The 57163-nt window shown below is 71.5% G+C and carries 48 protein-coding genes and 1 pseudogene; 22 read left to right on the top strand and 27 right to left on the bottom strand.

Features of this window, described 5'->3' with window-relative positions; genetic code table 11:
* Positions 1-61: 61 nt before the first annotated feature.
* Complete coding sequence (locus QT196_RS37995; RefSeq protein ID WP_290356567.1) at positions 62-976, bottom strand: alpha/beta fold hydrolase; 915 nt, start codon at positions 974-976, stop codon at positions 62-64.
* A 119-nt stretch (positions 977-1095) separates the two neighbouring features.
* Here QT196_RS37995 and QT196_RS37990 point away from each other — a divergent pair, with 119 nt between their 5' ends.
* The 3 genes from QT196_RS37990 to QT196_RS37980 all read left to right on the top strand — a co-directional run bounded on the left by QT196_RS37990 (position 1096) and on the right by QT196_RS37980 (position 3116).
* On the top strand, positions 1096-1704 hold the full coding sequence (locus QT196_RS37990) for a TetR/AcrR family transcriptional regulator (protein ID WP_168483233.1): 609 nt from the start codon (positions 1096-1098) through the stop codon (positions 1702-1704).
* 115 nt (positions 1705-1819) lie between these two features.
* Complete coding sequence (locus QT196_RS37985) at positions 1820-2584, top strand: ankyrin repeat domain-containing protein (protein WP_290356565.1); 765 nt, start codon at positions 1820-1822, stop codon at positions 2582-2584.
* A gap of 253 nt (positions 2585-2837) precedes the next feature.
* On the top strand, positions 2838-3116 hold the full coding sequence (locus QT196_RS37980) for a hypothetical protein (RefSeq protein ID WP_168483229.1): 279 nt from the start codon (positions 2838-2840) through the stop codon (positions 3114-3116).
* Positions 3117-3203: 87 nt separating this feature from the next.
* Here the strand turns inward: QT196_RS37980 and QT196_RS37975 are convergent, their stop codons facing one another.
* On the bottom strand, positions 3204-3830 hold the full coding sequence (locus tag QT196_RS37975; protein ID WP_290356564.1) for an alpha-ketoglutarate-dependent dioxygenase AlkB: 627 nt from the start codon (positions 3828-3830) through the stop codon (positions 3204-3206).
* A 156-nt stretch (positions 3831-3986) separates the two neighbouring features.
* On the opposite strand from QT196_RS37975, the gene QT196_RS37970 reads away from it, so the two are divergent.
* The 4 genes from QT196_RS37970 (at position 3987) to QT196_RS37955 (ending at position 7600) form a co-directional block, all read left to right on the top strand.
* Positions 3987-4775 (top strand): aminotransferase class IV, encoded by a 789-nt coding sequence (locus QT196_RS37970; protein ID WP_168483224.1) that lies wholly within the window; start codon positions 3987-3989, stop codon positions 4773-4775.
* 162 nt (positions 4776-4937) lie between these two features.
* Entirely contained in the window at positions 4938-5696 is a 759-nt protein-coding gene (locus QT196_RS37965; RefSeq protein WP_168483222.1) for an IclR family transcriptional regulator, read from the top strand.
* A gap of 101 nt (positions 5697-5797) precedes the next feature.
* Positions 5798-7045, top strand: a complete 1248-nt coding sequence (locus QT196_RS37960; protein WP_248001532.1) for a PP2C family protein-serine/threonine phosphatase — start codon at positions 5798-5800, stop codon at positions 7043-7045.
* 135 nt (positions 7046-7180) lie between these two features.
* The gene (locus QT196_RS37955) at positions 7181-7600 is read left to right on the top strand and encodes a PPOX class F420-dependent oxidoreductase (RefSeq protein ID WP_266737051.1); all 420 of its coding nucleotides are present in this window, start codon (positions 7181-7183) and stop codon (positions 7598-7600) included.
* 110 nt (positions 7601-7710) lie between these two features.
* Here the strand turns inward: QT196_RS37955 and QT196_RS37950 are convergent, their stop codons facing one another.
* Positions 7711-8568, bottom strand: a complete 858-nt coding sequence (locus QT196_RS37950) for a SigB/SigF/SigG family RNA polymerase sigma factor (protein WP_290356811.1) — start codon at positions 8566-8568, stop codon at positions 7711-7713.
* 512 nt (positions 8569-9080) lie between these two features.
* Here QT196_RS37950 and QT196_RS37945 point away from each other — a divergent pair.
* The 4 genes from QT196_RS37945 to QT196_RS37930 all read left to right on the top strand — a co-directional run bounded on the left by QT196_RS37945 (position 9081) and on the right by QT196_RS37930 (position 13098).
* Complete coding sequence (locus QT196_RS37945; protein WP_290356562.1) at positions 9081-9974, top strand: virginiamycin B lyase; 894 nt, start codon at positions 9081-9083, stop codon at positions 9972-9974.
* Between the two features lie 378 nt (positions 9975-10352).
* Positions 10353-11642 (top strand): PP2C family protein-serine/threonine phosphatase, encoded by a 1290-nt coding sequence (locus tag QT196_RS37940; RefSeq protein WP_168484279.1) that lies wholly within the window; start codon positions 10353-10355, stop codon positions 11640-11642.
* Between the two features lie 168 nt (positions 11643-11810).
* Positions 11811-12653: a DUF1206 domain-containing protein gene (locus tag QT196_RS37935; RefSeq protein ID WP_290356561.1), complete on the top strand. Its 843-nt coding sequence runs from the start codon at positions 11811-11813 to the stop codon at positions 12651-12653.
* Positions 12654-12771: 118 nt separating this feature from the next.
* Positions 12772-13098, top strand: a complete 327-nt coding sequence (locus QT196_RS37930; protein ID WP_168483215.1) for a hypothetical protein — start codon at positions 12772-12774, stop codon at positions 13096-13098.
* Positions 13099-13196: 98 nt separating this feature from the next.
* Here QT196_RS37930 and QT196_RS37925 read toward each other — a convergent pair whose 3' ends face one another.
* The 4 genes from QT196_RS37925 to QT196_RS37910 form a co-directional block, all read right to left on the bottom strand.
* Positions 13197-15011: a M28 family peptidase gene (locus tag QT196_RS37925; protein WP_290356560.1), complete on the bottom strand. Its 1815-nt coding sequence runs from the start codon at positions 15009-15011 to the stop codon at positions 13197-13199.
* Between the two features lie 374 nt (positions 15012-15385).
* Entirely contained in the window at positions 15386-16915 is a 1530-nt protein-coding gene (locus QT196_RS37920) for an aldehyde dehydrogenase family protein (protein ID WP_266737044.1), read from the bottom strand.
* 42 nt (positions 16916-16957) lie between these two features.
* A complete protein-coding gene (locus QT196_RS37915) occupies positions 16958-18349 on the bottom strand; it encodes a VOC family protein (RefSeq protein ID WP_290356810.1) in 1392 nt (463 codons plus the stop codon).
* A gap of 29 nt (positions 18350-18378) precedes the next feature.
* Positions 18379-19554 carry an FAD-binding oxidoreductase gene (locus QT196_RS37910; protein WP_290356559.1) on the bottom strand — a complete coding sequence of 392 codons (1176 nt, stop codon included), beginning with the start codon at positions 19552-19554 and terminating at the stop codon, positions 18379-18381.
* A 176-nt stretch (positions 19555-19730) separates the two neighbouring features.
* Here QT196_RS37910 and QT196_RS37905 point away from each other — a divergent pair, with 176 nt between their 5' ends.
* Together QT196_RS37905 and QT196_RS37900 are read left to right on the top strand one after the other, a co-directional pair.
* A complete protein-coding gene (locus QT196_RS37905) occupies positions 19731-20645 on the top strand; it encodes a LysR family transcriptional regulator (protein ID WP_290356558.1) in 915 nt (304 codons plus the stop codon).
* Positions 20646-21032: 387 nt separating this feature from the next.
* Positions 21033-22430: an amino acid permease gene (locus tag QT196_RS37900; protein ID WP_266737040.1), complete on the top strand. Its 1398-nt coding sequence runs from the start codon at positions 21033-21035 to the stop codon at positions 22428-22430.
* 79 nt (positions 22431-22509) lie between these two features.
* Here the strand turns inward: QT196_RS37900 and QT196_RS37895 are convergent, their stop codons facing one another.
* Positions 22510-23424 carry a LysR substrate-binding domain-containing protein gene (locus QT196_RS37895; RefSeq protein WP_290356557.1) on the bottom strand — a complete coding sequence of 305 codons (915 nt, stop codon included), beginning with the start codon at positions 23422-23424 and terminating at the stop codon, positions 22510-22512.
* Between the two features lie 155 nt (positions 23425-23579).
* On the opposite strand from QT196_RS37895, the gene QT196_RS37890 reads away from it, so the two are divergent.
* Both QT196_RS37890 and QT196_RS37885 read left to right on the top strand, forming a co-directional pair.
* Positions 23580-26564, top strand: a complete 2985-nt coding sequence (locus tag QT196_RS37890) for an FAD-binding and (Fe-S)-binding domain-containing protein (RefSeq protein ID WP_168483202.1) — start codon at positions 23580-23582, stop codon at positions 26562-26564.
* Positions 26557-27705 (top strand): Glu/Leu/Phe/Val dehydrogenase, encoded by a 1149-nt coding sequence (locus QT196_RS37885; protein WP_168483200.1) that lies wholly within the window; start codon positions 26557-26559, stop codon positions 27703-27705. Before QT196_RS37890 ends, QT196_RS37885 begins: the two co-directional genes overlap by 8 nt.
* Before the next feature lie 27 nt (positions 27706-27732).
* On the opposite strand, the gene QT196_RS37880 is transcribed toward QT196_RS37885, so the two are convergent.
* From QT196_RS37880 to QT196_RS37865, 4 genes and pseudogenes are all read right to left on the bottom strand, one after another.
* A complete protein-coding gene (locus tag QT196_RS37880) occupies positions 27733-28032 on the bottom strand; it encodes a hypothetical protein (RefSeq protein ID WP_248001715.1) in 300 nt (99 codons plus the stop codon).
* Positions 28033-28205: 173 nt separating this feature from the next.
* The gene (locus QT196_RS37875; RefSeq protein ID WP_168483196.1) at positions 28206-29108 is read right to left on the bottom strand and encodes an aminoglycoside phosphotransferase family protein; all 903 of its coding nucleotides are present in this window, start codon (positions 29106-29108) and stop codon (positions 28206-28208) included.
* A gap of 71 nt (positions 29109-29179) precedes the next feature.
* Entirely contained in the window at positions 29180-31096 is a 1917-nt protein-coding gene (locus tag QT196_RS37870; protein ID WP_290356809.1) for a cellulase family glycosylhydrolase, read from the bottom strand.
* Between the two features lie 206 nt (positions 31097-31302).
* Positions 31303-31872, bottom strand: a pseudogene (locus QT196_RS37865) (sugar nucleotide-binding protein); the annotation flags it as partial.
* 316 nt (positions 31873-32188) lie between these two features.
* Between QT196_RS37865 and QT196_RS37860 the strand changes: the two are divergent.
* Positions 32189-32953, top strand: a complete 765-nt coding sequence (locus tag QT196_RS37860) for a hypothetical protein (RefSeq protein ID WP_290356556.1) — start codon at positions 32189-32191, stop codon at positions 32951-32953.
* Between the two features lie 66 nt (positions 32954-33019).
* Here the strand turns inward: QT196_RS37860 and QT196_RS37855 are convergent, their stop codons facing one another.
* Together QT196_RS37855 and QT196_RS37850 are read right to left on the bottom strand one after the other, a co-directional pair.
* The gene (locus QT196_RS37855) at positions 33020-33562 is read right to left on the bottom strand and encodes a DUF1707 domain-containing protein (RefSeq protein ID WP_168483192.1); all 543 of its coding nucleotides are present in this window, start codon (positions 33560-33562) and stop codon (positions 33020-33022) included.
* Positions 33563-33583: 21 nt separating this feature from the next.
* The gene (locus QT196_RS37850; RefSeq protein ID WP_168483190.1) at positions 33584-34351 is read right to left on the bottom strand and encodes an RNase adapter RapZ; all 768 of its coding nucleotides are present in this window, start codon (positions 34349-34351) and stop codon (positions 33584-33586) included.
* 328 nt (positions 34352-34679) lie between these two features.
* On the opposite strand from QT196_RS37850, the gene QT196_RS37845 reads away from it, so the two are divergent.
* On the top strand, positions 34680-36494 hold the full coding sequence (locus tag QT196_RS37845) for a TIGR03767 family metallophosphoesterase (RefSeq protein WP_290356554.1): 1815 nt from the start codon (positions 34680-34682) through the stop codon (positions 36492-36494).
* A 74-nt stretch (positions 36495-36568) separates the two neighbouring features.
* On the opposite strand, the gene QT196_RS37840 is transcribed toward QT196_RS37845, so the two are convergent.
* The 3 genes from QT196_RS37840 to QT196_RS37830 all read right to left on the bottom strand — a co-directional run bounded on the left by QT196_RS37840 (position 36569) and on the right by QT196_RS37830 (position 39435).
* Complete coding sequence (locus QT196_RS37840; protein ID WP_266737028.1) at positions 36569-37525, bottom strand: hypothetical protein; 957 nt, start codon at positions 37523-37525, stop codon at positions 36569-36571.
* Complete coding sequence (locus QT196_RS37835; protein WP_085926008.1) at positions 37510-37767, bottom strand: hypothetical protein; 258 nt, start codon at positions 37765-37767, stop codon at positions 37510-37512. Before QT196_RS37835 ends, QT196_RS37840 begins: the two co-directional genes overlap by 16 nt.
* Positions 37768-37875: 108 nt before the next feature.
* A complete protein-coding gene (locus QT196_RS37830; RefSeq protein WP_290356553.1) occupies positions 37876-39435 on the bottom strand; it encodes an alpha/beta hydrolase in 1560 nt (519 codons plus the stop codon).
* 345 nt (positions 39436-39780) lie between these two features.
* Here QT196_RS37830 and dacB point away from each other — a divergent pair, with 345 nt between their 5' ends.
* The 5 genes from dacB (at position 39781) to QT196_RS37805 (ending at position 45013) form a co-directional block, all read left to right on the top strand.
* Positions 39781-41388, top strand: a complete 1608-nt coding sequence (gene dacB, locus QT196_RS37825) for a D-alanyl-D-alanine carboxypeptidase/D-alanyl-D-alanine-endopeptidase (protein ID WP_290356552.1) — start codon at positions 39781-39783, stop codon at positions 41386-41388.
* Between the two features lie 61 nt (positions 41389-41449).
* Positions 41450-42397: an ADP-ribosylglycohydrolase family protein gene (locus QT196_RS37820; RefSeq protein WP_266737022.1), complete on the top strand. Its 948-nt coding sequence runs from the start codon at positions 41450-41452 to the stop codon at positions 42395-42397.
* Positions 42398-42503: 106 nt separating this feature from the next.
* Positions 42504-42953 carry an Rrf2 family transcriptional regulator gene (locus tag QT196_RS37815; RefSeq protein WP_168483183.1) on the top strand — a complete coding sequence of 150 codons (450 nt, stop codon included), beginning with the start codon at positions 42504-42506 and terminating at the stop codon, positions 42951-42953.
* A 144-nt stretch (positions 42954-43097) separates the two neighbouring features.
* The gene (locus QT196_RS37810; RefSeq protein WP_290356551.1) at positions 43098-44345 is read left to right on the top strand and encodes a globin domain-containing protein; all 1248 of its coding nucleotides are present in this window, start codon (positions 43098-43100) and stop codon (positions 44343-44345) included.
* A gap of 131 nt (positions 44346-44476) precedes the next feature.
* A complete protein-coding gene (locus tag QT196_RS37805; protein ID WP_168483179.1) occupies positions 44477-45013 on the top strand; it encodes a GNAT family N-acetyltransferase in 537 nt (178 codons plus the stop codon).
* 777 nt (positions 45014-45790) lie between these two features.
* Here QT196_RS37805 and QT196_RS37800 read toward each other — a convergent pair.
* From QT196_RS37800 to QT196_RS37755, 10 genes are all read right to left on the bottom strand, one after another.
* The gene (locus QT196_RS37800; RefSeq protein WP_290356550.1) at positions 45791-46456 is read right to left on the bottom strand and encodes an HD domain-containing protein; all 666 of its coding nucleotides are present in this window, start codon (positions 46454-46456) and stop codon (positions 45791-45793) included.
* A gap of 32 nt (positions 46457-46488) precedes the next feature.
* On the bottom strand, positions 46489-47850 hold the full coding sequence (locus tag QT196_RS37795; protein ID WP_290356549.1) for an NCS2 family permease: 1362 nt from the start codon (positions 47848-47850) through the stop codon (positions 46489-46491).
* On the bottom strand, positions 47847-48653 hold the full coding sequence (locus tag QT196_RS37790) for a hypothetical protein (protein ID WP_168483172.1): 807 nt from the start codon (positions 48651-48653) through the stop codon (positions 47847-47849). The genes QT196_RS37795 and QT196_RS37790 overlap by 4 nt, the downstream gene beginning before the upstream one ends.
* A complete protein-coding gene (locus QT196_RS37785) occupies positions 48650-50068 on the bottom strand; it encodes an MFS transporter (RefSeq protein WP_290356548.1) in 1419 nt (472 codons plus the stop codon). The genes QT196_RS37790 and QT196_RS37785 overlap by 4 nt, the downstream gene beginning before the upstream one ends.
* Before the next feature lie 28 nt (positions 50069-50096).
* Positions 50097-51029 carry a nucleoside hydrolase gene (locus QT196_RS37780; RefSeq protein ID WP_085926018.1) on the bottom strand — a complete coding sequence of 311 codons (933 nt, stop codon included), beginning with the start codon at positions 51027-51029 and terminating at the stop codon, positions 50097-50099.
* Positions 51030-51121: 92 nt separating this feature from the next.
* Positions 51122-52210: a glycosyltransferase gene (locus QT196_RS37775; protein WP_290356547.1), complete on the bottom strand. Its 1089-nt coding sequence runs from the start codon at positions 52208-52210 to the stop codon at positions 51122-51124.
* A gap of 6 nt (positions 52211-52216) precedes the next feature.
* Positions 52217-53227 (bottom strand): SUMF1/EgtB/PvdO family nonheme iron enzyme, encoded by a 1011-nt coding sequence (locus QT196_RS37770; protein WP_290356546.1) that lies wholly within the window; start codon positions 53225-53227, stop codon positions 52217-52219.
* A gap of 7 nt (positions 53228-53234) precedes the next feature.
* Positions 53235-54359 carry a bifunctional diaminohydroxyphosphoribosylaminopyrimidine deaminase/5-amino-6-(5-phosphoribosylamino)uracil reductase RibD gene (ribD, locus tag QT196_RS37765; protein WP_290356545.1) on the bottom strand — a complete coding sequence of 375 codons (1125 nt, stop codon included), beginning with the start codon at positions 54357-54359 and terminating at the stop codon, positions 53235-53237.
* Positions 54356-55042 (bottom strand): GTP cyclohydrolase II RibA, encoded by a 687-nt coding sequence (ribA, locus tag QT196_RS37760; protein ID WP_248001527.1) that lies wholly within the window; start codon positions 55040-55042, stop codon positions 54356-54358. Before ribA ends, ribD begins: the two co-directional genes overlap by 4 nt.
* A 10-nt stretch (positions 55043-55052) precedes the next feature.
* Positions 55053-56771: a WD40 repeat domain-containing protein gene (locus QT196_RS37755; protein ID WP_168483168.1), complete on the bottom strand. Its 1719-nt coding sequence runs from the start codon at positions 56769-56771 to the stop codon at positions 55053-55055.
* Positions 56772-57163 lie beyond the last annotated feature (392 nt).

Here is a 57163-nt window from a genome sequence, read left to right as displayed (position 1 = left end):
GGGGCGGACGGCGAGGAGCCCCCGTGCCTTGCGTTCGCCGCCAACCGGCCCAGAGTTCCCCTCAGTTGATGTCGTTCATAAAGCGCAGCATGCGGCTGTTGACCTGGGCGGCGTGGTCGATCTGCGGTCCGTGGCCGGTATCGGCGATGATCTCGACGCGGGCGCCGGGCACCAGACGCGGGACGCGTTCCCGCTGCCGTTCCGGGTGCACCAGCAGGCTTCGCTTTCCCAGCAGCACATACAGCGGGGTGCGGATGCTGCGCAGTTCGGGCTCGGTGAGCGGGAGCGGAGCAGGGCGGCGGATCCGGTAGGCGCGGACGCCCAGCCGCACCATGGTCCGTAGTTCCGGCACCACCAGGACCGGCTGTTCGAGCCAGGCGGCGAGGCGCGGACGAAGCGCCTTCGGCGCGAAGGTGGCCAGCAGGCTGAGGAACACCCAGCTGAAGAACCGGACCCCCACCTTCTCCAGGCCGCCCGGGTCCAGCAGGGTGACCGAGGCCAGTCGGCCGGGGCGGTGCAGCGCCTGGTTCAGTGCGAGCCATCCGCCGTAGGAGGCCCCGACGAGGTGGACCCGGTCGAGCCCGAGGCCGTCGAGCGTCTCGTCCAGCCACTGGGCGGCGCGTACGGGCTGGTGGATGGGTTCGTGCTGCACGCTGCGGCCCGGGTCGCCGATGGTGTCGACCGCGTAGACCGGGCGCTCCGCGCTCAGTGCGGCGACGTTCGGATACCACTGCGACGAGTTGCCCCCGGCGCCGTGCACCAGCACCACGGGGGTCCGGTCGGCGGCATCGGGGCCGACCGGTCCGTATCGGTGGACGTGTGTGGTCCCGAAGCGGGTCGCCACCGCCAACTCCCCTTGCGGGGCCGGTCCCAGCGCATAGACCGCGTCGCATGCGGCGAAGTATCGGTCGCGCAGGGCCTCGTTCACATAGCGGCCGACCGCGGGATCGCGGTCGCGCGTCTTGGTTTCAGGCACGGCAGGCCCCCTCCGGACATCAAGTTTGATGGTACCACCGTACCACCAAAATGATACAGCGGTATCATGAAACGGTCCGACCGGCCGGACGCAACGAACTGAGCGGAGGACAAGGGCTGATGCCGAAGCGGGTGGATCACGAGAAGCGGCGCGCGCAGATCACCGAGGCGCTGATCCGGGTGGCGGCGCGGCAAGGTCTGCACGCCGTCGGGATGCGCGATGTGGCCGCCGAGGCGGGGGTGTCCCTGCGGCTGGTGCAGTACTACTTCGAGACCAAGGAAAAGCTGCTGCTCCATGGCCTCCAGTGGCTGACCACCGGACTCAGCAGCCGTATCGCCGACCGGGTCCGGGCCGCCGGGGAAGCGCCGGGGCCGCGCGCGGTGATCGAGGCCGTGCTCCTCGAATCTCTGCCCACCGACGAGGAGAGCCGGGCCTTTCACCTCGTCCACACCGCCTACGCCGTGCTGGCCGTGACGGACGAGGCACTGGCCGCGCAGCCATTCATCGACGGCCCCAATGCCGCCGAGGACGTGCTGGCCGACCAGCTGGAACGGGCGCGCGAGTCCGGACTCACACCGCCCGGCCTGGACGTCCGCACCGAGGCGATCAGCCTGCTCGCCCTGTCGGCCGGTCTCGGCACCGGCGTCCTGGTCGGCCAGCGGCCCCCGGAAGCCGCCGCGGTGATCCTCCGCCATCACCTGGACCGGCTCTTCCTGAACGGGAGCTGAGCCCAGGGCTTGCCGCGTCCCGCCCCGCCGTCGCCAGGTGCGCCACGGCCGCGGCGGCTTGCGGCGGGACCTCGTACGCTGCGCCGGAGCCGGCTCCCATGAGGAAGGACCCTGTATGTCCGAGGCGTTGACCTCACAACTCATCACCGCCCTCTACGAGGACCAGGCGGGCACGGTGGCGACGCTCCTGCGACAGGGGGCCTCCCCGTCCGCGCCGGACGCCGACGGGGCGACGCCGTTGTACCTGGCTGCCGTCTCGGGGCGGGCGGAACTGGTGCGACTGCTGCTCGAAGCCGGAGCCGTCCCCGATACGGAGAGCAGGGGGGAGCCGGGAAGCGAGGGGCTGCCGCTGTGCGCGGCGGCCTGCTGGGGCCATGAGGAGGTGATGCGCGCCCTGCTCGCCCACGGCGCCGATCCCAACCTCGGGGAGGATGACGGCACTTCCTACACCCCCTTGATGTGGGCGGCCGAGAACGGCCACCACCGGACCGCTCAGCTGCTGCTGGAAGGACAGGCCGATCCGGACGCGGACCACCGCGGCCGGACCCCGTTGATGGCGGCGGCCGAGCGGGGATCGATCGCGGTCGTACGGGCGCTGTTGCGCCACGGCGCCAGCCCGCAGCTCACCGACGCACAGGGCCGAACGGCGTGGCACCTGGCCCGTGAGGAGAGCGGCAAGGACGTCGAAAGCGAGCTGCGCCGGAAGGCGGGCGCGTCCCCGGACAGCCGGTGCGAGGTCCGGCGCAGCCCCCGCCCCGAGGGCACCGCATTGGTCGAGCTCATTGTCCGCGCGCCGGACGGAACGCACGCGGCCGAGTACCACCGGGAGACGGGGCACGCCGCCATTGTGGCGCTGCTGGAGGAGAACGCGCCGGATTGAGGCGGGCCGGCCCGGGGGCGCGCAAAAATCCTGTCACGCCCCGGTCGATGTTTTCGGGACCGTCCACCATCCTGCGATTTCCCGCCCATCGACCACATTTATAGGATTTCTGCTTTTCTCCGGCTTCTGTCTGCATTGTGCAAAACCATGGGCGTTGGCGGGATGGAGTGAGCGCCACGGGTGCATGGTCATTCCTGCCCGGCCAACGGCGGGGCAGCCAACATCACGGCAATGCAGAAAGGCATGATCCACAATGATTGACGGGTTCAAGCGCGCCCTCGCTCTCGGCGCCGCCACCGTGGCCCTCGCCGGAGGCGCGGCCTTCTCCTCGGTGGGGGTGGCCTCGGCCACGCCGTCGCACCACGGCGACCACTCCGCCACGAAGCATGTCGACCGGGACCGGTGTCATATGGTCCGCGGCCACTGGGTCCGGTCCTGGCACCCGGCCTGGCGTGACCGGCACGGCCACCGCCACCCGGGCCACTGGACGCGGACGTGGCACCGCGGCCACCTGGTGTGCCACAGACACTGATCGCGGCGCCCCCAGCAGTTCCCGGGCCCCCGAGCCGATCACCGGCTCGGGGGCCCCCGCCATGTCGCGGGAACGTCGTCCCGGCGTTCAGTGCACGCCGTGCGGCCGGAACTGGATGCTGATCCGCGGCCCGGCGGCTCGGGTGGTCTTGGGGATCGCGTGTTCCCAAGTCCGCTGGCAGGAGCCGCCCATCACGAGCAGATCGCCGTGCCCGAGCGGATGCCGTATCGAGCCACCGCCGCGCCGCGGTCGCAGCAGCAGATCGCGCGGCGCACCTACGGACAGGATCGCGACCATCGTGTCCTCCCGTTTGCCGCGGCCGATCCGGTCGCCGTGCCAGGCCACGCTGTCGTGGCCGTCCCGGTAGTAGCAGAGGCCGGCCGTGGTGAACGGTTCGCCGAGTTCGGTGGCGTAGTGGGCGGAGAGGGCTCCCCTCGCCTCGCCCAGGGCGGGATGCGGCAGGGCGTCGTCGGCCTGGTAGAAGGAGAGCAGTCGCGGTACGTCCACCACCTGCTCATACATCCGCCGGCGCTCGGCCTGCCAGAGCACCTCCGCGGCGAGCTGCTCGAACAGCGCGTCGGCCCCGCTCAGCCACCCGGGCAGGAGATCGATCCAGGCCCCGTCGCCGAGCTCGGACCGGCGTATCCCGCGCAGCGGACCGAGCCGGACCTCGTCGGTCTGGTCGAAGAGCGAGCCCTGAAGATGCCTGGCCATGCCGCAAGGGTACGTCCATAATCGAATACGTGTTCTGGTGTTGTGGATAAGTACTGCCGTCGGGTGCCGCATCAGGACCAGGGCCGGAGCCGCGCACGGCGAGACCGGTGACTGCCCGCCCGACTGCCGACCACCACGCGCCCTAGGATGCTGATCATGAGCGATTCGCCCACGCCCCACATAGAGATCAACGGCCGTGCCACCGAGGCCGATCCCCTGCTGTTCGAGATGCTGAGCGGCCAGGGGCATTTCACGGCCATGCAGGTCAAGGGAGGCCGGGTACGCGGGCTGGAGTTCCATCTGCGGCGGCTGGACGCGGCCACCCGCGAACTCTTCGGTGTGGAGCTGGACGGCGAGCTGGTCCGCGGCAGGATCCGCCATGCCCTGCGGGAACGGAGCCACGACGCAGCCGTCCGCGTCTACGTCTACCGCCCCGAGCCCGGCGACGGACCGGTCACGGTGATCACCGTCCGTCCTCCGGTCCCCGAGCCCGAGACCGCGCAGCGGCTGCGCAGTGTCGCGTACCAGCGGCCCGCGGCCCACCTCAAGCATCTCGGCGGCTTCGGGCAGCGGTACCACCGGGACCGGGTGCAGCAGGAGGGGTACGACGAGGCGCTTCTGGTGGCGCCGGACGGTGCGGTGGCCGAGGGCGCGATCACCAACATCGGCTTCATCGAGGGCGCGACGGTCGTCTGGCCCGACGCGCCCGCCCTCCAGGGCACCACCATGCTGGTGCTCCGGCAGGAACTGGACCGGGCCGGGATCCCCTGGGCACAACGGCCGGTCCACATCGACGACTTGGCCTCCTTCGACGGGGCGTTCGTCTGCAACTCCCAAGGGGTGGCCGCGGTCTCGGCGATCGACGACACCCGTTATCCGGCGGATGCGGAGCTGGTGCGCACGGTGCGGAGCCTGTACGGGGCCGCCCCGTGGGACGAGATCTGATCAGCGCCGCGCAACGTCCCGAAGCGAGGCGGCCGACTCCTCGTCCGCTGTCTCGATCACCTTGCCTGCCGTGCGTGGCCCGGCGCATACCGTCCGCAAGCGACGGCACTCTTCGGCGGGGCGGCCCTTGCCCGGGTGGGGCGCCAGGAGCAGGCTGAACGTATGGGCAACGGAGAGGGCCCCACCCTCATCACCTCCGTCCAGCGAGCCTTCCGGCTGATGGAGGCGATCGGCGCGCACGAGGGCGGTGCGCCGGCGAAGCAGCTGGCACGGGAGACGGGGCTGCCCCTGGCCACCACGTACCACCTGCTGCGCACGCTGGCGCACGACGGATACATCCGGAAGCTGGACGACGGCGGTTTCGTCCTGGGCGAGAAGCTGACCACGCTGCATGCCGGCGGGCGGGGCCAGGCGCTGCTGAGCCGGGTCCGTCCCGCGCTGGCGGCGCTGCGCGACGAGCTCTCGGCCGCCGCCTATCTGACCTTCTACGAGGACGGCGAGATCCGGGTCGCCGAGATCGTCGACGGCCCACGGGCACCGCGGGTGGATCTCTGGGTGGGCTTCGAGGACGCCGGGCATGCCACTGCGCTGGGCAAATGCGTGCTGAGCGAGCTGGACGACGAGGCCCGCGACGACTACCTCGCACGACATCCCCTCGCCGATCTCACCCCGCGCACCATCACCGGCCGCGCCGAACTCCTCCGGCGGCTCGGCACGACGCCCCTGACACCTGCGGTGACGGACATGGAGGAGTACGCCCTGGGGACGTTCTGCGTCGCGGTACCGGTGTACAGCGGCGCAACGCTCGGCTCCCTCGGCGTCTCCCTGCGGGCGGACCGGGTCGCCCGTATCGACGAGATCCGGAACCGGCTGATTCCGACCGCGGGCCGCGTGACCAGGGGACTGTCGCTCACTATCTGAAATCCCGGTCCTTGCGGCCGCCCCTCTGCACCCGTTTCCTAGATGAAACGGACATTTAGGCACGTAGGTGCCACGAGCAGGGAAGCGAGCCGCGGACGAGGATGCGCCCAGCCCGAATCCACCCCCACGACCACCGGCCGCAGTGGCAGCTTGCGCATCCGTTCTCCGCGCTGCGGACGGCTGCCCGGCGCGCTGTCCCGCCGCGGGGCGAGTCCGGCGGCGCGGGTGTCCGTCGGCACTTCGCCTCCGTAGTACCGGTTCTGATCATCGCGGCCGTCGCGCTCCTCGCGGTGACGGGCGGTACCGGGATGAGCTGGCTGCCGCTGCTCGCCGTCGGTCCCGCGCTGGCCGCCGCGACCAGCGGGCCGTGGGGCGTACTCCGGATCGGTGCGCTGGCCGTGGGACTGGGCGCGGCCGTCGGGATCCATGCCGGCACGTCGGACCGTGAGCTGGCGATCGTGCTGTCCGCCCTGTCCGCCGTGACCCTGGCCAGCAGCCTGGCCGCCACCCTGCGCAGGCGTCGTGAACAGGTACTGGCCGCGGTCCGCTCGGTCGCCGAGGCCGCACAGCACGCCTTCCTCAAGCCGGTCCCCGCGACCGTGGGGCCCTTCCAGGCGGCGGTCCGGTACAGCGCCGCGGCGGCCGAGGCGCGGATCGGCGGCGACCTGTACGCACTGGTGCCCACCCCCTACGGCATCCGGCTCATCGTCGGTGACGTACGCGGCAAAGGGCTGCCGGCGGTCGGCGTCGCCGCCCTGGTCCTGGGTGTCTTCCGGGAGGCGGCCTATGACGAGCCGGATCTCCTCGATGTCGTCCACCGCATCGAACGGAGCCTGGCGCGCAACCTCGGCCCGGACGACTTCGTCACCGCGGTGATCGCCGGCTACCCCGACGCCGACCGGATGGAGCTGGTCAACTGCGGGCATGCCGCTCCGCTGCTGGTCCAGGGCTCGGGCGTGCTGCCCGTGGAGCCGGCCCGGCCGACCCCGCCGCTCGGCCTGCGGGCCCTGTCCGACGAGTCCCCGGTCCTCCAGGAAGTGGCGCTGGCCGACGGAAACCAGCTGCTGTTCTACACCGACGGTGTGACCGAGGCCCGCGACCATGAGCGGGAGTTCTACCCGCTCGACGAGCGGCTGGCCGTGCACCTCTCGGAGGAGCCGTCCCGCACGCTCGCCGCGCTCCATGAGGATCTGCTCACGCATGTGGGCGGCGAGCTCCATGACGACGCCGCGATGCTGCTGCTCCGGAAGCCGGCCGTCGCCCCGGTGGGACCGGTGGGGTCGGTGGGATCGAATGCCGTTGATGAGCCGGTCGCCCAGTGCCCTTCCCGGCCGGTGGCCGCCGAATAGGGGCCAGGGGCGCCGGGCGGCGGCCGCCCCCGGTCGCCCGGCCAACAGGAAGGTGAGGGGTGAGCTGAGTAGAGTCGTTGATGTCGATCATGTCGAGCGTCGCGGCCGGCGGCGCCGTAGTGGAGGGCACCTCAGATGTCGAAACCACCGCTTCCCGATGCGGCAGTCACCATGTTGGGGAAGACGAATCCGGCGGTCATCACGACGCTGCGCGCGGACGGGCAGCCGGTCTCGACGGCCACCTGGTACCTCTGGGACAACGGCCGGGTGCTGGTCAACATGGATGAAGGCCGTAAGCGGCTGGCGCACCTCCGCAACGATCCCCGGGTCACGCTCACCGTGCTGGACGAAGGCAACTGGTACACGCACCTCAGCCTCATCGGCCACGTCGCCGAAATCCGCGCCGACGACGCGCTCGCCGATATCGACCGGCTGGCGCAGCGCTACCTCGGCAAGCCGTACCCGCAGCGGGACCACCGTCGGGTCAGCGCCTGGATCGAGATCGACCGCTGGCACGGCTGGGGCAGCTTGAAGGACAGCAGCCAGGCCGGGTGATCACGCGCGGGACCGGCGCGGCGCGGCCTGGACCCGCACCCGGTCGACACCGGCCCTGACCGCCGGATGCTTCCTCATCACGTCTCTGAGCCACCGTCACGACGGGCGCTTCATTCCTCGACGAGCAGTGCCTCGCGCAGGGTCGTGCAGGCGCGGGTCAGCAGGCGTGAGACATGCATCTGCGAGAGGCCCAGCTCCTCGCCGATCTCGGCCTGTGTCATCTCCGCCCCGAAGCGCAGTTGGAGGAGGGTGCGGTCGCGGTCGTTGAGCTTGGCCAGGTGGGGCTTGAGTGCCTGGATGTCCTCAGCGAGGCCGAGGGCGGGGTCCTCGGCGCCGATGAGGTCGGCGACGAGACCGGTCTGCTGCTTGCCGCCACCGCCGGCCTGGATGGGCCGGTCGATGGAGTCGCTGTCGTAGCCGTTGCAGGCCACCAGGCCTTCTTCCACCTCGCTCTCGGGCATGTCGAGGTGGTCGGCGAGCTCCGCGACGGACGGCTCGTGGCTGCCCTCCCCCTCCAGCTGCTCCCGGGCCCGCGCGAGGTCGATCCGGAGCTCCTGGAGGCGCCGCGGCACCCGCACCGACCAGGTGGTGTCGCGGAAGAATCGCTTGATCTCGCCCTGGATGTACGGGACGGCCAGCGTGGTGAACTCCACGTCACGGGAGGGGGCGTAGCGGTCGATCGCCTTGATCAGGCCGATCGTCCCGACCTGGAGGACGTCCTCCATGGATTCCCTGCGGCTGGAGAACCGGCGGGCGACATAGCGCACCAGGGAGAGGTTCATCTCGATGAGGGTGTTCCGCACGTACTGGTACTCGGGGGTGCCCTCCTCCACCGTCTCCAGCCGCGCGAGGAAGACCTTGGACAACTCCCGTGCGTCGGCCGGGGCGACGCGCTGCGGCGCCTCGATGTGCGGCAGCACCGTCGGAGCTGGAACGGCACACACCTTCGACGTGGTCTCCGGCTCCATTCCGGCCGCCATGGTGCTGTTGGTCCTCATGCTCTGGCTCCCGCCTTGTTGCTGAGCCCCCGTCGCACGCACCCCTACCCGACGCTGACACATGCATGTCCACTCATTCCGGTGCGTTGGCCCGGGGCGGGCGGTGGCGACCGGGGTTGCCGGTGAGCGCGGGCGGCGGGCGGCGTTCTCTCGGCGGGGAGTCGTCGCTGGGCAAGCAACTGACGGTGGTGTGCGTGTCGTTGGCGATCCCGGAGTCAGCCCTTCCTTCAACTGCGAGCTGCGGACGCGCTCGACACTCCAGTTGCGCCGCTCGCTGATGCCCTGCGGCGGAGACCTCGCCAAAAATTCTTGTTGCTTCTGCGGCGGCGCCGTGACAGCATTCTTAATGCAACTGATGTAGCGGTAACGGCCCTGGCTCTGGTCGGTCCTGCTCCGGCGCTACCGCTCCCGCACGTGCGCCCGCCCGCTCCCTCACCCCCGACCACGGCCCCGCGCCCCAGCCGAAAGGACCAGCCCCACCAATGACCCGACGTACCGCCTCGTTCCAGCAGATCCCCGTCTCCGACGCGGACGCGGGTCCCTATGCGCTCACCACCGGGCCGGATGGTGCCCTGTGGTGCACCTTGGTCCACGCAGGGGAGATCGCCCGGCTGACCCCGGACGGCCAACTCGACCGCTACGCACTCGACTCCGCGTCCTGCGGACCGTCCGTCATCACCTCAGGCCCCGACGGCGCCTTGTGGTTCACCCGAAGCCGGGACCATCGGATCGGACGGATCACCGTGACCGGCGAGGTGAGCTCGTTCCCCCTCCCCACTCCGGGCGGTGGCCCCTTCGGCTTGGTGTCCGCCCCCGATGGAGCGCTGTGGTTCACCCAGCTGCACGGCGACCGGATCGGCCGGATCACCACGGACGGCCAGGTGACGGAATTTCTGCTGCCGCTCAGCGGCGCATTCCCCTCAGCCCTCACCACCGGGCCCGACGACGCCCTGTGGTTCACCCTCAATCAAGCGCATGCGATCGGTCGTATCGGCTTCGACGGAGACATCACCCTCCACCCCCTCCCCACCGAGAATGCCGCGCCGGTCGGGATCACCTGCGGCGGGGACGGCGCACTCTGGTTCGTGGAGATAGGCGCCGGCCGGATAGGCCGGATCACCACCGACGGCCGGATCGACGAGTTCCCCCTCCCGGACCCCGCGTCCCGGCCCCATGCGATCGTCGCCGGACCGACCGGTGACTGCTGGTTCACCGAATGGGGAGCCAACCGCGTCGGGTCCATCACCGCTGACGGCCACATCGAGGAGTACGACCTGCCGATCGCCTCGTCCGAGCCGCATGGACTGGCCTTCGGGCCGGACGGTGCGCTCTACGTGGCGCTGGAGATCGGAGCGGTTGCCCGGCTGGCGCTCTAGATCGGAGGGAAGGGAACGAGCCGCCCACCTGTGCCTGCGGCCCGCTGCCTGCGGCGGCGTCCGCGGAGCTGTCTGCGGGCGATGGCGTCGCGGAACGGGTGGCCTTGTCACCGCACCCGGTCGCGGCGTGGGCGACGCCTCGCTTCCGGTCACTCAGCGCCCACCGTCCGCAACCCGGAGGGGTCGCTCCGGTGCCGGACCGCGGTGTCGCCGTCGGCGAGCTCCGTCCGGGTGTCACCATCGACAGCACAGGCATCGTCACTGGCCGCAGGGACAGCCGAGGTGCCGCGGAAGGGACAGCCCACGGGCCGGACGGCCCGGCGGGGCCGACGCCCGAGGAAAGGTGCCTCTATGAGCAGTCCTGCCGCCCGGGGGCGGATGCTGGGTGACCTTATTGCCGCGAGCCATGTGGTCACCCTGGAGCAGTTCCCGGACCTGGTCGCCAAGCACGCGGCCAAGGTCGGCTGGCTGGATGTGCAGATCTACCTCGCCGATCTCCAGCAGGTCATTCTGTGCCGGCTCGGCGGGCAGGCGTGCGTTTCCGGAGGGGGGACGGAGTCGGCGGCGGACGTGCTGCGGGTGGAGGGCACGCTCGCCGGCCGGGCGTTCCAGACAGGGAGCATCGTCGCGGGCGGCACCTCCGAGGCGGGCCAGTGGTGGGTGCCGATGCTCGACGGCACCGAACGGCTCGGGGTGCTGCGCGCCACCGCCGCCCCGGACACCGAGATGGACGCCCAAGCGGCCCAGGACCTGCGCAACCTCGGCGGGCTGGTCGCCCTGATGACGGTCAGCAAGCGAGGGGGGAGCGATACCTACGCCCGGCTGGTACGGCGCCGGAGGATGAATGTGGCCGCGGAGATGGAGTGGCGCGTGATGCCGCCCCGGACCTTCGCCACCGACCGGGTGCTGATCAGTGCGGTGATGGAGCCCGCCTATGAGGTCAGCGGCGATGTGTTCGACTACGCCATCGCCGAGGAGACCGTCCACCTGGCCCTCTTCGACGCCATGGGCCACGACACGGCCGCCGGACTGACCGCGAACCTCGCGCTCGCCGCCAGCCGTAACCACCGTCGGCAGGACTGCGGCATCCTGGAGATCGCCGAGGCGGTGGAACAGGCCCTCGTGGCGCAGTTCAGCTCGAACCGCTTCGCCACCGGCATCCTCGCCGAGCTGGACGCCGGCACCGGAGTGCTGACCTGGACCAGCCTCGGGCACCCACCGCCGGTCATCATCCGCAACGGGCGGACGGCCGTGACCCTGTCCTGTTCGCCCGCGCCTCCCATGGGCACCGACCTGGGTGTGCCGCCCACACTCTGCCGGGACCAACTGGAGCCCGGCGACCGGCTGCTGCTCTATACCGACGGCATCACCGAGGCCCGTGATCACAGGGGACATGAATTCGGCCTGGAAAGCTTCACCGACTTCCTCATCCAGCACCATGCCGACGGACTGCCCGTACCGGAGACGCTGCGTCGGCTGATCCGGCGTCATCTCGCCTACCACGACGGGCGGCTCGAGGACGACGCCACCGTGCTGCTGCTGGAGTGGAGCGGCCCCACCCCGTACCGCCCCGCCCGTGTCGAGGCCCTCGCCGGTCTCCCCGAGCACACCACCCCCGCCACCGCCCTGCCCACCCCGTGGACGACGCACGACGCGGACGCCCCGTGACGCGGACGCCCCGTGACGCGGTCCGCGCCGGGGGCGCCGTCGCGGCCTAGCGGGACGACGGCGGCGTACCCGGACCGGCCCCGGCCGACGGGCCCGGTGGTTTCCGTTCTGCGGCCAGGGGCAAACGGAGGTCACCCGACAGCTGGGTCAAGCCCCTGGAGGCCACATATGCACACCACCACCGCGGTACCCCACGTCGGACGAGGCACGGCCCGGCGCGCGGCCCGCAGCTCCGCGGTCCGCGTCGCGGCACGCGGTGGTTTCGTGGCCCGGGGCGTGATCTACCTGCTCGTAGGCGTACTGGCCCTGCGGATCGCGTTCGGTGACTCCGGTGAACAGGCCGACCGGGGCGGGGCGCTGGCAGAGCTGGCCGCCCGGCCGTTCGGCCATGTGCTGATCTGGGCGCTCGGTGTGGGACTGGCAGGGATGGCGCTGTGGCGCCTGTCCGAGGCGGGGTTCGGCGCGGCCGGGCCCGACGGGCACAAGGCCGGTACCCGACTGCTGTCGTGCGCCCGCTTCGTGTTCTACGCCGTGGTGTCGCTCTCCGTCATGTCCTTCGCCGCGGGTGAGAAGGGCAGCGGAAGCGGGTCGAGCGATCAGCAGTCCCGGGATGCCACGGCCCAGGCGCTGGGCCTGCCCGGTGGCCCCTGGCTGGTGGCGGCCGCGGGTGTGGGCATTGCCGTCGCCGGGCTCTGGATCGCGGGGCGCGCCGCCCTCCGCAAGTTCCACAAACATCTCCACCGGAGCGGAATGTCACCACGGATACGGCGCGGCGTCGATGTGCTCGGCATATCCGGCGGTCTCGCCCGTGGTGGGGTGTTCGCGGCCGCCGGGGTGTTCGTCGTCAAGGCCGCGGTGACGTACGACCCCGACCGGGCCAAGGGCATGGACGACACGCTCCGCTCCTTCGCGAACACCTCGGCCGGTCCCTGGCTGCTCGCCGCGATCGCCGCGGGCCTGGCCCTGTGCGGCCTCTTCTCGTTCACCATGGCCCGGTGGCGCAACGTCTGATCACGCCCCGCCACGCCACACCGCGCGGGCGGCGCCTCTCCGGCATCACCGCACGGCCCACTGGTATCCGCACCGCACACCGACCATTCCCCCGCCCCACGACAGGAGTTCCTCTCGTATGACCGAGACCCATGAGAACGCCCGGACGGTACGAGCGGCGTTCCGCGCGGAGGCCTTCGTCCGGAACGGTCGCTGGCACCTCGAAATCGCCAGCCTCGACCGCGAGCCCGAGACCGGCGACACCGAGGCCCTGCTCGTCACCCTGTGGCCCGTCGAGGACACCCCCGACGGCAGCGGCTTCCCGGCCGTCCCGCTCGGCGAGCAACTGCACGAGAACGGCTTCGCCCTTGCCGACCCGGACCACGGCACCGGCGGCTGGACACCCACCGGCGACCGGGGCCACTACAGCGCGGCGTGCTACCCGACGGGCGAAACGAGGGTCTGACGCCGCCGGCACCGGAGGGGCGAGGCACACCGGCCCGCGCCCCTCCGATGCCGTCGGATCAACCGGGATCAGCCGGGGTCAGTCCGCATCGGCCGGGATCAGCCGGTCTGGAGCGTCACGTCGTCGACGACGAAGCTGGTCTGGAGGCTGGTGTCTTCGGTGGCGGTGAAGGTCAGTGTGATGCGTTGTCCGACGTAGCGGCTCAGGTCCAGGGTGCGTTGGGTGTAGCCACTGGCGGCGTCGGTGTTGGAGAGGGTCGTGAGGGTGGTGCTGCCCACCTTGACCTTGAAGGTGTCGTAGGCGACGCGGTCGGACTCATCGGTGTCGATGTGCAGCCAGTAGGTCAAGGTGGCCTTGGCGCATCCGGCGGGCACGGTCACCGACTGGCTGAGGGTGTCGGTGGCGGAGGAGCCGTAGCCGCCGAGCCAGGCAAATCTGCTGCCGCTGTGGGCGGACTGGCCGGCGTGGGCGCCGATCGTTCCGGTGTCACCCGTCCAGGGGGTGGTGCCGCTCTCGAATCCGCCGTTGGTCAGGAGCTGTTGGGCGGTGCAGCCGCCGGTTCCCCGGACGGTCAGGGTGTAGGTCGTGGTGTGGGTGACGGACCCGGTACCGGTGATCGTGAGGGGGTAGGTGCCGGGCGCGGTGGCCGAGGTCGTGGCGACGGTCATGGCCGAGCTGCCGCCGGAGGTCACCGAGGCGGGGTTGAAGGAGACGGTCACCCCGGCCGGTGCGCCGGTGGCCGACAGCTGCACGGTCTGGGCGGATCCGCTGGTGGTGGCCGTGGAAACGGTGCTGGTGGCCGAGGCGCCCGGGTCGACGCTGCCGGTGACCGGGCTGGTGGCCAGGGAGAAGTCGTTCGCCGGGGTGGAGTTGGTGACGGCGAGCTTCCACAGGGTGTAGGCGATCCCGTCGACGCTGCGGTTCAGTCCCGTGGCGTTGATGTTGCCGGTGGTGTCGCAGGACTGGTGGTAGCAGGGGTCGTAGGCACGGCTGGCGGTGCCGCCCCACTTGGCCGCTTGCGCCGAGGTCTTCCTGGCACTGGCCCCCATCGCGTATCCGGAGGTCGGGATGCCGGCCTGCTCGAAGGAGTAGTCGTCGGAGCGGCCGGCGCCCTCGGTGTTCTCCTCGGGCTGGAGGTTGAGGGAGTCCCAGTACGCCTTCATCGGCTGGGCGGCGGTGGAGTTGATGTGGTTGATGAAGTAGCCGCCGTTGGTCGAGGCGATCATGTCGAAGTTGTAGTACGCCTTGATCTTCGACCGCTCGGTGGAGGAGAGCGAACCGACGTAGAAGTCGGAGCCGTTGAGGCCCTGTTCCTCGTCGGTCCACCAGCCGAAGCGGACCCGGGCTGCCATGGCCGGGTGCTGTTCCGCGAGGGTCAGTGCCGTCTCCAGTAGCGCGGCCGAGCCGGATCCGTTGTCGTTGATGCCCGGACCGGCGCCGACGCTGTCGAGGTGGGAGCCGAACATATACACCTTGGTGGCGTCGCCCTGCGGCCATTCGGCGATCAGGTTGGGTCCGGCTCCACTGGCGCAGCCGGAGGTGCAGGGCTGTTCGGTGACGGTGTAGCCGGCCGCCTGGAGTTTGCCCTTGACGTAGGCGACGGAGTCCCGGTAGCCCTGTCCGCTGGACTTGCGGTTGCCGCCGTTGCGGGTGGCGATGGCGTTCAGCTCGGTGAGATGCGCCTGGACCTTGGCCACATCGACGTCCGGGGCATCGGCGACCGAAGTGCCGGGGGCGGAGGGGCCGTTGATCGCCGTTCCGGGAGCGCTGCCTACGGTCTGGCCGGTGGATATCGCGGAGTGGGGCGGGTGGGTCCGGGGGGTCGCCGCGGCCGTGGGGGCCACGGCCAGTGCGGCCGCTCCGATGGTGGCGGCGAGGGATACCCCGGCCACCGCGAATCTTCGAAACACCATGACTCCTTGAGGGGGTAGGGAGTGCTACCGACGGAGGTTCTGGTGGAGCGCCGGGCCGTGGCAGCGCCTTGCCGTCCGGCCGGCTGCGATGAGATGGGGCTCATGCGCGGCAGGAGAAGGCATGTCCATGACCCAAGCCGCCGTACCATCACACCGCGGCACCCACGGCGTCAACGGATGTTCCCGCGTGGAGCGGTGTTTGTCGAAAAACGGCAGGTGGCGCCCGATATCCGGGCACTCATCGGTGCATGTGGCGGCGGCCGGACCCGGCGCCGAGCCCTCCGCGACACGACGAACCCCCGCCTCAGCTGGGAAGCCGGGGCGGGGGCACAGGTTCCGCTCACACGGATGACGGGCCGTCAAGTAGTCATGGCCTAAAGGAAGCTGACGTTCTGGGCGAGGGCGAGCCGGCTGGAGTAGTTGATGGTGTTGGTGGCGGAGCGCATGTAGGCCCGCCAGGCGTCGGAACCGGACTCGCGGCCGCCGCCGGTCTCCTTCTCGCCACCGAAGGCACCGCCGATCTCGGCTCCCGAGGTGCCGATGTTGACGTTGGCGATACCGCAGTCGGAGCCCTCCGCCGACAGGAAGAGCTCGGCCTCCTGCTGGTCACGGGTGAAGATGCTGGACGAGAGGCCCTGCGGAACATCGTTGTGCAGCGCGATGGCTTCCTCCAGGGTCTCGTAGGTCTGTACGTACAGGATGGGGGCGAAGGTCTCCTCGCGGACCACATCGGTCTGTGCGTCGACGCGGACGATGACCGGCTCGACGTAACCGGCCCCGGGCGCGGCGTCGGTGAGACGCCGGTTGCCGCCGGCCAGGATCTTGCCGCCCTCCGCCTGTGCGCGGACGAGGGCCTCCTGCATGGTGTTCAGGGCCTGCGGGGTGATGAGCGGACCGACGAGGGTGGTCTCGTCGAAGGGGTCGCCGATGGGGAGCTTTTGATAGGCGGCGGTCAGCCGGGCGATGAGGGTGTCGGCGATGTCCTGGTGGACGATGAGACGGCGCAGGGTGGTGCAGCGCTGCCCGGCGGTGCCGGCCGCGGCGAAGACGATGCCCTGGACGGCGAGGTCCAGGTCGGCGGAGGGGGCGACGACGGCGGCGTTGTTCCCGCCGAGTTCCAGCAGGCTGCGGCCGAAGCGGGCGGCGACACGGGGGCCGACCTCGCGCCCCATACGGGTCGAACCGGTGGCGCTGACCAGCGCTACCCGGGGATCGTCGACGAGCTTCTCCCCGACGGTGCGGTCACCCAGCAGCAGGCGGTGCACGTCACGCGGCGCACCGACCTCCTCGGCGGCCCGGTCCAGCAGCCGGGTGCAGGCGAGCGAGATCAGCGAGGTGAGCTCGGAGGGCTTCCAGATCACGGTGTCGCCGCAGGCCAGGGCGACGGCGGTGTTCCACGACCAGACGGCGGCGGGGAAGTTGAAGGCCGAGATCACACCGACCACACCGAGCGGGTGCCAGGTTTCGGCGAGCCGGTGGCCGGGGCGCTCGGAGGCGATCGTCCGGCCGTAGAGCTGGCGGGACAGCCCGACGGCGAAGTCACAGATGTCGATCATTTCCTGGACCTCGCCGAGCGCCTCGGAGCGGATCTTGCCCGCTTCGATGGTGATGAGGTCGCCCAGGTCGTTCTTGTGCTCCCGCAGCAACTCCCCCAGGCGGCGGACGAGTTCGCCGCGGCGGGGCGCCGGGGTGGTGCGCCAGGTGAGGAACGCCTCGCGGGAGGCGGCGAGGGCTTCCTCGGTGTCGGCGGCGGTGGCGGCGCGCAGGCCGAAGAGGTCTTCACCGGTGATGGGGCTGCGGGCCTGGAAGTCGCCGCCTTCCTCGACGGTGACGCCGACGCGGGCGAGGGCGGCGCGGGCGCGGGTGCGCAGGTCCTCGGTGGTGGGGAGGGCGGTGGCGGTCATGATGCTCCTTGGGTGGGGAGGGTGGGTGACGGATCGGCCGGGTCAGCCGGGAAGACCGTCCAGGGCGAGTTCTCGGGCGACCTGGGCGAGGGAGCGGTTCTGTTGTTCCTCGTAGAGGTCGAAGGGGTCCAGGACTTCGCGTCCGATGGCGCCGGAGAGCCAGGCGCTGTCGTAGGCGATACCGGTGCGGTCGTTGTTCCTGGCGCCTTCGTCGCTGAGGTTGGACTGGAAGATGCCGGCGGCGGAGCGCGGCAGGAAGTCCTCGTAGACGATCGGTTCGGCCCGGACCCAGCCCTGGTCCAGCAGTGCGTCGAGGCCCGCGGGCGGTCGGCTGCCGTCCGCCGGCCGGCCGGGCACGACGTGATAGGTGAAGTGCGCCAGGCCCTGGGCGGCCAGGCCGTGTTCGCTGTCGGGCAGTTCGGCCGTCCACAGGGCGCGGGCGACATCGGCCCGGTCGGCCTGCGGGTCGCGGGCGGCCAGTTCGTCGACGCGGGCGAGCAGCGCGTCGTAGCGGGCCCGGCCCTGGCGGGTCAGGGCGATCCCACGGGCTTCGACCTCACCGAAGCGCACCCGCAGGGCCCCGCTGATCACCTCACCGTCCGGGGTGCGCATCGCACGCCGCTCGGCCAGGGCACGGAAGGACGTCTGCCGCAGCAGGACATCGGGCCCCTGCCACCGGGGCGGCCCCTGGATGGCGTCGATCATCTCGATACCGCGCTCGGTCATCCGCCGGTAGAGCGCGTCGATGTCGAGGACGCGGGGGGTGAGGTGGTTGATGTGGGTGCTGCGCACGCCGCCGATGTCCGCGGCGACCGCGGAGACCTTCTCCAGGGTTTCGTACCAGGCCTTGTCGACGGGCTCCGGGGACAGTTCGAAGGCCTGGACGGCGAGGTGGAGGAACCGTTCGGCGTCCGTGTCGGACAGCTCTCCGGCGGCCTCCGCGCGGTCGGCCAGCGCCAGCAGCTCCGGAGGGAAAAGCTCGCGGTCGGCGAGGAAGTTCTCCAAGCGGGAGCGCAGTTCGGGGTCGAAGAACCGGGGATCCGCAGGGGTCAGCATGGAGGTGAAAACCCGGAACGGATTCCGGGCCAGTTCCTCACCGTCGACGGGGCGGAAGGCGGTCGAGACGACGGGGATCGCGCTGGCAGCGGCCTCCCGCAGATCGTAGAAGCCGACCGGGTGCATGCCCAGGGCGCCGAAGACCCGGGCAACCTGGGCGAGTTCCTCAGGCGTGCCGACCCGGATGGCGCCATGCCGTTCCGCGGTCACCCGGCCGATCGACCCCAGGCGCTCGGCGTCGGCACCCCGGGCCCGCAGCACCTCCTCATTCACCTCGCGCGAGACATCCACCAGCGTCGTATAGGCGGGCACCTCCCGCCCGTACATGTCGGAGAGCCGCCGGGCGAAGGCGGCGCGCAGTTGCCACTGGCTGAACATCGACAGGTCTGCCTTTCGGTCGGGGGAACTCACACCACGTGTGCTTCGGGGCGGGTTTCGGCACCGGCCGTGAACCGGTCGGCGCTGAGCGGGGTGACGTCCACGAACGGTGTGCGGTCGAGGTGGAGATCGCGCATGATCTCGCCGACCGCGGGGGCCTGGAGGAAGCCATGACCGGAGAACCCGGTGGCGTACAGGAAGTTGGGCAGTGTGCCGGAGCGTCCGATCAGCGCGTTGTGGTCCGGGGTGACCTCGTACAGTCCGGCCCAGCCGTCGTGGGTCTCCATATCCGCGAGGGCGGGGGCCCGGCGCCGTGCGGCGGCGCGGAAGAGCCGGAGCCAGTCCGGTGTCCAGGTGGTGTCGAAGCCGTCGGCCTGGTCGGGGTCGGCGAGGCCGAAGAGCAGTCCGTCGTCGCTGTTGTGGAAGTAGGCCGTGGAGGCGAAGTCGATGGTGAACGGGATGCGCGGGGCGGGCGGTGCGAGCGGCGCCGTGAAGGCGAGCTGGCGGCGCACCGGGCGTACCGGGAGGTGGACGCCCGCCATCGCACCGATCCGGGCGGACCAGGCGCCCGCGGCGCAGATGACCGTGGAGCAGGAGATCCGGCCGTGGTCGGTGTGGACGGCGGTGACCCGGTCGCCGGTGGTGTCGAGGCCGGTGACGGCGGTGTGCGGGGCGAAGACCACCCCCGCCCGCGCGGCGGCACGCGCATAGCCCTGGACCGCCAGTCCGGGCCGGGCATGGCCGTCGGTCGGTGAGTAGGCGGCGGCCACCAGCCCGTCGGTGCTGACGTAGGGACACAGCTGCTGTGCCTCCCGGGGGCCGATCATGCGGCTGGGGACACCGAAGCTGTTCTGGATGTCGACGCCGGTCTCGAAATCCGCGGCCTGCTGCTCGCTGGTGAGCAGGAAGAGGTAGCCGACGCTGTCCAGCCGGATGTCGGCGCCGGGCCGCCGCGGGAAGTCCTGCCAGGCGCGCAGACTCCTGGTGCCCAGGGCGATGTTGAGCGGGTCGGAGAACTGCGCCCGCACACCGCCGATCGGCTTGCCCGAGCTGCCGCTGCCCAGTTCGCCGCGTTCGACGACGACGATGTTGTGGACCCCGGCCTCGGCCAGATGGAAGGCGATGCTGGTGCCGATCACACCGCCGCCGACGATCACCACGTCGGCCGTGGGCGGGACGGTGCGGGAGGTGGATGACTTGGACAAGAGGCCGATCCCTTCCAGAGGCCCGGCCCGGTGCCGGTGGGCGTCCGTCCGGCACGTGGACTGGGCTGTCAATGCATGGCGAGGAGTGCTGATCAGCTAGCTGCCCGTCATCGTGCAGCACCCCAACCGTTGACGTCTACGAACAGTTACTGCGTCTGATCTATTACGATCTCTATATGGACTGGACGAGTGCCCAGCTGCGGTCCCTGGTGGAGTTGACCAGGCGCGGCACGATCACCGCGGCGGCCCAGGCCCTTGGATACACGCCCGGCGGGGTCTCCCAGCAGATCGCCGCGCTGGAGCGGGCCGCGGGCATGGAGCTGCTGCGGCGGGTCGGACGGCGGGTGGAGCTGACCGATGCCGGCCGGACGCTGTCCCGCCACGCGGAACGGATCCTGTCCACGGAGGCGGAAGCCGTCGAGGCCCTGGAGCGCACCCGGCACGAGATCTCCGGCGTCCTCCAGGTGGGGCTGTTCGCCACGGCGGCCGCCGAGCTGCTGCCGCCGGCGCTCCAGGAGGTCCGGCGGGCCCATCCCGCGCTGACGGTGCAGAGCCGCGATATGGATGTGGACGAGGTGTATGACGCCGTGGCGTCCGGCGCGGTGGACCTGGCGCTCGGTCTGGACTACCCGGATGTGCCGATTCCGCGGGAGCCCGCGCTGCGGGTGCGGCGGCTGTACCGCGAGCGGTTCGCGCTGGCGGTACCGGCCGGATCGATGGCGGGCCGCGAGGTGATCGGCCTGGCGGAGACCCAGGAGCTGGGCTGGATCCTGCCGTCGGCGGACAGCTATTACGGGCGTGCGGTGCGCACCGCCTGCCGCCGGGCCGGTGTCGAACCGCGGGTCCTGCACGAGGTGACCGATACCGCGGCCACACTGGCGCTGGTCGAGGCGGGGATCGGGGTGAGCACGGTGACGGATCTGATGCTCGGCCTGCGGGCGTCCCACCTGGACGTGATGCGGCTGCGGGAGCGGATCGAGCGGCACATCGTGGTGCTGTTCCGCTCCTCCGTCGAGCACCGGCCCACGGTGACGGCTCTGGTCGATGTCCTGCGGGCGGTGTCCGGGGAGCGCAGCGAGCCCTCCGGCTAGGCCCGTCCCGCGGATCAGGGCCGGCCCGCACACCCGCACAATGCCCTTGATTCCTGGGCGAGTTGGCATGCCCCGAGGTACAAGGTGCTGCGTACACGAGAGCCCGATGCCCTCACCCTGTGACGCAGCTGCGCCAGTTCTCCTTGCGCTCAGCAACGCAAGTTGTCGCCCTGTGGTCCCTTTCGCCGGGGGACATCGTGAGTGATGGTTTCAGGCCAGTGGTGACCCACGCCACAACGGTGGCCCGTCGTGCTGCCGGTGCCTGACAGGGAGCGATCGATGTCCCCTCATCACACCCCGAAATCCGCACTCCCCCCGTTGCTGGGAAGAGGCCCCAAGGGGGTATTCAGGCGAACCCTCCCCCGTGAACAGCCCACCGGTGCGCGCATGGTGCGCACGCTGGGCCTGACCCAGCTGACGATGATCGGCATCGGCGCCATCATCGGGGCCGGGATCTTCAGTCTGGCCGCGGCCGTCGCCCGGGATGTCGCCGGTCCGGCCGTCCTGATTTCGTTCCTGGTGGCCGGAGCCGCCTCGCTCTGCGCGGCGTTCGCCTACGCCGAGTTCGCCGGCATGGTGCCGAAGGCGGGCTCGTCCTACACCTACTGCGCCGCGGTGCTCGGGGAGATCGTGGGCTGGATCGTCGGCTGGGATCTGCTCCTGGAGTACACCGCGATCGTCGCCGTCGTGGCGATCGGGATGTCGGGCTATCTGGGCTTCCTGCTGGAGGCCGTCGGTATCCATCTGCCGGCCTGGGCCCTGGGGGCTCCCGGCACCGGAGACGGGCACCGGATCGACCTGCTCGCGGTGGCGATCTGCCTCGGTGTGGCCTGGCTGCTGACCCGCGGTACCCGTACCTCGGCCCGGGTGGAGACGGTGCTGACCATCGTCAAGATCGCGATCGTGCTGCTGGTGATCGTGGTGGGCTTCACCAAGGTCGACAGCGGCAATCTCCAGCCGTTCGCACCGTTCGGTCTCGGCGGGGCGTTCACCGGGGCGGCGACGGTCTTCTTCGCGGTCTTCGGTTATGACGCGCTGAGTACGGCCGCGGAGGAGTCGCTGGAGGCCCGGCGCAAGCTGCCGAAGGCGATGATGCTGTCGCTGGCGGTCTCCATGGTGCTGTATGTGCTGGTCTGCGTGGTGCTCACCGGGATGCAGCACTACAGCGAGATCAATCCGAAGAGCGGTATCTCCAGCGCGTTCCAGAGCGTCGGGCTGAACGGACTGGCCAATGTGATCGCCGTCGGCGCGGTCATCGGCATCGTCACCGTGACCTTCTCGTTCATGATGGGCGCCTCCCGGCTGTGGTACGCCCTCAGCCGCGACGGTCTGATGCCCGCCTGGTTCGGCGCCATCCACCCCAAGCGCAAGGTTCCGCACCGCGCCACCTGGCTGATCGGTGGGGTGTCCGCCGTGCTGGCGGGGGTGCTGCCCATCCAGGCCGTCGCCGAACTCACCAATGTCGGTGTGCTGCTGGCGTTCGTGGTGGTGTCCGCCTCCGTGTTGCTGCTGCGCTACAAGAAGCCGCACCTCAAGCGGGGTTTCCGGTGTCCGGGCATGCCGGTGGTGCCCGTCCTCGGCATCATCTCCTCCGTCTGGCTGATGTCGTTCCTCCAGTGGGAGACCTGGGTGCGGCTCGGCTGCTGGCTGGTCGTCGGCCTGGTCATCTACGCCGCGTACGGCTACCGGCACACCCGCCAGGTCATGCCGGGCGGCTCGGTGGATCTCGACACCCTGGACGAGATGTCCGAATCCGACGAGGCCGATCCCACGCCCGTCCCGTGACGGGCGGTCGGCCGCCCCTGCCGGCGCTCCGTCCCTCCCTCCTCCCCGGGAGGGACGGAGCCCGCCTCCGCCGTAACCGTCAGGCGTCCTCCGCGGAATGCAGATACGGCTCACCGGACGGCACCGCGCGGCGCAGACAGCTGAGCACGGCGGGGAGCAGCGGATTGCTGTTCTCGCTGCGGTGCAGCGCCATCACCTGACGGTGCGCGGAGCGCTGGGTGAGCCGGGTGGCTTCGACCTCGTCGCTGGGCAGGTGCCCGAGTGCCGGGACCACCGCCACGCCGAGGCCGGCCGAGACCAGCTCCCGCACCACGGCGTAGTTGTTGCTGCGGAAGGCGACGGCGGCCTCGAAGCCCGCGGCCGCGCACAGCCGGACGAAGGAGCGGGCCCCGGCGGTGTCCTCCCGGCTGGTGATCCAGCGGGCCCGGGACAGCTGGGGCAGCTGTGCGCTCAGGCCGCTGCCGCGGGGCCTGAGCAGGATGAGGTCCTCCCGCAGCAGATGATGGCGGGTCAGGCCGGCGGGCCACTGGCGGGGGCTGAGGCCGTACTCGTAGACCAGCGCGACGTCCAGATCCCCCTGGCTGAGGGCGGTGAGGAGTTCGTCGGGTTCGGCCTCCTCCAGCTGGATTTGGGCGCGCGGATGGGTCTCGACGAGGGCGGACAGCGCCGAGGGCACCAGCCGGACATCGGCCGTGGGAAAGCTGCCCAGCCTCAGTCGACCGGTGGCGCCGGTGGCGAGTTCCTGTACCTGGTGGTCCAGATCGTCCATGGCGGCCAGCACATGGGTACTGAGATCGACCAGCCGGTGGGCGGCGGCGGTGGGGCGGATCCCGTGCGCCTCCCGCTCGAACAGCACCAGCCCGGTCTCCTTCTCCAGGGCGGAGATCTGCTGCGAGATGGCGGACGCGGTGTAGCCGAGGTCGCGGGCCGCGAGTGCGAACGACTCGCTGCGGACGACGGCCTTCAGCGTGAGCAGATGCAGTGGCTTCAGCAAGGCGGGCTCCCGGGGACGCGGTGGCCGAGCATAAGCATTCATTGCCCTCAAGCGTCAAGAGTTTCGTCCTGCTGGGCCTTGTCCCGGCCCTCTCCGGCCCACATCGTGGTCCCACCAGGCCGATCGTGACCGGTGAGCACAAAGGAGCAAGCACGGTGACCACAACAGCGCAGGGCCCCGGCAGCCTCGACGCGGCAGCCGTGGCCGAGGCCCTCGGCGCGGGGGGCTGCGGCGAGGTCGCCGGCGACGCCGGCCGCCGGGCACAGTATGCGTCCGATGCCTCCAACTACCGGCAGATCCCGCTGGCCGTCGTCTTCCCCGGCGAGCGGCGGCACATCCGGAACACGCTCGCCGTCTGCCGACGGCTGGGCGTGCCGGTCACCGCACGCGGAGCGGGCACCAGCACCTCCGGGCAGGCCGTCGGGCCGGGCGTGGTGCTCGACTTCTCCCGGTACTTCCACCGGCTGCTCGCGCTGGACCCGGAGGCCCGGACCGCGACCGTCGAGCCCGGCATCGTGCTGGACGATCTCCAGCGGGCCGCCGCCCCGCACGGCCTGCTGTTCGGCGCCGATCCGTCCACCCACAGCCGCTGCACGCTCGGCGGCATGATCGGCAACAATGCGTGCGGATCGCACTCCCTGGCCTGGGGCCGCACCGCGGACAACATCGTGGAACTCGAAGTGATCACCTACCGCGGTACGGTGGTGCGGCTCGGCGAGATGACCGCGGAGGAGATCGACGAGGCCATCGCCGCGGGCGACGACCGCGGCGAGCTGATCGCGTCCCTGCACCGTCTCGCCCAGCGCAATCTGGCGACGCTGCGCACCGAACTGGGGCGGTTCCCACGGCAGGTGTCGGGCTACGCACTGGAACAGCTGCTGCCCGAGCGGCGCTTCAACCTGGCCCGCGCGCTGGTCGGCAGCGAGGGCACCCTGGCCGTCATCCTCTCGGCGACCGTCCGTCTCCTCTCCCCGCCCCCCGCGCGGGCCCTGGTCGTCCTCGGGTTCTCGGACGCCTGTGCCGCGGCCGACGCGGTTCCCGCACTGCTGGCGCATCAGCCGCTGGCACTGGAAGGGCTCGACCACGCGCTGACCGACATCGTCACCCGGCCCACGACCCGGGCCGCCATCGACACCCTGCCGGCCGCACGGGCCTGGCTGTTCGCCGAACTCGGCGGGACCGCGGACGCGTTGCCCGGGCAGGCCGAGGCGCTGGCCGAGACCGCGCGCCGAGCCGCCGGATCCACCGGCAGCGAGATCATCACCGACCCGGTGCGCGCCCGCACGCTGTGGCGGATCCGGGAGGACGGTGCGGGGCTGGCCACCCGGCTGCCTGGGGGCACCTCCCAGCCCTCCAGGGCTGGGGGAGGGTCCGAAGCCTGGCCCGGTTGGGAGGACGCGGCCGTCCCGCCCGGCCAACTGGGCTCCTATCTCCGCAAGTTCACCGAGCTGCTGGATCACCACGGGCTCCAGGGCGCCGTCTACGGGCACTTCGGCGAAGGCTGTCTGCACGTCCGGATCAACTTCGACTTCGGCACCGAGCAGGGCACCGCCGTCTTCCGCGCCTTCGTCACCGACGCCGCCCGGCTGATCGCCGACCACGGTGGTTCGCTGTCCGGTGAGCACGGCGACGGGCAGGCCCGCTCCGAGCTGCTGCCGCTGATGTACGGCCCCGACGTCATCGCGCTGTTCGAGGAGTTCAAGAGCATCTGGGACCCCGACAACGGCCTCAACCCCGGCATGATCGTCCGGCCGCTGCCGGTCGACGGGAATCTGCGCGTCAGCCCGCACCGCACTCCGCTGCCCCTGGCCACCGTCTTCCCCTTCCACGCCGACGACGGGGACTTCGCCAAGGCCACCCGCCGCTGTGTCGGCGTCGGCAAATGCCGCTCCGCCGACCACCGCGGCGATGTCATGTGCCCCAGCTACCGGGTCACCCGGGACGAGAAGGACTCCACCCGCGGCCGCGCCCGTCTGCTGTACGAGATGACACAGGGCGAAGTGATCACCGACGGCTGGCGTTCCACCGAGGTCCGCGACGCCCTCGATCTGTGTCTGTCCTGCAAGGGGTGCAGCGCCGACTGCCCCGTCGGAGTGGACATGGCCACCTACAAGTCGGAGTTCCTGCACCACCACTACAAGGGACGGCTCCGGCCCGTCTCGCACTACACCATGGGCTGGCTGCCGCTGCTGTCGCGGCTGGCCGCCCGGGTCCCCGGGCTGGTCAACGCACTCACCTCCTCCCGGCTGGCCCCGGCGCTCAAACGGCTCGGCGGGATCGCCGCCCAGCGGGAACTCCCCCGCTTCGCCGGGCAGACCTTCCTGGCCTGGTTCCGCGGCCGTACGCCCCGGGGTGACGGCCGGCGCGGCCCGGTCGTGCTGTGGGTCGACTCCTTCAACAACCACTTCAGCCCCGAGGTCCTCCAGGCCGGGGTGGCCGTGCTGGAAGACGCCGGGTTCCGGGTGCAGGTCCCGGACGGCACACAGTGCTGCGGACTCACCTGGATCACCACCGGACAGCTCGGCACCGCCCGCCGCATCGCCCGGCGCACCACCGCCGCGCTGGCCCCCGCCGTCGCCGCCGGCCTCCCCGTCGTCGGACTGGAGCCGAGCTGTACGGCAGCCCTCAAGACCGATCTCCCCGAACTCCTCGACGGCGACGAGGACGCCCGCGCCCTCTCCCGTGCCACGCTCACCCTCGCCGAACTCCTCGTCCACCACGCCCCCGACTGGCAGCCCCCGCTGATCGAGGCCCGCTCGATCAGCCAGACCCACTGCCACCAGCACGCCACCTCCGGCTTCAGCGCCGACAGCGCGCTGCTGAACCGTCTGGGCATCGACAACACCGCACTCGATTCCGGCTGCTGCGGCCTCGCCGGCAACTTCGGCTTCGAACGCGATCACTACGACGTCTCCGTCGCCGCGGGCGAACAGGTCCTGCTCCCCGCGGTGCGCTCGGCCCCGGCCGACACCCGGATCCTGGCCGACGGCTTCAGCTGCCGCACCCAGATCGCTCAGCAGACCGCGCGCCGCGGCACCCACCTCGCCCAGCTCATCGCCCAGGCCCTGCGCCCGGCCGGCACCTCCGCCTGTTCCAGCCTTCCTTCGCTTCCTACCGACAAGGAACACTCCCGTGACTGATGCACTCTCTCTCGTCGACGAGTGGGGCCCGGAGAAAATCGTCGTCGTCTCGCACCGGCGCACCGGCATGAAGGGCGTCCTGGTGATCGACAACACCGCCCGCGGAATCGGCAAGGGCGGCACGCGGATGAGCCCCGGTGTGACCGTGAAAGAGGTCTCCCGGCTGGCCCGTGTCATGACGTGGAAGTGGGCCGCTGTCGACCTCTTCTACGGCGGCGCCAAGGCCGGCATCGTCGCCGACCCGGCGTCCCGCGACAAGGAGGCGGTGCTGCGGGCCTTCGCCCGTGCGCTGTCCAACGAGGTGCCCCGCGAGTATGTGATGGGGCTCGACATGGGCCTGACCGAGAGCGATGCCGCCATCATCCAGGACGAGCTGGGCGACCGGGGTGCCGCCGTCGGCACCCCCGAGCATCTCGGCGGGGTGGCCTACGACAAGCTCGGCGTCACCGGCTACGGGGTGGCGGAGGCGGCCGACGCCGCGGCGCAGCACCAGGGCCTGCCGCTGGCCGGTTCCCGGGTCGCCCTTCAGGGCTTCGGTGCGGTCGGCAGCGCGGCCGCCACGCGGTTCGCGGAGCTGGGGGCCACCATCGTGGCGGTGTCCACTGCCCACGGGGTGCGGTACGACCCCAGCGGTCTCGACGTGGCGGCGCTGCTGGCGGCGCGCGAGGAGCACGGCGACCACTTCGTCACCCGTCACCCGGCCGGTACCGCACTCCCCTCCGGCGCCGAACTCACCGTGGACTGCGACATCCTGGTGCCCGCCGCGCTCCAGGACGTGATCAACCGCGGCACCGCGCACGAGATCAAGGCGAAGCTCGTCGTGGAGGGCGCGAACCTGCCGACCTCGGCGGAGGCCCGGAGCATTCTCGCCGAGCGGGGTGTCACCGTGCTGCCCGACTTCGTGGCCAACGCCGGCGGTGTGGTCGCGGCCGCCTTCGCGATGGATGCCCGCTACTCCGGATTCCGGCCCGGCACAGCGAGCATCTTCGAGTCGGTCTCGGCCAGGCTGCGGGCCAACACGGTGACGGTCCTGGACGAGGCCAAGCAGCAGGACATCACCCCGCATGCCGCCGGCCGCCGCCTCGCCGAGGACCGGGTCCGCACGGCAATGCGGAGCAAGGGCCGTCTCCCGCGCCACTGAGTGCCGCGGGCCCGCGGGCGCCGGGTGTCAGGCCGGACACGCCTCATGGGTCTTGACGACGGTGAGCGTGGCATGGCGGCCCTGGAGGGGTGCGGCTGCCTCCGGGCTCTGCGAGCAGACCTTCCAGCTCGCCGGCCACAGCACATGGCGGCCCGCGCCGCGCCCGTCCCGGAGCTGGACAGAGGTGTCGAAGTTCAGGGCCCGGTAGGCGGCGACCAGGCCCTGGCCTGCCACCTGCGGCATCCGCTCGGGGCCGTCGGCCTGCGCGGGAGCGGCCGGGACCAGGCAGGACAGGACAAGGAACGAGGTGGTGAGGATGCGTTTCATCACCTGAGAACGATCATTCCGGGCATCGGTCACCTCCGGTTCCCCCACCGGCCGCACACGCCCGAGCGAAGGCCGTGCGGCCGGGCCCGGCGGACCGCACGCCCGTCGGTGGTCCGGGGTCGGACGGCGATCCGGGGGCAGACGACGATCCGGGGTCAGAGCACGATCCGGGGTCAGACTGCGGCCTGCGCATGCTCGGTGCGGACTTCCTCGATGACCTGCCGGGCGATCGCCGCCATCACCGGGTTGGTGTCGCGGTAGTAGCGGAGTTCGCTGAGCGCGATCGAGAGCGCCCAGCCGCGGCCGCGGGCCCAGGTGGCGTCATCGGTTCCCAGGGCTTTACGGAAGACGTCGCGTGTGTCGGCGGGCAGCAGGTACCACGCCACGATCAGGTCGACGGCGGGATCGCCGAGGCCGAGGCAGCCGAAGTCGATGACGGCGGCGAGCCGTCCACGGACCGTCAGCAGATTTCCTGGTTGCAGGTCCGCGTGGATCCAGACCGCCGGGCCGGGCCAGGCGGGCGCCTGGAGGGCCGTCTCCCAGGTGGCGATCGCCGCGTCGGTGTCGACGACGCCGGACAGCTCCGCCACCGCGGCGCGGGTCGCCGCGTCCCGGGCCGCCAGGGATTCGCTGCGGTAGGACGGCGGCCCGTCCGCGGGGTCGATCCGGTGCAGCGCGGTGATGAACTCCGCCAGATCCGCCGCGAGCGCGTGGGGTGCGGCGAGGCGGCCGACGGCCGGTGTCTCCCCGTCGAGCCAGCGGTAGACGGACCACTGCCACGGGTAGCCCTCGGCGGGTGTGCCCTTGCCCAGCGGTCCCGGTACGGGAACCGGGAGCGAGGGGGCCAGCCAGGGCAGCCAGCGGTGCTCCTTCGCCACGTCGTGGGCGGCCCCCTCGATGCGCGGGAGCCGTACGACCAGGTCGTCGCCGAGCCGGAACATGGCGTTGGAGGTGCCCGCGGAGTCGACCGCCGTGACGGGCAGGTCCGCCCACCGGGGGAACTGCGCAGCGATCAAACGGCGCACGAGGGGGACGTCGATATCCGCCTCCTCGGTGTGCATCTTCCGCGCGCACATGGGCGACCTCCGGATCGGAACGGTGTTGTGGACAGCGTCCCTTGATACCTCAGCCAGTCCTCCGGGGCGACTCAGTTTCCTCCGGTCAGGGGGCGGCAGAGCAGGGCGTCGGGGCGGCCCAGGTGGCCGATGCGGTGGGTGTAGGCGATGCCTGCCGCATAGGAGCCGGAGGGGCACTGTCCCTTGTAGTGGCCGTGCGCGAAGTCGCCACCGGGGTCACCGGGCGGACGGTTGTCGCCGCGGTCGAACCAGAGGGTGCTGCCGCCCGTGCCGAGAGCGGTGCGGGCCGGTGTGCACAACGCGGCGGAGACCTTCTCGCCCCGCAGGCTGTAGCCGGTGAGGAACTGGCCGTCGGGACACTGGAGTTTGCTGTAGCCGGCCGCCCAGTCCCCACCGGCGGGGACATAGCGCTCGTCCCGCACCACGGTGGGGACGCTGCCGGGTGTGTGCAGCGGGCGGGCCGTGGGGGCGTCGGTGCACAGCCCGCGGCCTCGGGTGTGGCTGAGGCCGATGAGCCGTTCGCCGTCGGGGCAGGCCGCTTTGCGGGCGCCGCTGTCCCAGTCGCCCAGGGAGCGGGCACTCAGGGACTGGACGAAGTCACGGTGGTCGGTGGTGAGCAGGTGCCAGGCAGGGGTCGGTGGCACCGGTCCCGTCTTTTGCGGCGCGGTCATCAGCCGGTGCCATGCGGCCGCCCGCCAGTCGTCGCCGTCGAGGATTCCGCTGCGGCGCCCGGCGCTGTCGTACCGCAGCATGGCCCAGTTGTCCCCGGCCGGGCGGCCCTGGCCGTCGGTGCTCCAGCCGACGAGCGGCCAGTAGGCGAAGTCCGTGTCGGTGTCGGCGAGATAGTCCGTGAAGTTGCCGAACCAGGCGCGGGCGGCCTGACCCGATTCCTCGGAGCCGACGCCGAATTCGCTGATCCACAGGGGCGCGGTGAAATGCTGACCGCTCTCCTCGGAGACATAGAACGCCTGGTCGTGCAGTACGGCGCGGAGCTGGTCGCGGGTCAGGTCCTGGTAGCGGGAGTCGCTGGTCTCCCCCACCCCTGTGGCGCCGCTGTGGTGCGGGCCCGTGTAGCCGTAGAAGTGGGCCGAGTAGACGAGCTTTCCGGAGGTGACGAGGGTGTGCGAGAGCGTACGGACCGGGGCGAGGGTGGGGCGGCCGTGCGGCAGACCGTCCACCGGTATGCCGGTCCAGTTGATGCCCTCGATGACGATGAGGAGCCGGGGGTTGGCCTCGGTGAGGATCCGGTCGGCCGCCTCCTGCGCGGCGGCCTGCCAGTCGTGGCCGTCGCCCAGGCCCCAGTTGGGGTCGTCCAGGACGTCACGGCGCACCTCGTTGTAGAGGTCCGCCCCCACCACGCGGCTGTTGTGCTGGTAGCGGCGGGCCATGAAGACCCAGTCATCGGCCCATTGCCGGGTGGACTGGCGGCTGTTCCACCGCTCGTTGCCATCGAGCCCGCAGCACCAGCGGGTGGTGTTGGTGTGGTTGTTGAGGATGACCGCGAAGCCGCCCGCGGTCAGCGCCTCGACCACGGCGTCAAAGACGCGCAGGGGTGTTTTGCCGCGCAGTTGCGGGTTGGCGGCGACCGCGGCATCCGGCACGGGGGCCGTGGCACGGAGCATCTCGTTGGAGAACGGCAGCCGGATGCTGTTCAGGCCCAGCGCCCGGAAGTCGGCCAGCAGCTCGGCGATCCCCACCCGGTCGAGGCCGAGCGGAACGCCGTGCGAATTCTGGCCGCTGTGGTGGGCCGCCGGGTCGTTGATGTCGCCCGAACCGTTCCAGGAGCCCTGTGCCCCGTCCCAGTTGGCGGACTTCAGCCGGAAGCGCCGGCCGTCGGCGTCGACGATATAGCGGCCTCGGGTGGAGAGCGGAGCGGTCCACGTCTCGGCGGCCTTCCCGGCGGCTGACGGTCCGGACGCGGACGCAGCCGGCACGGCCGGGGCCGCGGCCGCCCCGGGGACGGCGAGCCCCGTCAGTACGAGGCACATCGCCAGGGCACGGCACACGGAACGTATGAGCGGCTGCACGTCATCGCCTGTTTCGTCGGGTGTGCTCGCCGGCTTCGTCCGACAAGCGGCCGCTCGGCAGGGGCAGCGCCGACGGCCAGGGACAAGTTACCGACGAGTGGCTGAGGTGGCCATACCCGTGGGAGGCGGATCGAGCCGCGGCTGCCGATGCGCAACGACGGTTCCGCTCACCGCACTTGGAGGAACTCCCGGGCTCCCCGCAGCCGTGTGCGGACGCGCGCCTGCGTGGCGCTGCTGTCGAGGCGGACGTCGAGGGCGCCGGGCATACGGGCGTCGACCCGGCGCCCGGCAGCCAGCCGCCCGGCGTCGAGTCCGTCGCGTCGGGCGATGAGAACGCCGAGTTCATGGCGGCTGACGGCGTCCGCCCCGGCGAGGTGGAAGACCCCGGCCCCGTCTGACAGCGCGAGTTCCCACAGAGCGGAGGCCAGGTCGTCGACATGCACCGGGCAGCGGATGTCATCGGTGAACAGGACCCCGTCGTGGGTGCCGGCCGCCAGGGCATGGACCAGGCGCTCGTGCTCGGAACCGCCGTGCCCGATGATCAATGAGGTGCGTACGACCGCGGCCACCGGGACCAGGAGCCGCACAGCAGTCTCGGCGGCGGCCTTCGCCGCGCCATACGGGGTGACCGGATCGGGCAGACAGGTCTCGTCGTAGAGAGCCGGGGAGCCGGAGAACACGGCGTCGCTGGAGACATGGACCAGACGGCAACCACGTCGCGCCACGGCCATCGCCACCCAGAGCCTTCATGGCGCCCTACGGTAGGGCAGCCGGGCCGGTCTCCGACGGCCTCCTGGTGAGGGTGGCCTCTGGGTCTGACATGTCGTCCGCAGCGTTTGGCCGCCCGGGCCCGCACAGCTCACCGAAGCACCGGATGTCAGGCGCCTGGCCCAGTCCCCGGCCGGGCTGCCAAGAGCCTCACAGGCACCCACTTAAAGTGAGCAGATGATCACGGTACGGATGCCCCGCCGCCCGGCCGTCGGCCGTGGGTTCCCCGGCATCCGATTCCGGCACGCAGTCGCACGGAGAAGCCACACGGAGAAAGGGACACCTATGCACGCTCGTCATCTCGCCACAGCCGCCGCTCTGGCGCTCACCACCGCTCTTCTCGCCGCCGGCCCGGCCCCGGCGCAGCCCTCCGCCAGCACCCCGCCGCCGGGCGGCCGACCCGCCCCGGCCCGCCCGGCCGGTCACACCGAGGTGCCCGTCGAGGGCGGCTCGGCCCGCTTCGCCACGCCGCCCGCCCTGCTTGCCGCGCTCAAGGCACGCGGTGTGGCGCTCTCGGACGTCGACGCCCGGGGCACCGTCACCCCGCACCGCGACTCCGGCGGCATCAGTCTGCGCATCAAGGGCGGTGCGGTCACTAACAGCGGCGGCAAGGTCGGCGGCGAGCTGCGGCTGGCCGACGCCGGGATCGCGCTGGTCAACCGCACGACCAAGAAGGTCGTCAAGGTCACCGGCTTCACCGTCGACCTCGGCCAGGGCACCCTCCGCGCCCAGCTGAACCGCGGCCCGAGAATGACCGTGGGCACCTTCACCCGCCCCGCCATCGCCTCCGCCATCGACACCCATGCGGCGGCGCTGCGTATGGACACCGGCATCACGGTCACCGCGGCGGCCGCCGCCAAGCTCAACGCGGCCCTCGGCACCAGCGGCTTCACCGGCGGCGGCCCGCTGCTCCACGCGCGTATCGAGGCTGCTCTCGACCGGTCCGTCGATCTCGGCACCGCCCTCAACCTGGGCCATCGCCCGGCCTCGACCGACGCGGGCCGCCGCTCGGCCGGGGTCGCGGGCGGAGAGGTGCCCTGGGAGTGGTGATCCGGGCGTCGCGGGTCGGCTCGTCGGCCGTATGCCGGACCGCGGCGCCTGGTGCCGGTCGGGACGTCAGCGCCGCGCGTGGCGGATCTTCAGCCGTCCGAACTCCATGGATCCGGAGATCCGGATCGTCGGTCCGCCGGTGCCGGAGCGCTGCCCGATCTTGTAGAGCGGGTCCTTCCACACGGTGCGCAGCGCCTCGACCTCGACCATCGCGTCACGAGGCACGGTGATCTTGGCTCCGCCGGAGCCGAGTTGCAGCTCGATGTCGACCACCGGATGCTCGATCACCGCCCGGGACAGGTCCAGGTGCACCTTTCCGAAGGCGGACTCGACCTTGAGCATCCGAGGCACCCGCCATGCGCCGCGCCGCCGGATCCGTCCACTGGCGGCGCCGATCGTGGCCGTGGTCCCCGCGTCCTCCTCGGGGAGCGCGGACAGCGCCACCACGAGCTCGCCGGGCGTCTCGGCGGTAAGTGCCTGGTGGAGGCGTGCGTCCATCTCGTCGTGCGAGAGGTGCCCTTGGGCGTACGCGTCCTGTAGGCGCTGCACGGCCGTGTCGCGGTCGTCTTCGCTGATCCGTGGCGGCAGGTTTTCCGGTAATGGGGTCACCGTCCGACTCTAGCGGCGGAGTCACTGACGACCTGGGGTCCAGGGCAGTGGCAGGCCGTCGCTGTGGCGTCGGGGGATCAGATGGACATGGGCGTGGAAGACCGTCTGGGTCGCCGCCGGACCGGCCGCGGTGATGATGTTCAGGTCCTCCGGGAGTTCTCCGCCGAGCTCCGCGGCGCGCTGCATCACCGCGGCGGTCACGGCGGGGTCGGTCGTCGCGTCCCGGACATGGCGGCGGGGAATGACCAGGAGGTGTCCGGGGGTGACCGGGCGGCGGGGCACGATCGCGAAGGCGTCGGGCCAGTCACGGACGAGGGGGACGGGGTCCGTTCCGGCGGCCATCCGGCAGAAGGCGCAGGCCTCCAGTTGCTTCGCGGGTTCGCGGTGGATCAAGGGGCGGGCGATGTCGCGGTGTTCGACATCGGCGGCGGTTCCGCGCTCGGCGAGCCAGTCGGCGACGGCACGGGCGACGGCCGGCGCCCGGTGGCGGCCGTACCAGCAGGCGACGTAGAGGTGCACCGCCTCGTCGGTGGCGGCCCGGTGGAGCGCGAGCAGCTGACGACCGGTGCGCTCGACGGTCTGCCGGGCGTCCGGGGCGGACAGCACATAGTCGCGGACCTCGGCGTCCAGCCCGGTCAGCACGACCAGCGGCTCGGTGATCGCCGTGTCGGCCGGGTCCCACATCCGGTCCCGGACGTCCAGTACGAGAGCACCGGTGTCATGCCGGGGCGGGGCGCCCCAGCGGGCACCGTAGGACGTGATACGGATCGGGGCGGGGCTGCTGGCCATGGGCTCTCCTGCCGTGGGGAACTGGGGGACGGTGCGGGGCGGGAGACCTGATCCCGCGTCGCCGTCGCCGTCGGCGGGCGGCAGGTTTCCCTGCGGTTTTCCTTCGACAGATGTACCGGACATCGCGTCGCCATGCGGCGGTTTCGCAGCGGGGTGTCCCGGTCGGCACGGCCGGGCGAACGGCGGATGGTAACCGACAGGCGATGGGTGTACCGCGTTCCGGGTTCGTTCAGCTACCGGTCACGCTCACCGCCCATGCTCTGGAATGAGACATTCCGATTGGTGACACCGCTGTGGTCGGGCCGCCCGCCACGGCACGGAGGGCCGCATGGCCGGTATGACCCAGATCCCCACCAACCGTCGTCACTTCCTCCTCACTTCCGGTGCCGCCGTGGCCGGAACCGGCGCCGCCTGGGCGCTGCCGGGCCGGCGCAGCAGCAGCGCGGCGCCGGGCGCCGGACCCGCGCGGACGCTCCCCCGCACCGTGCCCGCCCGCCCGGCCGTACGCCGCGCGGCACCGCACGGCGCCACCACGCTGGACACCGCGGCGCGCCTCGTCGGCAGCAGCGGCTACCGCCGCCTCACCTCCGGCCCGGGCTGGCCGCTGGTCGTCCGGGGTGAACTCGCCGCCGCGTCGACCGGACGCCAGGACCGGCGCACCCCCCTGGCGTGCTTCGTGCAGTTCACCGACCTCCATGTGGTCGATGTCCAGAGCCCGTTGCGCAGCGAGTTCCTGCGCGCCGGGTCGCCGGGGTCGTGGCGGGCCCAGGAGGCGCTGTCGGTGGCCGGTTCGGTGTCGCTGGTGGAGCAGGCCAACGCGCTCGGCGGCGGACCGCACACGGGCCGTCCGCCGGCGTTCGTGATGTCCACGGGCGACAACATCGACAACCACTCCATGGTCGAGCTGGAGTGGTTCCTCACCCTCATGAGCGGCGGCCGCATCACGCCCAACACCGGAGACCCGGCGTCCTTCGAAGGCGTGCAGAACTCCGGCCTCCCCCTGTACTGGCATCCGGACGACGCCCTGCGCGACCAGGACAAGAAGCGGGGTCTGCCGCAAATACCCGGCTATCTCGACGCCGCGATGCGTCCGGTCACCAGCCCCGGTCTGCGGATGCCGTGGTTCTCGACGCCCGGCAACCACGACGACCTGCCGGGCGGCTGTCTGGCCCCGCAGGACCCGATGCTGACGGAGTACATCACCGGGGCGCGCAAGCTGTTCTCCGTACCGGACACCGATGTCGCGGCGTTCAAGAAGGTGCTGGATTCCGGCGACGACCCCAAGAGCACGGTGTTCAAGGACATCCTCGCCCGCAACGCCCGCCGGGCCCGGACCGTGACCCCCGACGAGCGCCGGCGCATGGCCACCCCGCACGAGTACCTGCGGGCCCACCTGAACCCGGCCTTCGCCGGTGCGGGACCCGTCGGGCACGGCTACACCGACAACCACCTCGACGGCGACCGGATGTACTACTCCTTCCCCGTCGCGGAGGGGGTCGTCGGCATCAGCATCGACACCACCTATCGCAGCGGTCACTACGAGGGCTCGCTGGGCACCGAGCAACTCCAGTGGCTGGAGCGGACGTTGGCCACGCACAGCTCCCGCCATTACGACGCGGACGGGCGGCTGGTGCGCAATGCCGGTGCCGATGACGCGCACATCCTGGTGTTCAGCCACCATCACAGCCCGAGCATGACCCGGCGGCCCGACGCGGCTCGCGCGGATGAGCGGCGGCACGACGGCGAGGAGGTCATCGCCCTGCTGAGCCGCTTCCCGAACGTGGTCGCGTGGATCAACGGCCACAGCCACATCAACCGCATCACGCCGCACGCCCACCCGACGGCCGCCCGCTCCTTCTGGGAGGTCAACACCGCCTCGCATGTGGACTATCCGCAGCATGCCCGGGTCATCGAACTCGTCGACAACCACGACGGGACGCTGTCCCTGTTCACCACCCTCATCGAGTCCGCCGCGCCGCATCACACGGACTTCGACGACCTGTCGGCCGTCGGTCTCGCCTCCCTCTACCGCGAGCTGTCCTACAACGCACCCGGTCTCGCCGGGATGACCGGTGCGGTCCACGAGGGGCTGGCGGGCACCGTGGCGGACCGCAACACCGAACTCCTCGTGCGACGGGCCTGATCCGGGCCGGGGTCGCGTCAGCCGGAGGATCCACGGGGGCCCGCCCACCCTTCGTCGGTCCGGGCCGGCCCGGTTCAGGCCGCGGAGAGCAAGAAGTCGGCGAAATGCTCGGTCAGCGGTTCCCCCGTGAGCGGTTCCAGGAACAGGAATTGCCCCTGCGGATTCACCTCAAGCCATACCGCTTCCCCTTCCGGGGTCAGTTTCAGGTCCACGATGCCCATGCGCAGGCCGAGTTGGCGCAGTACCGTGCCGACGCGCCGCCGTATGTCATCGGGAACGGGACACGGGGAGATGGGCACATTGAGGTCGGGGCGCCAGTCGAGCGCGGTCGTCTCGATCAGCGCGGCATACATCCGGTCACCGAAGCAATTGAGCCTGATATGGCGGCTTCCCTCGATGTACTCCTGATATGTCGCGGGGCAGATCTCGAACGACGGCGCCGGGATCGATTCCGGGTCGTCGAGCCGACGGGTGTAGAGGGAGGGCCCGCGGGCGCCGACCACGGGCTTGACGATGGTCCGTCCGACCTGCCGGGTGAAGGCGATGACCTCGTCCCGTGACTGCGAAATCAGGGTTCGCGGCACCCGGAATCCGGACGCGTGCGCCACGGCCAGTTGATACAGCTTGTCGGCGGCCAGGTCGGTCGCGGCGGGGGGCGAAATCCAGTCGCCGTGAAAGGTGGCCGCGAGAATTCCGCCCAGCGCGCCACGGCAGTCGTTGTTGACCAGACTGCGCTCATGGGCGCTGCCCGCCGCCCCGGTGAGGTCCTGGTCGGCCCTGGCCCGCCGCCACCACAGCAGCGCCGCCTCCTCCGGAGACACCGGCACGCCCTCGGACGTCAGAACGGTCGCGGCACCGGCGCCATCGGCCGCTTCCTCGCGGTGGGAGCGCCAAGAGAGGCTCTGCCGGCCGCTGATGGTGTCGCATTCCACGATATGAAAAGCGTGACCGCGGCTGCGCACCGCGTGCTGCACCGCGACGGCATGCAGGTCGTCATGGAAGGAGACGGCCAGGATCATGCCATGTCGCACGCGTCGCTATGGCTCGCCTCACCGAATTCACAGCCGGATTCGGCGGCCACTCCCGCGAGATTGTCGGCGACGATTTCCAGGCCGGTGGTCTGCCGCACCGCCTTTTCCCATGCCCGGAGTTGCTCGGGGGTCTTCAGCCGCACGAAGCCGCTCGGCTGGACCCGGAGGACGACGGGGGGTGGTGTCGTGACGAACTCTTCCGAGTTCTTGTCCAGCGGATCGCCGAGGTTGAACTCAGACATCGCTCTCACCTTCGGAACACACATGGATGGGCTTTGCCTCTCCTTCCACTGAACCACCGGTGGGTCGCCCCCGCCTCCCGGGCCGCTGTGCCGGCTTTCCGCTATCCGCTATCCGCGCCCCGACGGCACCGGCAGCGGATCGGCCGCGCAGGTCATATCGTGCTCCGGAGCGGCCCCGTCGAGGAGATAGGCGTTCACCAGGCCGTCCACGCACGCGTTGCCGTTCTGATACTGGCCGTGATCGCCGCCGCCGGTCACGGTGACCAGCCGCGAACCGCGCAGCGCACGGTGTGCCGCGAGCGCGCCCTCGTAGTACGTGGCGGGATCGTGCTCCGAGTTGAGCATCAGCGTGGTCGGCAAGCCCTTGCCGGTGACCCGTACGCGGGGTGCGGCGGGGACCGGCCAGGCCGCGCAGGTCGCCGCGTAGGCGAGTTCGCGCGCCCCGACGAGCGGATGGGCCGCGGTGTCCTCGCCGCTGCGCCGGATCCAGTAGTCGAGGTCACCGCGCCACGGGGTGTCGTTGCAGGTCACCGAGAAGAAGGTGGCGGCGAACCCCGGGGACAGATAGCTCCCGAAGAGCTTGCCGACGAGGGTGCGCTCGGCCGGTGTGGCGGTCGGCCAGTGGTCGAGGGCGCTGAGCGCGGACGCCAGTTGCGGGAACTGCCGCTGTGCGTTGTAGATGTTCTGGATCGTGGCGTTGTCGAGCTGGTTGGGGCCGATCGTCAGGGAGCCGACGGTCAGCGGATGGTCGCGCAGGGCGCGGCGGCGCGCCTCCCAGCGTGCTTTCGCCTCGGCCGCGGTGCGCCCGTAGTGGTACGTGGCGTCGTACCGGGCGATCCAGGGCAGGAAGTCCTGCTCGAAGCGGCGCTGGAAGCTTCTCGGCTGGCCTGCTTCGGCGTTCTGCCAGGTGCCGCTGAAGTCCAGGTTGCTGTCCAGTACGGCGCGCTCGACGCGCTGCGGGAACTCCGTCGCGTAGTAGGCGCCGAGCCAGGTCGCGTAGGAGGGCCCGTAATAGGAGATCTTGCGTGCGCCGAGCAGGGCACGGAACAGGTCCATGTCGCGCACCGCCTGCTCGGTGGTCAGCCAGGGCACCAGATCGCCGCTGCGCCGCAGGCAGCCGGCGGCGAGCTGCCGGGAGCGGTCGAGGACGCCGCGCAGCGCCGCGGACGAGCGGTCGCGGAAGTCGTGGGCGTAGAAGTCCTGGAACTCGGCGTCGGTCTGACACCGCGCGGGGGTGCTGCTGCCGACGCCGCGCTGGTCGAAGCCGACCACGTCGTACGCGGCGCCCACGGCGGGCGAGCGGGCGGCGAAGTCCGCGGGCCGGGTCAGCCCCGAGGCCCCCGGGCCGCCCGCCGCCATCATCAGGACCCCGCGCCGCCGGTCGGGGTCGGTCGCCCGGTGCCGGGACACCGCGACGGTGAGGTCGGCGCCGGTCTCCGGGTGATGCCAGTCCCGCGGCACGGTCATGCGCGCGCACTCAAGGGACGGTTTCCCGGCGCAGGGCTGCCAGTTGAGGTGCTGGTGGCTGTAGCGGGCCGGTACCGGCGGCCCGGAGCGGTCCGCCGCGCGGGCCGGCGGCGCGGTGGGCAGCGCCGCCGTCAGCAATGCGGCGGCGGCCATTCCCGACAGCGCGACCCTCTGCCACCGTGGTGTTCTGAACGCGGACATCGATCCTCCCGTCGGCGCGCGGAGTGCGCTGCCACGGCAAGAATCCTCGGCGTCCCGCCGGTCCGCGGTCGATCACACTGGTGCCCGTTCACGGGGTGGCACCAGCACCACCACCGCTCTCCCCGCGCCGCAGCACTCACCGTGCGCGCGCCGCCGCCGTCCCGGGCGCCGTAAGCCGTGGGGCGCGGCGCCGGCCGCCTCCCCCTCTGCTGTCCGGGCCCGGGCGCTGGGGCGTCCGGGGGACCCCGGCCGACGTGCTGCGGCCGTGCGGCGGTCGTGGGCAGTACTGTCAGGGCGGGCATATCGGCAGATGTGCGGCATAACAACACCATTGGTGGAGTCTGTATGTCCCCCTCCGTCCCCTCGCGGTCCGCCCGGCGGCGTGCCGTCGGCACCCTGTGCGTGCTGCTGGCCGTCGGCGTCGTCATCACCGGCCTGGTCCAGGCGGCGCCGTCCACCACGCCCCGGGCGATCGATCCACGGATCGCCGCGGTCATGCGGAAGCCGGACTACCGGCATGCCCAGTGGGGCCTGTTCCAACAGGACCCGCGGACCGGCAAGGTGACCGAGTCCCGCTACGCCGACCAGTTCTTCATCCCCGGTTCGACGGCCAAGCTCTTCAGCGTCAGCGGGACCTGGCACACCCTCGGCAGCGACCACCACTTCGTCACGCCGGTCCACGCCGTCGGACAGCGCCGGAACGCGACGCTCAAGGGCGATCTGGACCTGGTGGCGCAGGGCGATCTGACGCTCGGCGGCAGAACCCGCAAGGACGGCACGGTCGCGTTCACCACCATCGACCACACCTACGCCAACGACGTCCCGGGAGCCACCCTCACCCCGGAGAACCCGCTGGCCGGTATCGACCAGCTGGCCCGGCAGGTACGGCAGTCGGGGATCCGCCGGGTCGACGGCGATGTGGTGGTCGACGCGCGGCTGTTCCAGCCGGATCCCGGCCTCGATCCGGTGCCCACTCCGCTGATCATCAATGACAACGTCATCGATCTGCTCACCACCCCCGGCGCCGAGGCAGGCACCCCCGCCGGGCTGGAGTGGCGCCCGAAGGTCGCGCCGTACCACGTCACGTCGTCCGTCCGGACGGTCGCGGCAGGCAAACCCTCGGACATCAACGTGAGCAGCTCTCCCGACGGCACCCGCATCCAGCTGTCCGGCACCATCGCCGCCGACTCGGCCCCCGTCCTCCGGGTTTCCGCCGTCAAGGACCCGAACGCCTTCGGCCGCACCGCCCTGATCGAGGCACTACAGCGGGCCGGCGTCGAGGTCCGCGCGAAGGCCGTCGGACGCAACCCCGTCCGCCAGTTGCCACGCTCCTACAAGGGCGCCCCCACCGTGGCCCGCTACACCTCCCCCGTGTACGCCCAGTACGCCAAGCTCATCCTCAAGGTGAGCCACAACCTCGGGGCGAACCTGGGGATCTGCCTGATGGCCACCAGCACCGGAAGCACCAACTGCGACGACGGTTTCCCCGTCCTGGCCAAGTTCCTGGACCATGCCCAGGTCGACCGCAAGGCCGTACAACTCGCCGACGGCCGCGGCGGCAACCCGGCCGACCGGACCACCCCGCGCGCCCTGGCGCAGATCCTGACGTACTGGCAGCGCACCCCCGAGGCACGGCGCTTCCGCACCTCACTGCCGATCCTGGGCGTCGACGGCACTCTGGCGGATTCCTGCCGCAGCTGTCCCTCACGGGGCAAGGTCTTCGCCAAGACCGGCACCGCGGCCGGCGGCGACCTCCTCAACGACCGGCTGGCCGTGGGCGCCGAAACCACGGCCGGCTACCTGGAGACCCGTAAGGGCCACTTCGATGTCTTCTTCGCCGGAGTGAACGGCGCCGCCACCCCCACCGCCGACATCACCGGCATCCTGACCATCGCCAACGATGTGTCCGACGTCGCCGCCTACCTCCAGCAACAGGCCGCCGGCGGGCACTGAGCAGGGAGGTCTCCGCACACCCGGGCCGGGTCGGCCCCCGGCCCGTGGATAGCCTGAGGGGATGAACGGAATACGGGGGAAGCAGTGGACGGAGCGGACGGCCGGCGCGGTCGTCGGCTCGGCGGTGGGCGACGCCCTTGGCGCGCCCTTCGAGTTCGGTCCGGCAGGCGCGTTCTCCGCGCGGTTTCCGGCGTCCGGTGCCGCCGAGGAGATGTGCGGTGGCGGCGGCTGGGACCCCGGTGAGGCCACGGACGACACCCAGATGGCTGTCCTGGTCGCCGAGTCGCTGCTGGAGCGGAACGGGCTGGACCTGCCGGACATCTTCCGCCGCTTCCAGCGGTGGGCCGCCGGCGCGCCCAAGGACATCGGCCTCCAGACCGAAGAGGTCCTGACCAACGGCGGCTCCTGGGAGACAGCAGCGGCCCGGCACTTCCAGATCAGTCAACGAGCCGCGGGCAACGGTTCCCTGATGCGGGCCGCCACGTCCGCGGTCTACTTCGCCCGCGACGGGCAGCGGGCCACCATGGACGCCGCCCGCGCCATCGCCGCACTCACCCACGGCGACCCGGCGGCCTGGGAAGGCACTGCCCTCTTCCATGAACTCGTCCGGGTCGCGCTGGAAGGCGGCGATCCGCTGGCTGTTCTCCCCGAGGTCCTGACGCTCGTCCACCCCGATCACCGCCCGCGGTACGCCACGGTCCTCGCGCCCGACTGGCACCCCGACCGGGCCACCGAGTTCAACGGGGCCGTGTGGCCGTGCCTGGGCTCCGCCGTGTGGGCCCTGCGCACCACCGCCGGCTTCGAGGAGGCGCTCCGGGCGGCGGTCGACCTCGGTGGTGACACGGACACCGTCGCCGCGGTCACCGGTGGCCTCGCGGGCGCCTACTACGGACTGGACGCGATCCCCGCCCGCTGGACCGCGCCCTTGCACGTTCCGCTGCCGGGCTTCGGCGACCGCCTGCTGGACCCGCCCCAGCTCCTCGCGCTCGCCCACCGCCTCGCGGCCTGACCCGGTCCCGCCGCCTTCGCCGCCCTCTGCCTCGCCCGCGGGCCACGAGTCGCCTCCCCCGCTCCCTTAATTGGCATCTTGAATGCCACTTCTATAGAGTGCTGCTGTGCGACTCACCAAAAGCACCGACATCGCCCTCCGCATCGCCATGCGCCTGGCCGTACTCGGCGACACCGGCGACGCGCCCACCACCCGGGAGGTGGCGAGCGCGGTCCAGGTGCCGTACACCCATGCCGCCAAGGTGGTCAGCAAGCTCCAGCATCTCGGCGCCGTCGAAGCGCGGCGCGGGCGCGGTGGCGGGCTGGCGCTGACGGCGGCGGGGCGTACGGGGTCGCTCGGGCGGCTGGTGCGTGAGCTGGAGGGGACCGATGACGTCGTGGGGTGCGAGGACGATCCGCCGTGTCCGCTGCGTGGCGGGTGCCGGCTGCGCGGTGCGCTGCGGGTGGCACAGGAAGCGTTCTACGCCTCGCTCGATCCGCTCTCCGTCGCCGACCTGGTCGAAACGCCGACCGGACCGCTACTGCTCAGCCTGACGTCCGCTCCGGTCACGGACTGAGCGCACCACCGGCCATCCGACCGCAGCCGGAGCAGCCCTCTCGGATCAACCCGCCCCGCACACCTTCCATTTCCCATGGCCAAAAATACGCATCTCAGATGCACATTTGCTCCTTCCCCACCCTTCGAGAGTCCGGAGTTACCGATGCTGTCGCCGAAGTCCGCCGAGACCGTACGTGCCACCCTCCCCGCCATGAGCGGAGCCATCGACGCGATCACGACGCTCTTCTACGAGAAGCTCTTCGCCGCCCACCCCGAGCTGCTGCGCGACCTCTTCAACCGCGGCAACCAGGCCAACGGCAGCCAGCGACAGGCCCTCGCCGGATCCATCGCCACCTTCGCGCGCCATCTCCTCGACCACCCGGACAGCCGTCCGGACGCCCTGCTCGCGCGGATCGCGCACAAGCACGCCTCCCTCGGAGTGCGCGAGGACCAGTACCCGGTCGTGCGGGAGCACCTCTTCGCGGCCATCGCCGAGGTGCTGGGTGAGGCGGTGACCGACGACGTGGTCCGGGCCTGGGACGAGGTGTACTGGCTGATGGCCCATGCCCTGATCGCCGTCGAGAAGCGGCTCGCGCGGGAAGCGGGCGTGCGGGACGGCGCGGTGTGGCGTCCCTACCGGGTGGCCGGCCGGGTGCAGGAGACCGACGACGTGGCCACCTTCCTCCTGCGGCCCGCCGACGGCTGTCCCGTACCGGCATCCCGGCCCGGCCAGTACGTCTCCGTGCAGGTCCAACTCCCGGACGGGGCACAGCAGATACGTCAGTACAGCCTGTCCGGGCAGCCCGACGGCGGGCTGCAGATCTCCGTGAAGCGGGTGGCGGCGGACGGCCCGTCCGACGCCCCTGCGGGCGAGGTCTCGGGGTATCTGCACACGCACGTGCACGGCGGGGAGACCCTGTACGTGAGCCCGCCGTTCGGCGATGTGGTGCTGTCCGACGACGGCGACGGGCCCCTGCTCCTCGCCTCGGCGGGCATCGGCTGCACCCCGATGCTCGGCATGCTCGCGCACCTCGCCGCCACCGGCTCCCGGCGCCGGATCATCACCGCGCACGCCGACCGCTCCCCCGCCACGCACCCGTTCCGTACGGATCTGCGTCGGCTCACCGGCAAGCTCGCCGACGCGACGGCGGCACTCTGGTACGAGGAGGGGGCCGGGGTCGAGGAGGAGGGCGCGGGGCAGGAGACGGGCGGCATGGCGGTCGCGGTGGACGCGGTGACCGTGCGCTCCGGGCTGATGGATCTGACGCGGCTCGCCATCCCGGCCGGGACCACCGCGTATCTGTGCGGCCCGGTGCCGTTCATGAAGGCGGTACGGGCCCAACTGCTGGACTCCGACGTGCCGTCCGCGGCGATCCACTACGAGGTCTTCGGCCCGGACCTCGGGCTGTAGGTGGCACGTCGGCGTGCCGTTCCGGACAGGTCGCCACCCCTCCGCCGCTCCCGGGGAACTGGGCCGGCATCACTGCCCGGTGCCGCAGGAGCAACATTGCCAACGGCCGGTGGGGGCAGCAAGATCAAGGAATGACTGCGAACCTGCCTTCCGCGTCGCCGGCCGTGGTCCGGCTGACGCGGTTCACACGGACGGAACTGAGCGACATCGTCGGGGACGGCGAGGACGCCTTCGGGGTCTCCTGGACCGGGCTGACCTGGCGGGCCAAGGAAGAGCACTTCGGCATCAAACGGGACGGCCGTCTCGTGGCGCACACGGGCCTGGTGACGGTTCCGCTGTCGATCGGCTCCGTGGAAACCCGGGCGGTCGGCGTCGGCGGGGTGATCGTCGCGCCCGACCTGCGAGGAGAAGGGCTCTCGCGGATCGTCATGACCGCCGCCCTGGAGCACGCCCGCACGGCGGGACCGGAATACGGCCTCCTCTTCTGTATGCCGCATCTCCTCCCCCTGTACGAGCGGTTCGGCTGGCAGCAGCTCCAGGAGGACGTGGAGGTCGAGCAGCCCGAGGAGACCACCGCGATCATGCCGCTGCGGACCATGTGGATCCCGCTGCGCGAGGGCGCGCAGTGGCCGGTGGGACCGGTGCGGCTGCGGTCACTGCCCATGTGAGCGACGAGGGTCGGACGCAGGCGGCCGACGTCGCGTCGTCGGCTAGGGACTGCCACGGGAGTTCGTATGTGTCCTTCGTCCGCGTGGCCACCCGGCGCGTCGTTTGGACAGCTCACGGCCCTCCGACACCGTGAAGGCGTGCGCCCTCTCCTCCTTCGCCTCGTCACAGCGACGGCCGTGCTCCTCGCGGTCGGCGGCTGTGTGTCCCTTCCCGCCGACGGCTCCCCGCACGATCCCGGTCCCTCGTCGGGCGGACGCACGGTCGCCCCGGCCCGGCCCTCGCCGCTGGTGCTGCCCAGCCAGGGATCGGCGCGGGAGCGGCTGGTGGATGTGGCGTCCGCACGGCGGAAGGCGAAGCGGCCCGCGGCGTCACGGAAGGGGCACGCCGCCCCGCGGCACACCGCGCCGGGGCGCCGGGCGGAACGGCGGCCCGTGGGACGGCCGGTGCCGCGCCCCGCTCGTTCGGCGGCGTCGAGGCCACGTCCGGTGCCGGCGTACACGGTGCCGAGGCAGCGGCATCATGTGGCGCCGCCGCCGCGTGCGCACCGGCGGCCGCCGCGGCCCCGCTCGACGATCGATCCCGGTGTGGTGTGCCGGATGGCGGCCGGCCGGGTCCGGGGGGATCTGCTGCGGCTGTGCCATCGGACGTACGGCCGCTGAGGCGGCAGGGACGCTGAACGGTGCGGACGCCGGGTCGCTACGGACGCCGGGTCGGTACGGACACTGAGGCGGCGGTACGGCCGACGGGTCGGTCCCGGCCGCGCCGACCGGTAGGCATCAGGAGCGGGAGTCGGCGCGCGGTACCCAGCCGTTGTCGGCTCCGGTGTGGATCAGGTCCTGGGCGTAGCGCCAGAGGTCCGCGGAGGCGTCCTTGATCACGGACTTGCGGGCGAGTACATCGTCCTCCGTGACGCCGGGGGTGCGCCAGGTCCCGCCGCGGTTACCGTAGTTGAGCAGCAGCGGCTGGAGCCGGTCCATGGCCTTGGCGAAACGTGCCTCGGGGGTGACCCGGGCCTCGAACTCGTCCCACAGGGCCCGGAAATGCTCCCGCTGGTCGTCGGGCAGCAGCGCGAAGAGCCGGTCCGCCGCCTGTTGTTCCCGTTCCTCCTGGTCCGCGGCGGCCGCGGTGTCGTACAGGAAGGTGTCTCCGGCATAGATCTCCACCAGGTCGTGCACGACGACCAGGGCGAGCACCTTGCCGGCGTCGACGGGTTCGTCCGCGTACTCCGTGAGCACCAGGGTCATCAGCGCGAGGTGCCACGAGTGCTCGGCGTCGTTCTCCTTGCGGTCCGCGCTCAGCAGCGGACTGCGCCGGAAGACGTTCTTGAGCCGGTCGGCCTCGATGATGAACTCGATCTGGTGGCACAGCCGTTCGGGGGTGCCGTCGGGTTGCCGGACGGTCGCGGCGAGGAGGGGGATGTCCTGGTCATCGTCGTGCGGCATGGCGGGCTCCTTGGGGGTGCGGGAAGCGGCGGTCAGCGGTGGAGGTATTGCAGTACGACGCCGGCCATGAGCAGTAACGTCGTCACCCATAGCGCGGGATGCGGCCGCCGGCGGCCGATGATGCGCGCGGCCACGCTCACCACGAAGGCCGCGGCCATCGCCTGGTCGATCGCGAGGGTGGCGACGGTGACGGCCACGGCGGTCACCGTGACGGTCATGCCCAGGCGGTCGGTGCCCCCTGGCCGGCGGGTGGTCAGCATCTTGACCGCCACGAAGACCAGGGCGCCCGTGGTGGCCTCCACCGGGACATGGACCAGGACCGGGCCGAGGAACAGGCAGGAGATCAGGAGCAGTCCGGTGACGACCGCCGCGATCCCGGTCCGGGCACCGGCGCGGATCCCGACCGCGCTCTCCACGAACGCCACGAAGCTGGACGATCCCACGGCCGACCCGGCGACGGTGGCCCCCGCGTCGACCAGCAGCGCCTCACGCATCCCGGGTACCCGGCCCTGGTCGTCCTGCAAAGGGGTGTGCGCCGAGAGGCCCACCACTTTCGCGATGCTGCCGAAGAAGTCGAGGGCGAACAGGACGAGGATGACGCTCCATGCCCGGGGATCGGTGAGGACGGTGAGGTCGAAGCGGAAGAGCGCCGCGGTGCTTCCGTGCATGCCGTCGTGCACCGCGCCCGCGCGAAGGCCCGCGACGGCGCAGTACAGCGCGGCGGCCGCGATACCGCCCAGGACGGCCGCGGCCCGCGCGCCGAGCCGGTCCAGGACCAGGGCGACCGCGAGGCCGAGGTACAGCGCCACGGCGGGTGGTCCGGTCCAGTCGCCCAGGCCGGACAGCCGCCCGTCGGAGGTGCGGACGAGGTGCGCGATCTGAAGCCCCACCAGGCCGATGAACGCGCCGACCGCGGCGGCGAGGGCCGACCGCAGCTCCGGCGGGATGGCGTTGATCACCGCCGCGCGCAGTCGCAGCAGCGACACCGCCAGCATCGCCACTCCGGACCAGAACACCATGCCCAGCGCCTGGGGCCAGGTGTAGGCGAGGGTGCCGACCACGGAGAAGGCGACCATCGCGTTCATCTCCATGCCCGGCGCCACCGCGAACGGGAGCCGGGCCCACAGCCCCATGGCCATGGTGGCGAGGCCGCCGACCGCCGCCGTCGCGACGAAGGCGGCGGAGTGCGGGATGCCGCCCTGGGCGAGGACGGCGGGGTTGACGACCACGATGTAGGAGAGCGCCAGGAACGTCGATATCCCGGCGACGATTTCGCGGCGCCAGGTCGAGCCGCGCGCGCTCAGGGAGAAGTAGCGGTCGACGGCTCCGGGCCCGGCCGGGGAGTGGCGCCGGAGCAGTTCCGGGCCGCGCCCCGGGCTTTCCGGCGTGGTCACGCCGGGGTCCCCCGGGGTGGGGAGGCGGGCGCCACCGGGCTGATGGTATCGCCGACGTCGCCCAGCACGAGCTGTTCGGGGGCGTCCGGCCGCACGGCGTAGAACTTTCCGTTCAGTGCGCCCGACACATGGCCGACGTGCAGGGTCAGCGAGACCTGGAGCAGCTCGGCGTAGCGCGCCAGGGCGAGGGCACCCTGCTGGGTGGAGTGGCAGGTGAAGATCTCGACGTCGGCACCGGGCCGGACCGTCAGCTGCATGAGGGCCATGAGGGTCACCCCGCTGGCCACCACACCGTCGATGATCACCAGCCGGTCGGCCTGCGAGGGCAGCCATTCGTCCACCCCGACGAGCAGTCCGCCGCCGACCGGCATCCGCTTGGCCTGGGGCGTCCAGCCCTGGCGCTGGGGCATGACACCGAGTCGTTCGGCGAGTATGCGGCCTTCGCGTTCCGGCGCTATGACGGTCGTTCCCCATGCGGAGGCTCGATGGGCGGGCGGGACGGGCAGCATGCCGTAGATGTCGAGCAGCGCCTGGAGGTAGCGGGTGCGGTCGGCGTCCTGCTGGCGGGGGAGGTTGGCGACGGTCGTGACGGTGGCCATCCGCTCGGTCACGTCGGGACGGGCGGCGGACGCGACTCCGACGTTCTCCGGCAGCGCCCCCGGGGTGTGCAGCGCGTCCAGCAACTCCGGGCCGAAGTGGACCAAGTGGCTGAAGTAGGTGTCGTGTTCCTTCTCGAAGTCGTCCACCGTGCGCCGGGCGTCCGGCGGGAGTCCGGGCCTGTCGAGCAAGCGAGCGGTGTTCATCGGTGACCTCCGGTCCGTGGCTCGAAAGAGGGGTCGTGCGGGGAGACGGGGGCGGGCGTGGACCCGGTGCGCGGGAGGCGGAGGAGCGCCACCGGCGCGGCGGCCGCGGCGATGACCGCGGTGGCGCAGAAGGTCCACACGAAGTCCCCGGCCACCGGATGCTCCCCGTGGAGGAGGACCAGCAGCGCCAGGCCGAGGGAGCCGCCGAGGTACTGCGCCGTGGTGACCAGGGCGCTCCCGGTGCCGTTGCTCTCCGGCGGGAGGTCGCGGGTGCCCGTGATGAACATGCCGGTGAACGCCATGCCCTGGCCGAAGCCGCTGAGCAGCAGCCCCGGCAGGATGCCCGCCGGGTAGCCGCCCCGGGTGCCGACGGCCAGCGCGAGCACCACCAGTCCGGCCGCTCCGGTGAGGTAGGCGAGGGACAGCAGCCGTCCCAGCGGCAGCCGGCCCGCCAGTCGGCCGGCGACCGTGTTGCCCACCACGATGGTCCCGGCCAGCGGCAGGAAGGCCATGCCCGCGGCGAGCGCGCTGTAGTCCCGGACGTCCTGGAGGTAGAGGGTGACGAGGTAGAACTCGGCGCCGAAGCTCGCCATGTACAACGCCGCGACCAGGCAGGCCACTTGGAGGGCTCGTACGCCGAGCAGGGCGCGGGGCACCAGCGGCCGGCGCCGGCTGCGGACGAGGACACCGCCGGCCAGCGATGCCACCACCAGCGCGGTGGCGACGACGGGCAGGGAGGGGTGGGCGCGGGAGAGTTCGGTGCAGGCCAGGACGACGGCGACGACCGCGGCACAGGCGGAGAGGGTGGCCGCGGTGGCGAGCGGGGCCCGTTCCGTGTGAGTGGTGGAGCGGACCGCCCGTACGGCGGCGAGCAGACAGACCGCCACGATGGGGAGGTTGATCCAGAAGATCCACTGCCAGGAGGCCACTTCGAGGATGCCGCCCCCGGCCGTGACACCGAGGGCGAGTCCGACCGCGCCCGTGGTCCCCCACACGCTCACCGCCCGGTCCCGTTCCGGCCCCGACGGGTAGGCGGCACTGAGCAGCCCCAGCGTCGCCGGCACCAGCAGGGCGGCCGCCACCCCCTGCCCGACGCGCGCCGCGATCAGGGGCGCGGCGGACGAGGAGAGCGCGGCGCCGACCGAGGACGCGGCGAACAGCAGCTGGGCGGTGAGGAAGACCCGGCCGGGCCCGAAGACATCGGCCAACTGCCCGCCCAGCAGCAGGAATCCGGCGAAGAAGATGGCGTAGGCGCTGACGATCCACTGAAGGGCGACCGCGGAGAAGTGCAGGCTTCCGCCGATGTCGGGCAGCGCGACGTAGATGATGGAGAAGTCGAGCGCCACCAGCAGCTGCGCCCCGGCCAGTGCCGTGAGTAAGCGGGCACCCGGAGTCGGTACGGGAGAAGCGGGCACGGTCGGTCAGCCTCCGTAGGTCAACAGGTCAGCCCAGGGCGGCGAGCGCCTTCAGGAACACGTCCCAGAACCGCTCGGTGTCCAGATGCGTCGCCACCAGGGCATTGGGGGCTCTCCCCGTCACACCGTAGAGGTCGATGACGGTCGCGCCGCGGGTGAACTCGCCACGCAATTCGATCGAGACGGGGGCCTCTACGCAGTCCACCAGGCTCGGGTCGAGCACCCGGGCGATGGCCACGGGGTCGTGCAGCGGCGCGTCGGGCAGATCCCAGATCTGGTCGTAGGTACGGGAACGGAAGGCGAGGAGGGCCGCGGAGACCTCGCTGATGTGGGTGCCGACATCGAGGATGCGGTCCAGCACCTCTCGGGTGACGGGGGCCTGGTGGGTCACGTTGAGGCCGCAGTAGGTGAGGGGGACGCCGGTGGCGAGTACTTCGTGGGCGGCCTCGGGGTCGACCAGGATGTTGTACTCGGAGTAGGGCAGGGTGTTGCCGCGGTGGGTGGCCCCTCCCATGCAGACGATCTCCTTGATCTTCGCCTTGTCCTCCGGGTGGAGGGCGAGGAGTCCGGCGATATTCGTCTGCGGTCCGGTGACCACCAGGGTGACCGGTTCGGGGCTGTCGGCCAGGATGCCGTGGATCAGGTCCACGGCGTGCGCGGAGTGCAGCGGCACCTCCGGTTCGGGGAAGTCCCAGCCGTCCAGGCCGGTTTCGCCGTGCACATCGTCGCCGATCAGCAGCATGCCGGTGAGCGGCTTGGGATATCCGGCGGCGACGGGGACGTCGAAGGCCTTGGCGAGGGCGCACATCCGCCGTGCGTTGAGCGCGGTCTTGGCCACGGTCTGGTTGCCCGCGCTGGTGGTGACGGCCTTCAGCTCCACGCGGGGGTCGCCGACGGCGAGCAGGATGGCCATCGCGTCGTCGTGGCCGGGGTCGCAGTCCAGGATGATCGGGGTGGGCATGCGGGGCTCCCTGGTGGGTGGGTCGGGGAACGTGCGGCGGGTCGACGGGTCGACGGGGCAGGGCGCCGGCCGGGGTGCCGGCGCCCGGTCCGTCAAGTGGGACCGGCGAGGGCCCGGTAGAAGGCCAGATGGTGCCGGCCCGCGGTGGCGAAGCCGTCCCGGAGGTGCTGGGCGAGGGCGCGGTCCGCGGTGGTCGGTGCGACGGCGGGCCGGTCCACCGCTTCGCGGAGCGCCTCGGTCAGGGCCCGGACATCGCCCGCGGGGACGAGGGTGGCGGCCGAGTAATCGCCCAGCAGCAGCGGCAGGTTGCCCGAGTCGCTGGCGATGATGCGGCGGCCGCAGATGACGGCCTGGGCGACGGACAGCGAGAACGGCTCGCCGTGGGCGCCACGGTCGATGGTCGGGTGGATGACGAGGTCGCTGGCGCGGATCGCGGCCCAGCTCTGCTCGGGCCGGTAGTGGGTGAAGTGCACCCGCCCCTTCTCCTGCCAGACCGCGGCCCGTTCCAGCAGGGCGTCGGGGATGCCGGGCGGCCAGATGAGGTGCTGGGTCCCCGCGTGCACGAAGTGCAGATCGGCGCCTTCGTCCAGCAGCGTCAGGGACGCCTCCAGGCTCAGGTGGGAGCCCTTCCACCGGGTCATCCGGCTGGGTTGCAGCACGGTGGTGCCGCCCGCTCCGCCGGGGAGCCGGAAGGGGGCTTCGATCAGCGGCAGCGCCAGGGGGAGGGTGGTGACCTCGGACGCGGGCAGTCTGCGCCGGACCTCGCCGGCCACGAACTCGGAGTGCACGACGAGCGGGCCGGGGAGCGCGGCGAGGAACTCCCACCGCTCCGGCCGTTCGTCGATGTTGTGCAGATCGAAGACGAAGCGGCCGGGCCAGCGGCGGTCCCGCAGCCGCGCCACGAGGGCGGTCACGACGTCGGGCTTGTGCCACTGCGGGTTGTGCCAGTGCACGAGGTCCGCGCTCAGGCACCGCTCGGCGAGCGCGGCGACACCGGCCGGGTCGGAGGGGACCTCGATGTCGAGGGCCGGGTCGTAGTCGCAGTCCGGTGACCGCGGGGTGCCGACGACGGCCCGGACCTCGCACGGCAGGGCGCCGAGCTGGCCGACAACCGCCCGCAGATGGGTCTCTACGCCGCCGGTGACCGGTAGTCCGGTCCAGTGGACATGGAGGATACGCACCGCTGGTCAGCCCTCCTCGGTCATCGGGACGTCCTCGGCCAGCCGGAACCCCATCGCGTACAGCGAGCGCGGGTAGGGGCCGTGCCGGCGCTGGCACCGGGCGAGGTCCCGGAACCGGTTGAAGGCCCCGCCCCGGGCGATGCGGTAGGCACCGAGCCGCAGATACAGGTCGTCCCGCACCACTTCCCCTCCCGGGTAGGGCTCGTAGGTGCTGCTGGTGTACTCCTCGACGTTGCCGGCCAGGTCCAGGGCCCCGCACCACGACCGGCCGCCGGGGAAGGCCCCGACCGGGCTGCTCATCAGCAGGCCCGTCTCCAGTGTGTTGGCCGCGGCGGCGTCCCAGGTGTCCCCCCAGGGGTGCCGCAGCCCGTCCGGCCCGCCCGCGGCGTACTCCCATTCCTGCTCGGTGGGCAGCCGGAAGCGGCGGCCGGTCCGCCGGCTCAGCCAGTCCACGTACCAGTCGGCGGCCTCCGCGGTGACCGTGTAGACGGGGTGGTTGGCGGCGGCGGGGTCGTAGCGTCCGTAGTTCCAGTTGCTCGGCAGCTCCGCGTGGCCGGTGTCCTTGAGGAAGACCGCGAACTCCTCGTTGGTGACCGGGTACTTGGCGAGGTGGAAGGCGGCGATCTGCACCGTGTGCCGTGGGCACTCCTTCGCCACCCAGGACCGCTGCACGCCGAACCGGGCGGAGTCGGCGTGCAGGGCGTCGACGGCGCTCTCGGGTGTGCCGATGAGCGCCCGGCCCGCGGGGACGGGCAGCATGTCCGGGGCGTCCCAGCGGGTCCGCGGATCGCCCGTGAGAGCCAGTGCGGTGCCCGCGGCCAGGCGCCGTTCGAGGGTGAGGGACGGATCCTCGACCAGGGCGGCGAGTTGCTCGGCCGGGCGGCCGGCCAGCCGCGGGAAGTCCGCCAGGCGCTCGGCCCTCGGTTCCACATAGCCTTCGGGCAGCCCCATCGCCGCTCGGTCGGTCAGGGCGTTGATATCGGCGTCGACCAGGTTCCTGTGCACGATGTGGGACATGTCGCTCCTACTTCTCGCGGACGGGATCCGGCTCCAGTACGGTGCGTACGTCCTCGCCGACCCGGCGCACGCCGAGGACACGGAAGCCCGGGGCCCCGGCGCAGGACGGGACGTCGAGGCCGCGGACCGCGGGGGCGCCGTCCTGGCCGAGCAGTCGGGGGGCGCTGTACCAGATCACCCGGTCCACCAGCCCCTCGCCGAGCAGGGCACCGGCCAGCGTGGCCCCGCCCTCGACGAGTAGCGACCGGATGCCCCGCTCGTACAGCGTGTGCAGGGCCTCGGTGAGATAGCGCGGGCCGGGGCCGATGGTGACCGGTTCGGCCGACCCGAGTGCGTGGTCCGCCGCGGGGCGGGTGGTGAGGATCCAGGTGGGGGCCGCGCCGTCGGAGGCGAGCCGGGAGCGGGCCGGGGTGCGCAGCCGGCGGTCGAAGACCACCCGGACCGGCTGCCGGGCACCCGGGCGGCCGGCGGCGGTACGTGCGGTGAGGGCGGGGTCGTCGGTCAGGACGGTGCTGCTGCCGACGGCGATCGCGTCGACCCGGGCCCGCAGCCGGTGGGTGTCGCGGCGGGCGCGCGGGCCCGTGATCCAGCGGCTGGAGCCGTCGCGTGCGGCGATCCGCCCGTCGAGGGTGGTGGCGAGTTTGAGGGTGACATGCGGCCGCCGGGTGACCACGGCGGTCAGCCAGGCGTGGTTGGCCTCCGCGGCCTGCTCCGCGAGGAGCCCGGAGCGCACCTCGACTCCGGAGCGGCGCAGTGCCGTGGCGCCCTCGCCGGAGAGGGTGGGGTCGGCTACGGCGTAGATCACCCGGCGGATTCCGGCCTGGAGCAGTGCCTGGGTACAGGGACCGGTACGGCCCTGCCGGCTGCACGGTTCGAGGGTGACCAGGGCGGTTCCGCCCTCGGCGCGGGAGCCCGCGGCCCGCAGTGCGTGGACCTCTGCGTGCGGGCCGCCGGCCTTCCGGTGCCACCCCTCCCCCGCCGTCCGGCCGTTGGGGTCGAGGATCACCGCCCCGACGACCGGGTTCGGTGCCACCGTGCCGAGCCCGCGCCGGGCCAGCGTCACGGCGCGGCGCATCGCGGCCCATTCGCCGTCGGAGAAGGCCCGGCCGGCCTCGGAACCGTCCGGGGTCACTGCGGCACCTGCCCAGGGAGAGCCGCCCGCAGCCCGGTGACCTGCTGTGCCGTGCCCAGCGCGTCGAGATGGCCCATCAGCCGGTCCTTGACTTCCAGATAGGCCTCGTTGAACGGGGTGCGGAAGCCGCCGAGCGGGACCCGGTCCTCGACCACCGTCCCCTGGGCGGCGAGCTGGGCGACCTTCTCCGGGTTGTTCGTCATCAGCCGTACCCGGGTGATGCCCAGGTGGCGCAGGCAGTCGGCGGCCATCCGGAAGTCCCGGCTCTCCGCGGGGAAGCCGAGGGCGAGGTTGGCGCTGATGGTGTCGTGCCCCACCGACTGGAGCGCATAAGCACGGATCTTGTTCGCCAGCCCGATGCCGCGCCCTTCCTGCCGGAGCATATAGACGAGCACCCCGTTGTACGACCGGACGATGGCGGCCAGCGCGGCGGAGAGCTGGGGCCCGCAGTCGCACTTCTCGGAGCCGAGGACATCGCCGGTGAAGCAGGCACTGTGGATGCGCACGATCGGCGGGGCGGCGGATTCGCTGCGTGGTGCGAGGGTCCGCAGGGTGACCACTTCTTCCGTCTCCCGGCCGTCCGCGCCGACCTGCCCGAAGACGGTCAGTTGCATCAGGGTGGCGCCGACCGGGACCGGGGCGCTCGCGAGGCGGACCACCACCGCCTCATCGGATGTCGTCATCGGGCGGCCCCTACCGGTTCCGGGCGCACGGCACGGCGGCGGCCGCCTCGATGCCGTAGACCCGGCCGTCGTAGGAGGAGGCCAGGAACCGGCCCGGTGAGCCGGCCGGGGCCAGTGCCGAGATCCCGGCGGTCGTGGGCCGTTCGTCGCACACCCAGGTGCCGGCCGCGGGGTCGTGGACGGCGACCCGTCCGTGGTAGCCGCCCGTCGCGATCAGTCCGGTGTGCGGGTCGACCGCGACACACTTGATGCTGTTGCGGTGCGGGGTCGTCACCACGGCCTGTTCCTCACCGGCGGCGGTCCAGATCCGAAGCGTCAGATCACGGCCCACGCTGACGAAGCGGCCGTCCGGCAGGGCGTCCGCGGCGTTGGCTATACGGGCGTGCGCCGTTTCGTTCGCGGCCAGCAGCTTCAGGTCCGGCAGGGCGTGCCACCTCGCGGCGCCGGTGGCGCACACACTGAAGAGCACCTCGCCCTGGACGGCGATCCCCTTGACGGCGTTGTCCTGGATGCGCTGCACATCGACCAGCTTCAGTCCGCTGCCGTCCGCATCCCGCAGGACCAGGGCCTCACCGGTGTAGGTGCCGACGATCAGCGTCTCGCCGTCCGAAGTGGTGTGGACAGCGGCGCAGTTGAGCGGGGAGCGGTGCTGGTACAGCAGGGCGCCGGTGGTCGCGTCGTAGAGGGCGCCGAGCTGGCCGCCGCTGACGACGGTGCCCGCGATGGCGGTGACGAAGTTGCAGCAGCTGCCGAGTTCGGCCACCACCTCGTCGTCCCGCCGGACCGTGCCGCTGTCGCCCACCGTGAACCGGCCCGTGGGGGTGCTCGCGACCGCGTTCAGTCCCGGTGTGGGCTCGACGGCGGCCAGGTCCCAGGTCCCGCCGTCCCGGTCGAAGACCGCGTAACTCGATCCGAAGGTGCCGAAGACCCAGCGGGAGGCGCTCAACTTGGCGCAGGAGCGCAGCCAGACGTCGGCCGGCACCTCGCTCGTCAGCAGATGGACCGGGTCCCCGCCCTGGTCCAGGCGCCACAGCCGTACGGTGCGGTCGTAGCTGGAGCTGAGCAGGATGCCGCCCTCGGCGTCGTACGCGAGCCGCTTGATGCCGGCGTCGTGCACCCGGTGGCGCCGGGTCCCGGACGGGTCGATCAGGATCAGCTCGCCCTCGTCGTTGCCGAGCGCGAAGCTGTCCACACCCAGCACCGCGACGGTGTCCGTTTCGACGTCCCCGAGGTCGATGGTGCGCAACAGGGTGCCGTCGGCGCTGTCCCAGCGGCGGACCGTTCCGTCATCGCTGGTGGTCACCAACTCGGTCCCGTTCCGCACCCATTCGACGGACAGCACATCCGCCTCATGCCCTTCCAACCGGTGGATCAGCCGGCCGTCCAGGTCGTAGATGCGGGCGAAGTGGTCGCGGGAGGCCGTCGCCACCCGGGTTTCGTCGGGGGAGATCACGGTCATCTCCACGTCGTCCTTCTGGTCCGTGAGCACCGTGATGAGACGCAGATCGGGCACGGACCATAAGCGGGCGGAATAGTCGCTGCTCGACGTCACCACGATCCGGCCGGACGCGGAGAACCGGCACTGGTTGGCGAGGTGGTCGTGGCGCGCCTCGGTGATGGCGGTGTGGGTCACCGCATTCCAGAGAATTACCCGGTTGTCATAGCCGGCGGTCACCACCAGATCCCCATGTGCGTCGATTCCACTGATCGGCGAAGTGTGCTTGATCATGCATTCTCCTCGTCGTTACGTATCCGACCCCGCAATGAGGCATGCCGGTGCGCCCGTGCGGTGATAGGGCACCACAGCGGATGGTGGGCGATAACGCCGAATGACCAGCCGGCGAGATTCACGCCAACGAAAAAGAAATCAGAATCGACCAGCGAATAAATGAGGCCCATTCCGGGCCGAAGCAGGACACTAGTTTTTGTCACATGCCACGTCAACGGCGATTGGCCAACTGTCTTGATTTCACTGGCTTGTGCCGACGAAAAGCAGCCCCTGAATCGCGCCAAGATCCAATATCCGGGTCAGCCGCCCGCACCGCCCTCGCCTGTACGATCCCGTACCGACTCGCCCGCACCACGTGGTGCGCCCCTGCCGAAATCCGCTCACCCGCGCCG

Origin of the sequence: Streptomyces sp. P9-2B-2 (genome assembly GCF_030406865.1) — a bacterium.
In the GTDB taxonomy this organism is placed as follows: Bacteria; Actinomycetota; Actinomycetes; order Streptomycetales; family Streptomycetaceae; genus Streptomyces; species Streptomyces platensis.
The sequence above is the reverse complement of the archived record's forward strand: the minus strand, read 5'-3'. Positions and strand labels throughout refer to the sequence as shown.

Coding starts and splice junctions, on each gene's coding strand:
- QT196_RS37955 (WP_266737051.1), top strand. CDS start 7,181: ATGTCGAAACCACCGCTTCCCGATGCGGCAGTCACCATGTTGGGGAAG.
- QT196_RS37930 (WP_168483215.1), top strand. CDS start 12,772: ATGACCGAGACCCATGAGAACGCCCGGACGGTACGAGCGGCGTTCCGC.
- QT196_RS37945 (WP_290356562.1), top strand. CDS start 9,081: ATGACCCGACGTACCGCCTCGTTCCAGCAGATCCCCGTCTCCGACGCG.
- QT196_RS37920 (WP_266737044.1), bottom strand. CDS start 16,915: ATGACCGCCACCGCCCTCCCCACCACCGAGGACCTGCGCACCCGCGCC.
- QT196_RS37870 (WP_290356809.1), bottom strand. CDS start 31,096: ATGTGCCTCGTACTGACGGGGCTCGCCGTCCCCGGGGCGGCCGCGGCC.
- QT196_RS37900 (WP_266737040.1), top strand. CDS start 21,033: ATGGTGCGCACGCTGGGCCTGACCCAGCTGACGATGATCGGCATCGGC.
- QT196_RS37850 (WP_168483190.1), bottom strand. CDS start 34,351: ATGGCCAGCAGCCCCGCCCCGATCCGTATCACGTCCTACGGTGCCCGC.
- QT196_RS37755 (WP_168483168.1), bottom strand. CDS start 56,771: ATGATCAAGCACACTTCGCCGATCAGTGGAATCGACGCACATGGGGAT.
- QT196_RS37940 (WP_168484279.1), top strand. CDS start 10,353: ATGCTGGGTGACCTTATTGCCGCGAGCCATGTGGTCACCCTGGAGCAG.
- QT196_RS37985 (WP_290356565.1), top strand. CDS start 1,820: ATGTCCGAGGCGTTGACCTCACAACTCATCACCGCCCTCTACGAGGAC.
- QT196_RS37830 (WP_290356553.1), bottom strand. CDS start 39,435: ATGTCCGCGTTCAGAACACCACGGTGGCAGAGGGTCGCGCTGTCGGGA.
- QT196_RS37860 (WP_290356556.1), top strand. CDS start 32,189: ATGCACGCTCGTCATCTCGCCACAGCCGCCGCTCTGGCGCTCACCACC.
- QT196_RS37805 (WP_168483179.1), top strand. CDS start 44,477: ATGACTGCGAACCTGCCTTCCGCGTCGCCGGCCGTGGTCCGGCTGACG.
- QT196_RS37925 (WP_290356560.1), bottom strand. CDS start 15,011: ATGGTGTTTCGAAGATTCGCGGTGGCCGGGGTATCCCTCGCCGCCACC.
- QT196_RS37965 (WP_168483222.1), top strand. CDS start 4,938: ATGGGCAACGGAGAGGGCCCCACCCTCATCACCTCCGTCCAGCGAGCC.
- QT196_RS37800 (WP_290356550.1), bottom strand. CDS start 46,456: ATGCCGCACGACGATGACCAGGACATCCCCCTCCTCGCCGCGACCGTC.
- QT196_RS37845 (WP_290356554.1), top strand. CDS start 34,680: ATGGCCGGTATGACCCAGATCCCCACCAACCGTCGTCACTTCCTCCTC.
- QT196_RS37780 (WP_085926018.1), bottom strand. CDS start 51,029: ATGCCCACCCCGATCATCCTGGACTGCGACCCCGGCCACGACGACGCG.
- dacB (WP_290356552.1), top strand. CDS start 39,781: ATGTCCCCCTCCGTCCCCTCGCGGTCCGCCCGGCGGCGTGCCGTCGGC.
- QT196_RS37950 (WP_290356811.1), bottom strand. CDS start 8,568: ATGGAGCCGGAGACCACGTCGAAGGTGTGTGCCGTTCCAGCTCCGACG.
- QT196_RS37960 (WP_248001532.1), top strand. CDS start 5,798: ATGCGCCCAGCCCGAATCCACCCCCACGACCACCGGCCGCAGTGGCAG.
- QT196_RS37990 (WP_168483233.1), top strand. CDS start 1,096: ATGCCGAAGCGGGTGGATCACGAGAAGCGGCGCGCGCAGATCACCGAG.
- QT196_RS37810 (WP_290356551.1), top strand. CDS start 43,098: ATGCTGTCGCCGAAGTCCGCCGAGACCGTACGTGCCACCCTCCCCGCC.
- QT196_RS37820 (WP_266737022.1), top strand. CDS start 41,450: ATGAACGGAATACGGGGGAAGCAGTGGACGGAGCGGACGGCCGGCGCG.
- QT196_RS37770 (WP_290356546.1), bottom strand. CDS start 53,227: ATGTCCCACATCGTGCACAGGAACCTGGTCGACGCCGATATCAACGCC.
- QT196_RS37915 (WP_290356810.1), bottom strand. CDS start 18,349: ATGTTCAGCCAGTGGCAACTGCGCGCCGCCTTCGCCCGGCGGCTCTCC.
- QT196_RS37980 (WP_168483229.1), top strand. CDS start 2,838: ATGATTGACGGGTTCAAGCGCGCCCTCGCTCTCGGCGCCGCCACCGTG.
- QT196_RS37835 (WP_085926008.1), bottom strand. CDS start 37,767: ATGTCTGAGTTCAACCTCGGCGATCCGCTGGACAAGAACTCGGAAGAG.
- QT196_RS37790 (WP_168483172.1), bottom strand. CDS start 48,653: ATGAACACCGCTCGCTTGCTCGACAGGCCCGGACTCCCGCCGGACGCC.
- QT196_RS37935 (WP_290356561.1), top strand. CDS start 11,811: ATGCACACCACCACCGCGGTACCCCACGTCGGACGAGGCACGGCCCGG.
- QT196_RS37880 (WP_248001715.1), bottom strand. CDS start 28,032: ATGAAACGCATCCTCACCACCTCGTTCCTTGTCCTGTCCTGCCTGGTC.
- ribA (WP_248001527.1), bottom strand. CDS start 55,042: ATGACGACATCCGATGAGGCGGTGGTGGTCCGCCTCGCGAGCGCCCCG.
- QT196_RS37975 (WP_290356564.1), bottom strand. CDS start 3,830: ATGGCCAGGCATCTTCAGGGCTCGCTCTTCGACCAGACCGACGAGGTC.
- QT196_RS37905 (WP_290356558.1), top strand. CDS start 19,731: ATGGACTGGACGAGTGCCCAGCTGCGGTCCCTGGTGGAGTTGACCAGG.
- QT196_RS37875 (WP_168483196.1), bottom strand. CDS start 29,108: ATGTGCGCGCGGAAGATGCACACCGAGGAGGCGGATATCGACGTCCCC.
- QT196_RS37970 (WP_168483224.1), top strand. CDS start 3,987: ATGAGCGATTCGCCCACGCCCCACATAGAGATCAACGGCCGTGCCACC.